The sequence below is a fragment of the Streptomyces sp. NPDC127117 genome, assembly GCF_042677325.1.
Classification (GTDB): Bacteria; Actinomycetota; Actinomycetes; order Streptomycetales; family Streptomycetaceae; genus Streptomyces.
In genome coordinates this window covers 24,878-79,737 of record NZ_JBHXTM010000040.1, presented here as the reverse complement: position 1 = coordinate 79,737, position 54,860 = coordinate 24,878, and the positions used below count along the sequence as shown (strand labels likewise).

Annotated in this window: 46 protein-coding genes and 1 tRNA gene; 23 read left to right on the top strand and 24 right to left on the bottom strand. The window is 71.8% G+C overall.

Translation table 11 applies throughout. The annotated features are described in order from the left end of the window. Window positions 1-57: 57 nt before the first annotated feature. The 3 genes from mctP to ACFVH0_RS29170 all read right to left on the bottom strand — a co-directional run bounded on the left by mctP (window position 58) and on the right by ACFVH0_RS29170 (window position 2,933). Window positions 58-1,692: a monocarboxylate uptake permease MctP gene (gene mctP / locus ACFVH0_RS29180; protein ID WP_385824972.1), complete on the bottom strand. Its 1,635-nt coding sequence runs from the start codon at window positions 1,690-1,692 to the stop codon at window positions 58-60. After that, a complete protein-coding gene (locus ACFVH0_RS29175; RefSeq protein ID WP_317866638.1) occupies window positions 1,689-1,943 on the bottom strand; it encodes a DUF3311 domain-containing protein in 255 nt (84 codons plus the stop codon). Before ACFVH0_RS29175 ends, mctP begins: the two co-directional genes overlap by 4 nt. A 225-nt stretch (window positions 1,944-2,168) precedes the next feature. After that, the gene (locus tag ACFVH0_RS29170) at window positions 2,169-2,933 is read right to left on the bottom strand and encodes a GntR family transcriptional regulator (RefSeq protein WP_351078635.1); all 765 of its coding nucleotides are present in this window, start codon (window positions 2,931-2,933) and stop codon (window positions 2,169-2,171) included. A gap of 279 nt (window positions 2,934-3,212) precedes the next feature. Between ACFVH0_RS29170 and ACFVH0_RS29165 the strand changes: the two genes are divergently transcribed. Continuing rightward, entirely contained in the window at window positions 3,213-4,496 is a 1,284-nt protein-coding gene (locus tag ACFVH0_RS29165; protein ID WP_266688721.1) for an extracellular solute-binding protein, read from the top strand. Window positions 4,497-4,566: 70 nt separating this feature from the next. Here ACFVH0_RS29165 and ACFVH0_RS29160 read toward each other — a convergent pair whose 3' ends face one another. Beyond that, the gene (locus ACFVH0_RS29160) at window positions 4,567-5,841 is read right to left on the bottom strand and encodes an exo-beta-N-acetylmuramidase NamZ domain-containing protein (RefSeq protein WP_385824969.1); all 1,275 of its coding nucleotides are present in this window, start codon (window positions 5,839-5,841) and stop codon (window positions 4,567-4,569) included. A gap of 277 nt (window positions 5,842-6,118) precedes the next feature. On the opposite strand from ACFVH0_RS29160, the gene ACFVH0_RS29155 reads away from it, so the two are divergent. From ACFVH0_RS29155 to ACFVH0_RS29145, 3 genes are read left to right on the top strand one after another with little or no spacing between them, the layout of a single operon-like run. Continuing rightward, a complete protein-coding gene (locus ACFVH0_RS29155) occupies window positions 6,119-6,883 on the top strand; it encodes an SDR family oxidoreductase (RefSeq protein WP_385824967.1) in 765 nt (254 codons plus the stop codon). Next, on the top strand, window positions 6,880-8,538 hold the full coding sequence (locus ACFVH0_RS29150) for an AMP-binding protein (protein ID WP_385824965.1): 1,659 nt from the start codon (window positions 6,880-6,882) through the stop codon (window positions 8,536-8,538). The genes ACFVH0_RS29155 and ACFVH0_RS29150 overlap by 4 nt, the downstream gene beginning before the upstream one ends. 29 nt (window positions 8,539-8,567) lie before the next feature. Next, window positions 8,568-9,161, top strand: coding sequence for a TetR/AcrR family transcriptional regulator (locus tag ACFVH0_RS29145; RefSeq protein WP_266916968.1), 594 nt, complete (start codon window positions 8,568-8,570; stop codon window positions 9,159-9,161). Between the two features lie 63 nt (window positions 9,162-9,224). On the opposite strand, the gene ACFVH0_RS29140 is transcribed toward ACFVH0_RS29145, so the two are convergent. After that, window positions 9,225-10,100 carry a LysR family transcriptional regulator gene (locus tag ACFVH0_RS29140; RefSeq protein WP_385824963.1) on the bottom strand — a complete coding sequence of 292 codons (876 nt, stop codon included), beginning with the start codon at window positions 10,098-10,100 and terminating at the stop codon, window positions 9,225-9,227. Between the two features lie 74 nt (window positions 10,101-10,174). Here ACFVH0_RS29140 and ACFVH0_RS29135 point away from each other — a divergent pair, with 74 nt between their 5' ends. Together ACFVH0_RS29135 and ACFVH0_RS29130 are read left to right on the top strand one after the other, a co-directional pair. Then, a complete protein-coding gene (locus ACFVH0_RS29135; RefSeq protein ID WP_385824961.1) occupies window positions 10,175-10,339 on the top strand; it encodes a hypothetical protein in 165 nt (54 codons plus the stop codon). A 60-nt stretch (window positions 10,340-10,399) separates the two neighbouring features. Further along, on the top strand, window positions 10,400-15,100 hold the full coding sequence (locus ACFVH0_RS29130) for a HEAT repeat domain-containing protein (RefSeq protein ID WP_385824959.1): 4,701 nt from the start codon (window positions 10,400-10,402) through the stop codon (window positions 15,098-15,100). On the opposite strand, the gene ACFVH0_RS29125 is transcribed toward ACFVH0_RS29130, so the two are convergent. Together ACFVH0_RS29125 and ACFVH0_RS29120 are read right to left on the bottom strand one after the other, a co-directional pair. Beyond that, window positions 15,084-16,298, bottom strand: coding sequence for an acyl-CoA dehydrogenase family protein (locus tag ACFVH0_RS29125; RefSeq protein WP_385824958.1), 1,215 nt, complete (start codon window positions 16,296-16,298; stop codon window positions 15,084-15,086). The two genes, ACFVH0_RS29130 and ACFVH0_RS29125, sit on opposite strands and share 17 nt — an antisense overlap. An 8-nt stretch (window positions 16,299-16,306) precedes the next feature. Further along, on the bottom strand, window positions 16,307-17,329 hold the full coding sequence (locus ACFVH0_RS29120) for a phosphotransferase family protein (RefSeq protein WP_385824956.1): 1,023 nt from the start codon (window positions 17,327-17,329) through the stop codon (window positions 16,307-16,309). A 153-nt stretch (window positions 17,330-17,482) separates the two neighbouring features. Here ACFVH0_RS29120 and ACFVH0_RS29115 point away from each other — a divergent pair, with 153 nt between their 5' ends. Then, the gene (locus ACFVH0_RS29115) at window positions 17,483-18,772 is read left to right on the top strand and encodes a glucarate dehydratase family protein (RefSeq protein ID WP_385824954.1); all 1,290 of its coding nucleotides are present in this window, start codon (window positions 17,483-17,485) and stop codon (window positions 18,770-18,772) included. A gap of 65 nt (window positions 18,773-18,837) precedes the next feature. Further along, window positions 18,838-19,794, top strand: coding sequence for an NADP-dependent oxidoreductase (locus ACFVH0_RS29110; protein WP_385824952.1), 957 nt, complete (start codon window positions 18,838-18,840; stop codon window positions 19,792-19,794). A gap of 20 nt (window positions 19,795-19,814) precedes the next feature. Here ACFVH0_RS29110 and ACFVH0_RS29105 read toward each other — a convergent pair whose 3' ends face one another. The 6 genes from ACFVH0_RS29105 to ACFVH0_RS29080 form a co-directional block, all read right to left on the bottom strand. Then, window positions 19,815-20,126 (bottom strand): DUF202 domain-containing protein, encoded by a 312-nt coding sequence (locus tag ACFVH0_RS29105; protein WP_385824950.1) that lies wholly within the window; start codon window positions 20,124-20,126, stop codon window positions 19,815-19,817. Further along, window positions 20,123-20,518 (bottom strand): YidH family protein, encoded by a 396-nt coding sequence (locus tag ACFVH0_RS29100; protein WP_093541392.1) that lies wholly within the window; start codon window positions 20,516-20,518, stop codon window positions 20,123-20,125. Before ACFVH0_RS29100 ends, ACFVH0_RS29105 begins: the two co-directional genes overlap by 4 nt. Window positions 20,519-20,561: 43 nt before the next feature. Beyond that, window positions 20,562-21,083, bottom strand: coding sequence for an NUDIX hydrolase (locus tag ACFVH0_RS29095; RefSeq protein ID WP_385824948.1), 522 nt, complete (start codon window positions 21,081-21,083; stop codon window positions 20,562-20,564). A gap of 35 nt (window positions 21,084-21,118) precedes the next feature. Beyond that, the gene (locus ACFVH0_RS29090) at window positions 21,119-21,892 is read right to left on the bottom strand and encodes a glucose 1-dehydrogenase (protein WP_266691775.1); all 774 of its coding nucleotides are present in this window, start codon (window positions 21,890-21,892) and stop codon (window positions 21,119-21,121) included. A 77-nt stretch (window positions 21,893-21,969) separates the two neighbouring features. Beyond that, window positions 21,970-22,599: a TetR/AcrR family transcriptional regulator gene (locus tag ACFVH0_RS29085; RefSeq protein WP_385824946.1), complete on the bottom strand. Its 630-nt coding sequence runs from the start codon at window positions 22,597-22,599 to the stop codon at window positions 21,970-21,972. 68 nt (window positions 22,600-22,667) lie between these two features. Further along, entirely contained in the window at window positions 22,668-23,561 is an 894-nt protein-coding gene (locus ACFVH0_RS29080) for a DMT family transporter (RefSeq protein WP_385824944.1), read from the bottom strand. Window positions 23,562-23,771: 210 nt separating this feature from the next. Between ACFVH0_RS29080 and ACFVH0_RS29075 the strand changes: the two genes are divergently transcribed. Continuing rightward, a complete protein-coding gene (locus ACFVH0_RS29075; protein ID WP_385824941.1) occupies window positions 23,772-25,427 on the top strand; it encodes an FAD-binding dehydrogenase in 1,656 nt (551 codons plus the stop codon). A gap of 19 nt (window positions 25,428-25,446) precedes the next feature. On the opposite strand, the gene ACFVH0_RS29070 is transcribed toward ACFVH0_RS29075, so the two are convergent. The 3 genes from ACFVH0_RS29070 to ACFVH0_RS29060 all read right to left on the bottom strand — a co-directional run bounded on the left by ACFVH0_RS29070 (window position 25,447) and on the right by ACFVH0_RS29060 (window position 28,246). Further along, window positions 25,447-25,896, bottom strand: a complete 450-nt coding sequence (locus ACFVH0_RS29070; protein ID WP_385824939.1) for an ASCH domain-containing protein — start codon at window positions 25,894-25,896, stop codon at window positions 25,447-25,449. 431 nt (window positions 25,897-26,327) lie between these two features. Next, window positions 26,328-27,725 (bottom strand): GntP family permease, encoded by a 1,398-nt coding sequence (locus ACFVH0_RS29065; RefSeq protein ID WP_385824937.1) that lies wholly within the window; start codon window positions 27,723-27,725, stop codon window positions 26,328-26,330. Window positions 27,726-27,736: 11 nt separating this feature from the next. Continuing rightward, window positions 27,737-28,246, bottom strand: a complete 510-nt coding sequence (locus ACFVH0_RS29060; RefSeq protein WP_385824935.1) for a gluconokinase — start codon at window positions 28,244-28,246, stop codon at window positions 27,737-27,739. 144 nt (window positions 28,247-28,390) lie between these two features. On the opposite strand from ACFVH0_RS29060, the gene ACFVH0_RS29055 reads away from it, so the two are divergent. Further along, window positions 28,391-29,092: a FadR/GntR family transcriptional regulator gene (locus ACFVH0_RS29055; RefSeq protein WP_124718669.1), complete on the top strand. Its 702-nt coding sequence runs from the start codon at window positions 28,391-28,393 to the stop codon at window positions 29,090-29,092. A 116-nt stretch (window positions 29,093-29,208) separates the two neighbouring features. On the opposite strand, the gene phsA is transcribed toward ACFVH0_RS29055, so the two are convergent. Further along, the gene (phsA, locus tag ACFVH0_RS29050) at window positions 29,209-31,113 is read right to left on the bottom strand and encodes an O-aminophenol oxidase PhsA (RefSeq protein ID WP_385824978.1); all 1,905 of its coding nucleotides are present in this window, start codon (window positions 31,111-31,113) and stop codon (window positions 29,209-29,211) included. 280 nt (window positions 31,114-31,393) lie between these two features. Here phsA and ACFVH0_RS29045 point away from each other — a divergent pair, with 280 nt between their 5' ends. Together ACFVH0_RS29045 and ACFVH0_RS29040 are read left to right on the top strand one after the other, a co-directional pair. Next, window positions 31,394-32,479, top strand: a complete 1,086-nt coding sequence (locus ACFVH0_RS29045; protein WP_385824933.1) for an S-(hydroxymethyl)mycothiol dehydrogenase — start codon at window positions 31,394-31,396, stop codon at window positions 32,477-32,479. After that, complete coding sequence (locus ACFVH0_RS29040; protein WP_385824931.1) at window positions 32,479-33,108, top strand: MBL fold metallo-hydrolase; 630 nt, start codon at window positions 32,479-32,481, stop codon at window positions 33,106-33,108. The genes ACFVH0_RS29045 and ACFVH0_RS29040 overlap by 1 nt, the downstream gene beginning before the upstream one ends. Window positions 33,109-33,121: 13 nt before the next feature. On the opposite strand, the gene ACFVH0_RS29035 is transcribed toward ACFVH0_RS29040, so the two are convergent. From ACFVH0_RS29035 to ACFVH0_RS29025, 3 genes are all read right to left on the bottom strand, one after another. Continuing rightward, window positions 33,122-34,057 (bottom strand): RluA family pseudouridine synthase, encoded by a 936-nt coding sequence (locus ACFVH0_RS29035; RefSeq protein WP_385824930.1) that lies wholly within the window; start codon window positions 34,055-34,057, stop codon window positions 33,122-33,124. A 139-nt stretch (window positions 34,058-34,196) separates the two neighbouring features. Next, window positions 34,197-37,040 (bottom strand): glycoside hydrolase family 2 TIM barrel-domain containing protein, encoded by a 2,844-nt coding sequence (locus tag ACFVH0_RS29030; protein ID WP_385824976.1) that lies wholly within the window; start codon window positions 37,038-37,040, stop codon window positions 34,197-34,199. A gap of 110 nt (window positions 37,041-37,150) precedes the next feature. Further along, window positions 37,151-37,235, bottom strand: a tRNA-Leu gene (locus ACFVH0_RS29025). A gap of 184 nt (window positions 37,236-37,419) precedes the next feature. On the opposite strand from ACFVH0_RS29025, the gene ACFVH0_RS29020 reads away from it, so the two are divergent. From ACFVH0_RS29020 to ACFVH0_RS29010, 3 genes are all read left to right on the top strand, one after another. Continuing rightward, entirely contained in the window at window positions 37,420-38,745 is a 1,326-nt protein-coding gene (locus tag ACFVH0_RS29020) for a M20/M25/M40 family metallo-hydrolase (protein WP_385824928.1), read from the top strand. 164 nt (window positions 38,746-38,909) lie between these two features. After that, entirely contained in the window at window positions 38,910-39,143 is a 234-nt protein-coding gene (chpH, locus tag ACFVH0_RS29015) for a chaplin ChpH (RefSeq protein ID WP_385824926.1), read from the top strand. A 138-nt stretch (window positions 39,144-39,281) separates the two neighbouring features. Then, window positions 39,282-40,004, top strand: a complete 723-nt coding sequence (locus ACFVH0_RS29010) for a chaplin (RefSeq protein ID WP_385824924.1) — start codon at window positions 39,282-39,284, stop codon at window positions 40,002-40,004. A gap of 66 nt (window positions 40,005-40,070) precedes the next feature. Here the strand turns inward: ACFVH0_RS29010 and ACFVH0_RS29005 are convergent, their stop codons facing one another. Continuing rightward, a complete protein-coding gene (locus tag ACFVH0_RS29005; protein WP_030918345.1) occupies window positions 40,071-40,259 on the bottom strand; it encodes a DUF5703 family protein in 189 nt (62 codons plus the stop codon). Between the two features lie 47 nt (window positions 40,260-40,306). Here ACFVH0_RS29005 and ACFVH0_RS29000 point away from each other — a divergent pair, with 47 nt between their 5' ends. Further along, entirely contained in the window at window positions 40,307-40,963 is a 657-nt protein-coding gene (locus tag ACFVH0_RS29000; RefSeq protein WP_385824922.1) for a hypothetical protein, read from the top strand. Window positions 40,964-41,026: 63 nt separating this feature from the next. Here the strand turns inward: ACFVH0_RS29000 and ACFVH0_RS28995 are convergent, their stop codons facing one another. Then, entirely contained in the window at window positions 41,027-43,471 is a 2,445-nt protein-coding gene (locus ACFVH0_RS28995; RefSeq protein ID WP_385824920.1) for an ATP-dependent RecD-like DNA helicase, read from the bottom strand. Next, a complete protein-coding gene (locus ACFVH0_RS28990; RefSeq protein WP_385824918.1) occupies window positions 43,468-44,451 on the bottom strand; it encodes an aldo/keto reductase in 984 nt (327 codons plus the stop codon). The genes ACFVH0_RS28995 and ACFVH0_RS28990 overlap by 4 nt, the downstream gene beginning before the upstream one ends. A gap of 140 nt (window positions 44,452-44,591) precedes the next feature. Between ACFVH0_RS28990 and ACFVH0_RS28985 the strand changes: the two genes are divergently transcribed. Beyond that, window positions 44,592-45,641 (top strand): LLM class F420-dependent oxidoreductase, encoded by a 1,050-nt coding sequence (locus tag ACFVH0_RS28985; protein WP_317867797.1) that lies wholly within the window; start codon window positions 44,592-44,594, stop codon window positions 45,639-45,641. A 406-nt stretch (window positions 45,642-46,047) separates the two neighbouring features. Continuing rightward, window positions 46,048-46,836 (top strand): ferritin-like domain-containing protein, encoded by a 789-nt coding sequence (locus ACFVH0_RS28980; protein WP_385824916.1) that lies wholly within the window; start codon window positions 46,048-46,050, stop codon window positions 46,834-46,836. A gap of 36 nt (window positions 46,837-46,872) precedes the next feature. On the opposite strand, the gene corA is transcribed toward ACFVH0_RS28980, so the two are convergent. Beyond that, window positions 46,873-47,868 (bottom strand): magnesium/cobalt transporter CorA, encoded by a 996-nt coding sequence (corA, locus tag ACFVH0_RS28975; RefSeq protein WP_385824914.1) that lies wholly within the window; start codon window positions 47,866-47,868, stop codon window positions 46,873-46,875. 59 nt (window positions 47,869-47,927) lie between these two features. Here corA and ACFVH0_RS28970 point away from each other — a divergent pair, with 59 nt between their 5' ends. From ACFVH0_RS28970 to ACFVH0_RS28950, 5 genes are all read left to right on the top strand, one after another. Beyond that, window positions 47,928-48,629, top strand: a complete 702-nt coding sequence (locus ACFVH0_RS28970; RefSeq protein WP_385824912.1) for a histidine phosphatase family protein — start codon at window positions 47,928-47,930, stop codon at window positions 48,627-48,629. Window positions 48,630-48,771: 142 nt separating this feature from the next. After that, complete coding sequence (locus ACFVH0_RS28965) at window positions 48,772-49,362, top strand: DUF3090 domain-containing protein (RefSeq protein WP_385824910.1); 591 nt, start codon at window positions 48,772-48,774, stop codon at window positions 49,360-49,362. Further along, window positions 49,326-50,189 carry an SCO1664 family protein gene (locus ACFVH0_RS28960; RefSeq protein ID WP_385824908.1) on the top strand — a complete coding sequence of 288 codons (864 nt, stop codon included), beginning with the start codon at window positions 49,326-49,328 and terminating at the stop codon, window positions 50,187-50,189. The genes ACFVH0_RS28965 and ACFVH0_RS28960 overlap by 37 nt, the downstream gene beginning before the upstream one ends. Before the next feature lie 154 nt (window positions 50,190-50,343). Then, window positions 50,344-51,573: a cysteine--1-D-myo-inosityl 2-amino-2-deoxy-alpha-D-glucopyranoside ligase gene (gene mshC, locus ACFVH0_RS28955; RefSeq protein ID WP_385824906.1), complete on the top strand. Its 1,230-nt coding sequence runs from the start codon at window positions 50,344-50,346 to the stop codon at window positions 51,571-51,573. Between the two features lie 148 nt (window positions 51,574-51,721). Next, a complete protein-coding gene (locus ACFVH0_RS28950; protein ID WP_385824904.1) occupies window positions 51,722-54,766 on the top strand; it encodes an NPCBM/NEW2 domain-containing protein in 3,045 nt (1,014 codons plus the stop codon). Window positions 54,767-54,860 lie beyond the last annotated feature (94 nt).

The window sequence follows — 54,860 nt, the reverse complement described above, 5'->3', positions numbered from 1 at the left end:
GCCGCGCCCCGTTGCAGGGGGCGCGGCGGGCCGTCGGAAGGCCGTGGGCGGCGGTCGTCAGTGGCCGCCCGGAGCCCCCGCGGTGGCCGGCGGGAGCTCGGTGGCGACACCCGGGTCGCCCGCGTCGGCGGTGTAGTCGGCCGGGGAGGTCTCGTCGATCCCGGCGGGTGCCTTCACGGCGTTCAGGACGAAGGTGAGCACCACCGTCACCACCACGTTCAGCACGAACGCGGTGAGGCCGATGTAGCCGATCTCGCCGATCCCCGGGATCTCCTTGGACGAGCCGCCGAAGTGCGCCTGGGTCGGGCTGGCGACCCCGTACGCGGCCACCGTCCCGTACACCATGCCGACCGCCCAGCCCGCGAGCAGCGCCCAGCGGTGGAACCAGCGGGTGAACAGGCCGCCGACCAGGGCCGGCATCGTCTGGAGGATCCAGATGCCGCCGAGCAGCTGGAAGTTGATCGCGACCGTCTTGTCCATGGTGAGGACGAAGGCCAGCGCGCCGACCTTGACCAGCAGCGAGACCAGCTTGGAGACCTTGGTCTCCTGCTCCGGGGTCGCGTCCGGCCTCAGGAAGTCCTTGTAGATGTTGCGGGTGAACAGGTTGGCCGCGGCGATCGACATGATCGCGGCGGGCACCAGCGCGCCGATGCCGATGGCGGCGAACGCGACGCCCGCGAACCAGTCCGGGAACATGTTCTCGAACAGCTGCGGGATGGCCAGCTGGCCGTTGTCCACCTTGATCCCGGCGGCGATGGCCATGAAGCCGAGCAGCGCCAGCAGGCCCAGCATCAGCGAGTACAGCGGCAGGATCGTGGTGTTGCGCCGGATCACGTTGCGGCTGCGGCTGGAGAGCGTCGCCGTGATCGAGTGCGGATACATGAACAGCGCCAGCGCCGAGCCCAACGCCAGGGTGGCGTAACCCCATTGCCCGGCCTCGCCCGGCGCGAGCGCGCCGCGTGGCTGCCCGGTCTTCGGGTTGGTCTGCGAGAACGCCTCGCCCGCCTTGGCGAAGATGTCGTCGAAGCCGCCGAGCTTGATCGGGATGTAGATGATCGCCACCGCGATGACCAGGTAGATCAGCCCGTCCTTGACGAACGCGATCAGCGCGGGCGCGCGCAGCCCGGACGAGTAGGTGTACGCGGCGAGTACCGCGAACGCGATCAGCAGCGGCAGGTCCTTGATGAACCAGTGGGTGTTCTCGCCGCCGCCGACGCCCATCACGTCCAGCACCGCCTGGATGCCGACCAGCTGGAGCGCGATGTACGGCATCGTGGCGAGGATGCCGGTGACCGCGACCGCCAGCGAGAGGCTCTTCGAGCCGAACCGCCCGCGGACGAAGTCCGAGGTGGTGACATAGCCGTGCTTGTGCGAGACCGACCACAGCCGCGGCAGGAAGGTGAAGATCAGCGGATACACGAGGATCGTGTACGGCACGGCGAAGAAGCCCGCCGCGCCCGCCGCGTAGATCGCCGCGGGAACGGCGACGAAGGTGTACGCGGTGTACAGGTCGCCGCCGAGCAGGAACCAGGTGACCCAGGTGCCGAAGGACCGTCCGCCCAGGCCCCATTCGTCGAGGCTGGCCTCGTTCTCGGCCCTGCGCCAGCGCGCGGCCAGGAAGCCCATGACCGTGACGGCCACGAAGAAGAAGATGAAGACGCCGAGCGCGACGCCGTTCACACCGTCCTTCATGCCGACGCACCCCCCTTGCGGGCGCGCTGGTCACGCTGCCACAGCTTGTACGCGATCATCGTGAGCGCGGTGGAGATCAGCACCCAGAGCATCTGGTACCAGTAGAAGAACGGAATGCCGATGAAGGTGGGGTCCACCTTCGCGTACGAACTCACCCAGAGCATCGCCACGAACGGCGCTACGAGGCAGAGCGCGATGACCACCCGCACCGGTGTGACGGTCGGTGGTTTTCCTTCTGTGTCTGCTGGCATGCGGCGACTCCGTCCCCTCGCTGATCACCTTGTGATGCGCAGGAAATCTAGGGGAGGCTTCCGGTCACCGTCACCCCCCGTCCGCATTGCGGTCCGGCAACGGTCGTTCGATCGGGTACCCGTGCTCGAAATCCGGCCAGACGTACGGTGGTTGGTCCGCACCAGGGTGTGTGAAAGGCCCCCGTGGAGTGACGCGTTCCACGGGGGCCGATCGGTGGTGCGGACTCAGTCCGTGGGCCGCTTCAGGCGCGCCACGAACTTGTACCGGTCGCCTCGGTAGACCGAGCGCACCCACTCCACCGGTTCGCCCTGTCCGTCGAGCGAGTGCCGGGAGAGCATCAGCATCGGCAGACCCACGTCCGTACCGAGCAGCCCGGCCTCGCGCGGGGTGGCCAGCGAGGTCTCGATGGTCTCCTCGGCCTCGGCCAGCCGCACGTCGTACACCTCCGCCAGTGCGGTGTAGAGAGAGGTGTACTTCACCAGTGAACGGCGCAGCGCCGGAAAGCGTTTGGCCGAAAGGTGGGTGGTCTCGATCGCCATCGGCTCGCCGCTGGCGAGCCGCAGCCGCTCGATCCGCAGCACCCGGCCGCCCGCGGTGATGTCGAGCAGCCCCGCGAGGGTGTCGTCGGCCGTCACATAGCCGATGTCCAGCAGCTGGGATGTCGGCTCAAGTCCCTGGGCGCGCATGTCCTCGGTGTACGAGGTCAGTTGCAGGGCCTGCGAGACCTTCGGCTTGGCCACGAAGGTGCCCTTGCCCTGGATGCGCTCCAGCCGGCCCTCGACGACCAGTTCCTGGAGCGCCTGGCGCACGGTGGTGCGCGAGGTGTCGAACTCGGCGGCCAGGGTCCGCTCCGGCGGCACGGGGGTGCCCGGCGGCATGGTGTCCGTCATGTCGAGCAGATGTCGCTTCAGCCGGTAGTACTTCGGGACGCGCGCCGTCCGCGTGGCCGCGCCCGTCTCGTTCTCCGTACTGCCCCCGTCGGCACCCATGGTCCGCCTTCCCGACGCTTGCGTTGCTGCCGTCACCGGCTCCTCCGTCTGTCGCGGCTCACATGGTGGCACGGTCCGGTCACGGCTGGTCGCCCTCCCTTAGGTGTCGGTCCTATAACGGACGCGAGTGCACTTCTTATACACCCTTGACACCCCTAAAGGTCTAGGCCAAGCTCCCCGTACTGGTCTAAACCATTAAAGACCAGGTCCAGCCCCAGCAGTACTCGTCGAATGTCTTCGCGGTGGGCGGGGTTGCAGTATCCCTGAGGAGGGTTTGGCGTGAAGCGCAAGCTCATCGCGGCGATCGGCGTCGCGGGCATGATGATCGGCCTCGCGGCGTGTGGGTCCGACGACGGCGGCGACAGTGGCAAGAAGGCCGGTCCGGACGCGTACAAGGGCCAGACCCTGACGGTGTGGACGATGTCCGGCTCGAACCCGGACGGGTGGACCAAGAAGGTCACCGAGGAGTTCGAGAAGAAGACCAAGGCCAAGCTGAAGATCGAGGTCCAGGACTGGAACGGCATCCAGCAGAAGGTCACCACCGCCCTCTCCGAGTCCAACCCGCCGGACGTCCTGGAGATCGGCAACACCCAGACCCCGGCGTACGCCAAGACCGGCGGTCTCGCCGAGCTCGGTGACCTGAAGAAGGAGATCGGCTCCGCCTGGGCCGACGGCGTCAACCAGCCCTCCATCTTCGACGGCAAGCAGTACGCCCTGCCGTGGTACGTGGGCAACCGCGTCGTCATGTACAACAAGAAGGTCTTCAAGGACGCCGGTATCACCGAGACGCCGAAGACCCGCGCCGACCTCTTCAAGGCGTTCGAGGCCATCGAGAAGAAGGGCGACGCCGAGCCGATCTACCTGCCCGGCCAGAACTGGTACTTCTTCGACGGCCTGCTCGTCGGCAAGGACGTCTCGCCGGTCAAGAAGGAAGGCGACAAGTACGTCTCCAACCTGGCCGACCCGAAGGTCGCCGAGGCCATGGACGTCTACAAGCAGTACCAGGCCTTCTCCAAGGCCCCCAAGGACAAGGACGAGGCCACCCCGCAGCAGGCCGAGGTCTTCGCCAAGGGCAAGACCGGCGCCATCATCGCCATGGGCTACGAGGCCGGCACCGCCATCAAGGCCAACCCGAAGCTCAAGGACGACATCGGCTTCTTCACCATCCCCGGTGAGACGGCCGACAAGCCCGAGGGCGTCTTCCTCGGCGGTTCCAACCTCGCCGTGGCCGCGGGCAGCAAGAACCAGGACCTGGCCAAGGAGTTCCTGAAGATCGCGCTCTCCGAGCAGAACGACGGCGAGCTCATCAAGGAGGCCGGCTGGTCTCCCAAGAACGACGCCATGCAGAAGTACACCGTCGGCCAGCCCGCCGCCGAGGCCGCCGGTCCGGCCGCCGCCAAGTCCGGTGGCACCACGCCGCTGATCCCGGAGTGGGCGCCGGTCGAGAACCCCCCGAACCCGATCAAGACCTACATGACGCTGGTCCTGCAGGGTAAGTCGCCCGCCGACGCCGCCAAGCAGGTCGAGGGCGAGCTCAACAAGCGCCTCAGCCAGCAGCAGTAGTGCAGTAGCGCGTCCCGCGCCGGGGGGGGGGGGGCGGGCCCCCCCCCGGCGGCCCCCGCCCGGCCCCGCCTCACCGGTACTGGAGGTACCGCTTGCGCACCGCCCGGAACGCGGCGAGATCCCGCGCCCAGGCGCCGACGACCTCATCCGTGTCCGCGCCCGCGTCGATCATCGTGCGGACCCGGGTGTTGCCGGTGAGCTTGTCGATCCAGTTGTCCGCGCGCCACTCGAACCCGCTCCAGGTCCGCTTCGCCGTCACCAGCAGCGCGATCCCGGTGCGTACCGGATCGAAGACCTCGCGGTCGAGGACGTGCACCTGCACCCCGCCGACCGTCCTGCCCTGGAACTTGGAGAACGTCGGCGCGAAGTACGCCTCGCGGAACGCAACCCCGGGCAGGCCGAGCGCGTTCGCGGCCGCCGCCCAGCGGTGGTCGATGCCCTCGGCGCCGAGCAGTTCGAACGGCCGGGTGGTGCCGCGCCCCTCGGAGAGGTTGGTGCCCTCGAACAGGCAGGTCCCCGAGTAGACCAGCGCCGTGTCGGGCGTCGGCATGTTGGGGCTCGGTGGCACCCACGGCAGCCCGGTCGTGTCGAAGAAGTCCGAGCGCTTCCAGCCGGACATCTTCACGATGCGCAGGTCCACCGGCCGCTCGGCCAGGAACCGGGCGTTGAAGAGCAGGGCCAGCTCGGTGACGGTCATGCCGTGCGCCTGCGCGATCTCCCGGCGGCCCACGAAGGTGCCGAACGCCGGATCGAGCACCGGACCGAGCGCCGCCCGCCCGGTCACCGGGTTCGGCCGGTCCAGGACGACGAACCGCTTCCCCGCGAGAGCGGCCGCCTCCATGCAGTCGTACAGCGTCCAGATGTACGTGTAGAAGCGGGCGCCGGCGTCCTGGATGTCGAAGACGACCGTGTCCACGCCGGACGCGGTGAAGACATCGGCGAGCGGCTGCCCGCTCTTCAAGTACGTGTCGTAGACCGGGAGTCCGGTCGCCGGGTCGTCGTACCGTCCCTCCGAACCGCCCGCCTGCGCGGTGCCGCGGAAGCCGTGCTCGGGCCCGAAGACGGCGATCAGGTCAACCCGCTCGTCCGGGTGCATCACGTCGACGATGTGGCGGACGTCGGAGGTGATCCCGGTCGGGTTGGTGACGACGCCGACCTTCTCGCCCTTCAGCAGTGCGTAGCCGTCCGCCGCCAGCCGGTCGAAGCCGGTACGGACCCGCCGGTTCCCGTTGCCCCGGGCGGGCGCGGCGGGCGCGGCGGTCGCGGGGCCGGCCCCGGCGGCCGTCGCCGCGAGGGCCCCCGCCGCACCGCCGGCGGCCAGCAAACCACGTCTGGACAGGCTCATCGGGCTACCTCCATGATCGCGACGTCTGTCATGGTCACGCACGCTAGCGCGCGTTCAGGCCATACGGAACGCGCCGGACGGCACGGTTGTGACGGGAGCGGCGCCCGAGGGCGGTGGGAGTGGCCGCCCGAGCGCGAAGACGGTGGCTGTCCGGGCGCGAAGGGAGTGGTCCTCCGGGCGCGAAGGCAGCGGCTGCCCGAGTGACGTCCGCCTCTTCCTCTCGGCCATACCGACTGGTTAGTCTGCCAGTGCAGTCGGCTGAGAGAGGCGGTCCCCGATGAGTGCGGTGCAGGGTGCGGGCGTGGTGGTCACAGGGGCTGGAGGCGGCATCGGAGCCGCCCTGGCCCGCAGGTTCGCCGCGGGGGGCGCACGGGTCGTGGTCAACGACCTCGACGAGGCGAGGATCAAGCCGCTGGCCGAGGAGATCGGTGGGATCGCCGTCGCCGGAGACGCCTCGCGGATCGTGGACGCCGCCAGGGACGCGCTCGACGGCACCGTCGACATCTACTGCGCCAACGCCGGTCTCGCCTCGCCCGGCGACGTCTTCGCGGACGAGGAGGTCTGGGCCGCCGCCTGGGACGTCAATGTGATGGCCCATGTCCGTGCCGCCAGGGCACTGCTGCCCGACTGGCTGGAGCGCGGCGGCGGCCGGTTCGTCTCGACCGCGTCCGCCGCCGGACTGCTGACGATGATCGGCGCGGCCCCGTACAGCGTCACCAAGCACGGTGTCGTCGCCTTCGCCGAATGGCTCTCGCTCACCTACCGCCACCGCGGTATCAAGGTCCACGCGATCTGCCCGCAGGGTGTGCGTACGGACATGCTCACCGCCGCCGGATCGGCCGGGGAGCTGGTCCTCGCCCCCAGCGCCATCGAGCCCGGGGCGGTCGCCGACGCGCTCTTCGACGCCATGGCCGAGGACCGCTTCCTCGTCCTGCCGCACCCCGAGGTCGCCGGGTACTACCGGGCCCGCGGCAAGGACACCGACCAGTGGCTCGGCAGCATGAACCACCTTCAGCAGAAGTGGGAGGAGACCGGCGCATGACCGAGTCCATCTACGCGGCCAAGCCCTGGACCGCCCTGCTCAGCGAGGCCCAGCGGGCCCCCGTCCACCCTGCCGCGAGCCTCGTCCACGCCTTCCGGGACTCCACTGCCCGCAGCCCCGAGCACCCCGCGCTCGCCTACTTCGACGGACGCCTGAGCTACCGCGAGACCGACGCTCTCTCCGACTCGGTGGCCGGCCATCTCGCCGCCGAGGGGCTGGAGCGCGGCGACCGGGTCGCGATCATGCTGCAGAACACCCCGCAGTTCGTGATCGCGCTGCTCGGCGCCTGGAAGGCCGGCGCCACGGTCGTCCCGCTCAACCCGATGTACAAGTCCGGCGAGGTCGGACACGTACTCAAGGACGCCGAGGTCACCGCGCTGATCTGCGCGGACCGGGCCTGGGAGGCGTATCTGCGGGACACCGCGGCCGGCGCCCCGACGGTACGGACCGTCCTCACCACCAGCGAGCTGGACCTCCAGACGCAGAACGACGCACGCGTGCTCGGCTTCGAGCGGCTGCCCGTGCCCGGGGACGCGGAGGACCTGGTCGCCGTCGCCCGCCGGGGCATCAGGGCCCCCGAGGGGCGCGAACCCGCCGCCGGCGACGTGGCGTTGATCAGCTACACCTCCGGGACCAGCGGCACCCCCAAGGGTGCCATGAACTCCCACGCCAACATCATGGTCAACGCCGAGCGCCAGCGGGCCGGGCACCCCGTCGCCGAGGGGTCCTCCTACTTCGCGCTCGCCCCGCTCTTCCACATCACCGGCATGGTGTGCCAGCTGACCGCCTGTCTCACCAACGCGGGCACCCTGGTCCTTGCCCACCGCTTCCACCCGGGCGTCGTCCTCGAAGCCTTCGCCGAGCACCGCCCCGCCTACACCGTGGGCCCGTCCACCGCCTTCATGGCGCTCGCCGCCCACCCGGACGTCACCCCCGAGCACTTCGCCTCCTTCCGGGTGATCTCCTCGGGCGGGGCGCCGCTGCCGCCCGCACTGGTGGAGAAGTTCCGGGCGGGCTTCGGCCCGTACCTCCACAACGGTTACGGCCTCACCGAGTGCACCGCCCCCTGCGCCTCCGTGCCGCCGGAGCGCGAGGCCCCCGTCGACCCGGTCTCCGGGACGCTGTCGGTCGGTGTCCCCGGCCCCGACACGGTGGTCCGGATCCTCGACGAGAACGGCGCGGAGGTGCCCTTCGGCGAGCAGGGCGAGATCGCGGTGCGCGGACCGCAGGTCGTCTCCGGCTACTGGCGGCAGCCCGGGGCCACCGCCGACGCCTTCCCGGACGGCGAGCTGCGCACCGGCGACATCGGCTTCATGGACAGCGCGGGGTGGCTCTACGTCGTCGACCGCAAGAAGGACATGATCAACGCCTCCGGCTTCAAGGTCTGGCCGCGCGAGGTGGAGGACGTCCTCTACACCCATCCGGCGGTCCGGGAGGCGGCCGTCGTGGGCGTACCCGACACCTACCGGGGCGAGACCGTCCGCGCCTACGTCAGCCTGCGGCCCGGCGCCTGTGCCGCCCCCGAGGAGCTGAGCGCCTACTGCGAGGAACGGCTCGCCGCGTACAAGTACCCGCGTGAGGTCGAGATCCTGACCGAACTCCCGAAGACGGCGAGTGGGAAGATCCTCAGGCGGGAACTGCGTTCCCCTCGATGACCGAATCACGCGGAAGGAAGGTGGCGGCAATGGCCAAGGCGACGGACGGGGACACGGCTCCCGTCCCTCAGCGGCTGCTGGCCGCCGCCACCCGGCTCTTCGCCGAGCAGGGCTACGACCGCACCTCGGTCCAGGAGATCGTCGAGGCGTCGGGCGTCACCAAGGGGGCGCTCTACCACTACTTCGGCTCCAAGGAGGATCTCCTCCAGGAGGTCTACGCCCGGGTGCTCCGCCTCCAGCAGGAACGCCTGGACGCCTTCGCCGACGCCGACGCCCCCGTGGAGCAGCGGCTGCGCGACGCCGCGGCGGACGTGGTCGTCACCACCATCGAGAACCTCGACGACGCCTCGATCTTCTTCCGGTCCATGCACCACCTGAGCCCGGAGAAGAACAAGCAGGTCCGGGTGGAGCGGCGCCGCTACCACGAGCGCTTCCGGGCCCTGGTGGAGGAGGGACAGCGCAGCGGAGTGTTCTCCACGGCCACCCCGGCCGACCTGATCGTCGACTACCACTTCGGTTCGGTCCACCACCTGTCCACCTGGTACCGGCCCGACGGCCCGCTCAGCCAGCAGGAGGTCGCCGACCACCTGGCCGACCTGCTGCTGCGCGCGCTGCGCCCCTGATCCCGGTCCCGGGCTGCGGTCCCGGCTCCCGGTCCAGGGCGCCGCCGCCGTCCGTCGGCGCTGTCAGGCACCGCCCGTCAGCCGCCCCAGGAGTGCCTCCGCCGCCGGGTTGCGGGGCCGGGGCGCACGCCCGGCCAGCACCACGGTCCGTCCGGGCTCCGGCTGGCGGATGCTGACGCACGGCAGCCCCGCCTCCTCGCCGATCCGCCGGGGCACGATCGCCACGCCGATGCCGGCCCGTACGAGATCGACGAGCAGCCGGATCTGGGTGACGTCGCAGGTGATCCGGCGCTCCAGCCCGCAGTGCGCGGCCAGCCTCCGCACCGCGGTCTCCAGACCGGTGCCCGCCCGGAAGTCCACGAACGGCTCGTCACCGAGGTCCTTGATCAGGGTGCGCCCGGCGGTCGCCAGCCGATGGCCGGGCGCGGTGATCAGCACCAGGTCCTCGTGCCAGGTCGAGAACCCGGCGATCCCGTCGGGGAGTTCGGCGGCGTCCGGCGCGAGATAGGCGAGATCCAGCTCACCGGCCCGCAGCCCCGCGACCAGTTCCGGCGTCGTCGCCTCGCGCAGCGAGATCTGCACCCCGGGCCACAGCCGGTGGTACGCGGCCAGCTCGGCCGCCAGATCCACGCAGGTCAGGGTCTGGATGGTGCCGACCCTGACCCGGCCGGTCACCAGCCCCGCCACGGCCGCCACCGCCTCCCGCGCCGCCTCGGTCCCGGCGAGCACCGACCGGGCGGCCGGCAGCAGCGCCCGGCCGGCCTCGGTGAGGATCACCCGCCTGCCGGTGCGGTCGAACAGCTCGGTCCCCAGCTCCCGTTCGAGATTGCGCACCGAGGTGCTCAGCGCGGACTGCACGATCAGCTCCGCACGGGCGGCGGCGGTGAAACCGCCGTGGGTGACGACCGCCATGAAGTGGCGGAGTTGGCGTAGCTCCATCCATCCACGTTATCGATGGCAGCCAGCTGATCCATCTGTTGGACCGATCACGGGTGCGGGCCGAAGCTGGAGGTATGACTTACATCCAGCCGTCCGCGCATGTCCCCGCACTCTGGACCGCGGCGTACGGACCGCACCACGCGCGGGCCGTACGGCTCGCCGCCCGGTGCCTGCTGCGGCTGAGGGCCTTCGTCCGCGATCTGGCGCTGGCGGACCACGTGGGTTCCGGCGGCTACTGAGAGCGAGGCCGGGGCCAAATGCGTTGGTGGGGCCGGAGCGGGCCCGGTTAGCATCCGACGATGCAGACACCGGCCGACGAACGGTTCCCCGACGCCGAGGGCCGGCCCGCTGCCGCCCGCCCGGACGGACTCCCGGACGCGCGGGACTGCCCGCCGGAGGAACTGGGACGGCTGATCCGGCACGAGGATCCCGCGCGGTGTCATCGGGGGCTGATTCTGCTCATGGAGCACCTCACCGACGGCCGCCCGTCCGAGGACGCGGAGCGGGCCGAACTCGCCGCGCTGCTGCCCCGGTCACTGACGGGGCGGCCGGAGGCGGACCTTCTGCTGGCCCGGCTCCACGAACGGCTCGGCCGCCACCTCGGCGACCGGCCCCGCCCGGCGTGGCGCACGGCGGAGCAGGAGCTGCCGGTACAGGTACGGATCGCGTGGCTGCGCGCGGATCTGCTCCACGACCCCGCGGTGCTCCGCGACGAGGCCCGGGGCGAGCTCCTGTACCAGGCCGTGCGGGAGACGAGCATCGCCGGTACGCACCGGCCGGCGCGGCTCGTGGACGAGCTGGCGGGCAGCGGCGACCCGGTGCTCATGGCCGAGGCGGTACGGCTGGCCCGGGAGGGGCTGCACGCCGGACTGCTCGCCCCGGCACTGGTCCGGGAGGATCTGATCGGCCTGCTGGCCGCCGAAAGTGCCCCGGTCGTCGCCGACGCGCTGGCCGAACTGGCGAAACCCTGGGCGGCGACGGACCCGCTGCCGTACGGGCTCCTCGCCCCGTTCCTCGCCACCCGGCCGGAGCGGGACGGGCCGGAGAAGTCGGCGGGCGACGCGGTGCGGGTCCGGCCCGCCGTGGCCGAAGCCGCCCTCGCGGCCGCCGCGCGCCACGGCCACCCGAGCCTGCTGCGCCGGGCCGTCGACGACCCCGGCCTCCCGCCCGGCCTTCGCCGCCGCGCGATGGAACTGCTCGGCGATCTCGCGGACCGCGACGACATCGGCGAGCTGCTGGCCACCGCCGCGTGCGATCCCCTGCTGTTCGGCGCAGCGGCCGTCAGCTGCCTGCGAGGACTGCACCGGCGCGGGTACTTCCCCGACGGGCCACACGTCCCCGCCGTCGTCGGCCTGGCCCTGGCCGATCACTCGATACCGCCCCGCGACGTGGCGACGGTCCTCTTCACCGCCCGGAAGGAGACGCTCCGGGTACTGGCCGACGCCCCGGCCGACGACCCGGACTGGCCACGACGGCTCGCCCTGCTGGTCGCCCTGGCCGCGCAGGGGGCCGGTGATCTCCCGATCGGGGACGCGATCACGGACGTCCTGCCCGCCGCCCCCGCACCCGGGCCGTTCCTCCACGCGATCCGCGAACTGCGCCACCAGGACGCCGAAGAGGCCGTGATCGCCCTGCTGCCCACCGCCCCGGCCGAGGCCCTGGACACGCTGGAGGCGATCGGCGGGGACCGGACCGTACGGGCCCTGCGCGAAGGGCTTGGCGTCACCACGGGCGGGACGGCGCCCCAGCTGCGCGCCGTACGGAACCGCGCCCTCGAACTGCTCTGGCTGCTGAACCGCGACCCGGAGCTCCACCGCGAACTGCTCGCCCGGCTCGACCCCGTCGACCTGCCGCCACGCATCGCGGCCGGTCTCGGCGGCCCGGACGAGCGCGAACTAGCGCTGCTCGGCTCCCACCTGGACCCGGACCGGCCGGTGGCGGCGCTGTGCCGGCTGGCGGCCCACGGCACCGCGGACACCCTCCCGGTCATCGCCGACCTGCTGTTGCGCATCGTGGCCGAGCAGGCCGCGTCGGGGGAGCCGGGCGCGGCGGGCCGGACGGGGGAGTACGGACAGCCGGCCGGTGAGCCGGTGGTGCCGCAGGAGGTCCTGGACGCGGTGAGCGCCCTGGGCCGCAGACTCCACGAGCGGGGCGCGATCCGGCCGGTCTGTCTGCTCGGCGCCGAGGACGCGCGGGACGCGGGGAACGCACTCCTGGCGACCATGGCACTGGATCTGCTGGACCGGCCCGGACTCTCCGACGGCGAGCGGGCGGTCCTGCTCGAACTGCTGCTCCGGGCCCCCTGGACGGGCACCCGTGCCCGGGTGCACCGGCTGCTGCGCCACCGCGACCGGCACGTACGCAAGCACGTCATCGCCCTGCTCGCCCGCGACGCCGGCGGCGAGGACGCCCAGGCCCTGTCCGCGACGCTGATCGCGCTGACCACCGCGCAGGACATCCAGACCGTCCGGCAGGCGCTGCTCGCCCTGGGCCACGCCCGCGCCCACTGGGCGAGCGCCGCGATCTCCGCCTGCCTCGGCCACCCGAACATGAACATCCGGAAGACCGCGGCCGACGCACTGGTCCGCGCGGGCACCCCGGCGGCGCTCCCGCAGCTCCTCCTTCAGCTCGGGCAGCACCGCAACCCCGGTCTGCGCGCCGGGCTCGTCGCCGCCCTGCGCGCCGTCCTCGGTGACGCCTGCGCGGCCACCCTCGTCGCCGCCGCCGAGCACAGCCGGGACGGCGCCACCCGCGAACTGCTGCTGGAGGGCCTGGACGGGATCCTCGCCGCACGCTCCGTCCTCGCACTGGACGACCAGGCGTCACCGGTGGCGGCCACCCTGCTCGCCCTGGTGGCGTCCGGCCGGGTCGCGCTGGCCTCCGGCACCGTCCGCGAGCTGGCGGCCCCCATGGCCGGGCACGGGATCACCGCGACGGCCACCGGGCTGCCGTCACCGGTGACCGTCGAGGCGGACCGTGACATCAGGTCGCTGGTGACCGGAGGCTGGGACGCCGGGATCGCGCTGCGCGTCGTCGAGCGGGACGAGCCGCTCCGTCCCGGACCGGCGGAGCAGCTGCGGGCGATGCTGGCCGACTGGCTCCGGCTCGCCGCCTCCCGGCCGGGGCCCAGCGGTGGAACAGCGCGGAACAAGGTGGTGCGGTTCGCGCTGCGGATCTGCGCCGAGCCCCGCGACGACGCGGAACTCACGGCCTTCGCCCGGTCCGCCCCCCTCCTGCTGGACGCGCTCGCCGACGCCCGGGACGAGTACCGGCACGACCTGATCGCCGTACTCGAAGCGGTCGCGCCGCGAATGACGGCCACCGGAGGACCGGCCGCCGTCGCCGCCGTACGGGCACTGCGCCCCGCACCCTCGACGCCCGGCCGGTCCACGCTGACACTGCTGCGCCGCCTGGGCGCGGTCCCGGTCCGCGCCGACCTCGAACGGGCCCTCGCGGACGCCTGGCTCGGCGCCGACCCCCGGCAGGCCGAAACCGCCGTGCTGCGCGAGGCATTCGCCGTACCGGAGAGGGCCGCCGCCGTGCCGCTGCCCGCCGGGGCCGGGGCTTGGCGGGCAGCGCTCAAGGACGCGGTTCGCACCCCGGGCACGCTGGCGGAGTTCCGCCGCCGCGACGACGGGACGGTGTCCTCCCGGGACCGGCTGGACGCGCTGATCGAGGCCCATCGCGGCGCCGGACCCGGGGTCCGGCCCGCGCTGATCGACTGGATGACGCTGCTCCAGCCCATCGACGCACCACCCTGGACCATCACCGAGACCGCCCACGCACCGGCCCCGCCACCGCGGCACGTACGCGTCGACGACCTCGACCAGCCCCGTTCGGCCGCTCTGCGGGAGCGGCTGCTGGCCATGCTGGGATCGGCCGCCGCGGACCGCAGGGAGACCGCCGCCCGGGCACTGGCGCGCTGGCCCGAACCCGAGGCCCGGCTGCCCGTGCTCCGCGCCCACCTGCGCGGCCGGGTCGGCCTGCCCGCCGGCGGCGACCTGGCCCTCGCGCTGGGCCGGATCGACGAGGCGGAGCTGCGGGGCGACGGCATCCTGCGCGACCGGGTGGCGCTGATGGCCGCCGGGCTCGGCCCGTGGGAACTGGAACGGCTGGTCCCGCTGCTGCTGGAGTGGTGGGAACACGCTCCGCCCGCCGTGGCCCGGACCATCGGCGACGCGCTGAGCGCCTGCCCCGCCGACACGCTGGCCGGTGCCCTGGCCGACCGCCTGGACGCCGGGGCCTGGGGGTTCCTGGATCTGCTCGTCGGCCGCCCGCTGCTGCGCACCCCCGCGCTCACCCGGACCTGCCGACGCCTGCGCGGCGAAGGGCGCGACGATCTCGCGGACCGGCTCCTGCTCGTCGAGGGCCCGCTGCGCGGGCCGGACGCGGGGCGCGAGGACGCGGCGGCCCTGGCCGCGCTCCGTGACCGGGACGCGGCGGTGCCCGCCACGAGCGGACGGCGCCCCACCCGGCAGGAGTTGCTGGACCTGGCCGGAGGCGGCACACCGGAGCAGATCTGCCGGGCGCTCACGGAACTGGCCGGGACACACACCGGTCCGGAGCCGGACCGGGACGATCAACTCATCTGCCTGCTGGGCGAGTTGCTCACCCACCCCCGGTCCAAGGTCCGGCTGCGCGCCCACCGGACCTCACGGACGATGCTCGACCGGCACACCCATCTGCGCCACACCGAGCTCCTGCTCGACGACCCCGGGCCGGACGTGGTGCGGATGGCGATCCGTACGCTCTGCCGGGCCCGCTGGGAGCCCGCGCTTCCCGCCGTGACGGGACTGCTCGGGCACCCCCATCCCGTGGTGCGCGGGACGGCGGCCGAAGCGCTCGTCGAGCTGGGCGGGGCGGCGGTCCCCGCCCTCCGCAGGGCCGCCGCCCACGCCCGGCCCGACAGGCGCTCCCGCTACACGGACGTACTGGACCGGATCAGGTCCGGTGAGAACCAGAGCCCGCCCACGCGGTCCGGCCCTACACGTACCGCTTGATCTCCCGCCGGGCCAGCGACCGCTGGTGCACCTCGTCCGGGCCGTCCGCCAGCCGCAACGTCCGTGCCGCCGCCCACAGTTCGGCCAGCGGGAAGTCCTGGCCGACGCCGCCCGCGCCGTGCAGCTGCACCGCCCGGTCGAGGATGTCGACCACCGCGCGCGGGGTGGCGATCTTGATGGCCTGGATCTCCGTGTGCGCGCCCCGGTTGCCCACCGTGTCCATCAGCCACGCCGTCTTCAGCACCAGCAGCCGCAGCTGCTCCACCGTGACCCGGGCGTCCGCGATCCAGTTCTGCACGACGCCCTGCTGGGCGAGCGGCTTGCCGAAGGCCGTACGGGACACCGCCCGCCTGCACATCAGCTCGATGGCCCGCTCGGCCATGCCGATCAGCCGCATGCAGTGGTGGATCCGGCCCGGCCCGAGCCGTGCCTGGGCGATGGCGAAGCCGCCGCCCTCCTCGCCGATCAGATTCGCGGCCGGCACCCGCACATCGGTGAACACGACCTCCGCGTGACCGCCGTGGTAGTGGTCCTCGTACCCGTACACCTGCATGGCGCGGCGCACTTCGAGGCCGGGGGTGTCGCGCGGGACCAGGATCATCGACTGCTGGCGGCGGATGTCCGAGCCGTCGGGGTCGGTCTTGCCCATCACGATGAAGATCTCGCAGTCCGGGTTCATCGCCCCGGAGATGTACCACTTGCGGCCGTTGATGACGTAGTCACCGCCGTCCCGCGCGATCCGGGTCTCGATGTTCGTCGCGTCCGACGAGGCGACCTCGGGCTCCGTCATCGCGAACGCCGAGCGGATCTCACCGGCGAGCAGCGGCTCCAGCCACCGCTTCTTCTGCTCGTCCGTGGCGAACTGGAAGAGCACCTCCATGTTCCCGGTGTCCGGCGCCGCGCAGTTCAGCGCGGTGGGTGCCAACTGCGGGGAACGGCCGGTGATCTCGGCGAGCGGCGCGTACTGGAGGTTGGTCAGCCCGGCCCCGTACTCCGCGTCCGGCAGGAAGAGGTTCCACAGCCCCTGCTCGCGCGCCTCGGCCTTCAGGTCCTCGACGATCTGCGGGGTGTCCCACGGGGAGGCCAGCAGCGCGCGCTGCTCGTCCGCGATCTTCTCGGCCGGGTAGACGTACTCGTCCATGAAGGCGAGCAGCCTGCCGCGCAGCTCTTCGGTGCGGGCGTCGAATGCGAAGTCCATGGGGGTGATCAGCCTTCCTGGAGGGTGGTGAGGCCGTGCTCGATGAAGACGGGTACGAGATCGCCGATGCGGTCGAAGCCGGCGCCGACGGTCCGGCCCAGGGTGTAGCGGTAGTGGATGCCCTCCAGGATCACGGCGAGCTTGAACCAGGCGAACGCCGTGTACCAGGAGATGTCGCAGGTGTCCCGGCCGGAGCGGGCGGCATAGCGCTCGATCAGTTCGGCGGGGGAGGGGTGGCCCGCCGCGCCGCTGGTGGTGGAGACCGGCGAATCGGCCAGGCCGAGGTCGGAGCTGTACATCACCAGCAGGCCGAGGTCGGTCAGCGGGTCGCCGAGCGTCGACATCTCCCAGTCGAGTACGGCGTTGATCCGGTCGTCGGCTCCGATCAGGACGTTGTCCAGCCGGTAGTCGCCGTGCACGATGGCGGGCGCCGGCGAGACGGGCAGCTCGCGCCCGAGCGCGGCGTGCAGCTCGTCGATGCCGGGCAGCTCGCGGCCCCGCGAGGCGTCCAGCTGCTTGCCCCAGCGGCGCAGCTGCCGGTCGAGGAAGCCCTCGGGCCGCCCGAAGTCCCCGAGCCCTACGGATCCGGGTTCCACCGAGTGCAGTGCGACGAGGGTGTCGACGAGCCCGAGGACCGCCTCCCGGGTGCGCTCGGCGCCCAGCGGGGCGAGCTGCTCGGCGGTGCGGTACGGGGTGCCCTCGACGTACTCCATGACGTAGAAGGGCGCCCCGATCACCGAGTCGTCCTCGCAGAGCAGCAGCGGTTCGGGTACCGGAACGGCCGTCGGGTGCAGGGCGCTGATCACCCGGTGCTCGCGCTTCATGTCGTGCGCGGTGGCCAGCACATGGCCCAGCGGTGGCCTGCGGACGACCCAGCGGCCGGTGCCGTCCGTCACGATGTACGTCAGGTTCGACCGGCCGCCCTCGATGACCCGGGCTTCGAGCGGTCCGCTCACCAGGCCCGGCCGCTCGCGGTCGAGATGCCCGCGCAGCCGGTCGAGGTCGAGACCTGGCGGGTGGACTGAGCTCATCGTGCGCACCTCCGGGGGTGAAAGACGGTCGGAGACCATCATGCCGACCAGTCGGTATGTCGTCCAGAGGGCGCCCGGAATCCAGAGGCCGGACTCGGTTCCGACTTGGCCCGGAGTCTGGTGCTCGGTCGTATCTATGAATAAGGTTCACGTATGAATACAGAGCTGCTGATCGACGAAGTCCGGCTGACCCCGATCCTGATAGCCGACCCGCCGCTGCTCAACACCCAGGGCGTCCACCAGCCCTACACCCCGCGGCTCATCGTCGAGGTCATCACCCGCGGCGGAGTCACCGGCATCGGCGAGACGTACGGGGACGGCAAGTACCTCGAACTCGCCCGGCCGCTCGCCGCCGCCCTCGCCGGACGCCCGGTCAGCGATCTGAACGGCCTGTTCGCCCTGGCCGACGAGGTGTGCGGTGATTCACGCGCCGCCGACGACCGGGTCGACGCGGGCGGACTGCGCGGCGTCCAGACCGCCGACAAGCTCCGGCTCTCCGTCGTCTCCGGCTTCGAGGTCGCCTGCCTGGACGCACTGGGCAAGTCCCTCGGCCTCCCCGTGCACGCCCTGCTCGGCGGGAAGGTCCGCGACAGCGTCGAGTACAGCGCCTATCTCTTCTACCGCTGGGCCGCCCACCCCGACGGCGGCGAACGGGACGACTGGGGCGCCGCCCTCGACCCGGCAGGCGTCGTCGCCCAGGCCCGGCGCTTCGCCCGCGAGTACGGTTTCTCCTCCTTCAAGCTCAAGGGCGGGGTCTTCGAACCCGACCGGGAGATCGCCGCGATCCGGGCCCTGGCCGAGGAATTCCCCGGACAGCCGCTGCGCCTCGACCCCAACGGCGCCTGGTCCGTGGAGACTTCGCTGTACGTCGCCGAGCAGCTGAAGGACGTACTCGAATACCTGGAGGACCCGGCGAGCGGCACGGAGCCGATGGCCTCGGTCGCCGCCGGCACCGACGTACCGCTGGCCACCAACATGTGCGTGACCACCCTCGCCGAGGTGCCGGAGGCCTTCGCCCGGGGCGCCGTGCAGGTGGTCCTCTCCGACCACCACTACTGGGGCGGGCTGCACCGCACCCGTGAACTGGCCGGGATCTGCCGCACCTTCGGCGTCGGGCTCTCCATGCACTCCAACACCCACCTCGGCATCAGCCTCGCCGCGATGACCCATGTCGCGGCCACCGTGCCCAACCTGGACTACGCCTGCGACAGCCACTACCCGTGGCAGACCGAGGACGTCATCACCGACCGCCACGTCTTCGAGGACGGCCGGCTCACCGTGTCCGACGCGCCCGGCCTCGGCGTCGAACTCGACCGCGAACGACTGGCCGCACTCCACCGGCGCTGGCTCGACGACGACGGCACGATGCGCGAGCGCGACGACGCGGCCGCCATGCGCAAGGCCGAGCCGGAGTGGCGGACACCGGCGATCCCGCGCTGGTGACGGCCCCGCCGCCCGGGCGGCGGGCCTGAGTTGCGGGTACCCGGACCTGCACCGATGGTCGGGGCATGAAGGCGATCAGCTACAGCGCGTACGGCGGGGCCGACGTCCTGGAGTACGGCGAGCGGCCCGACCCCAGGGTCGGCCCGGACGCCGTCCTGGTGAAGGTGCGGGCCGCGGCCGTCAACCCGGTCGACTGGAAGGCACGCGAGGGCTACCTCGACGCCGCCCTGGAGGCCGTGTTCCCGGTGATCCCCGGCTGGGACGTGTCCGGCGTCGTCGTGCAGCCCGGGACGGCCGTCGACGAGTTCTCGGTCGGCGACGAGGTCATCGGCTATGTGCGGGAGGACTTCCTCAGCCGCGGCACCTTCGCCGAGTACGTCGCCGCCCCCGTGCGCACCCTGGCCCGCAAGCCGCTCGGCCTCAGCTTCGAGGAGGCGGCCGGACTGCCGCTGGCCGGCCTCACCGCCTACCAGGTCCTGCACCGCACCCTGCGGATCCGGGAGGGCGAGACGGTTCTCGTCCACGCGGCGGCCGGCGGGGTGGGCTCCCTCGCGGTCCAGCTCGCCCGGCACGCGGGCGCCCGTGTCATCGGCACCGCGAGCGAGCGCAACCACGAGTACGTCCGGCAGCTCGGCGGCGAACCGGTGGCCTACGGGGACGGCCTCGCCGACCGGCTTCGGGCCCTGGCCCCGGACGGCGTCGACGCCGCGTTCGACACCGTCGGCGGGGAGGCGCTCCGGGTCTCCGCCGAGGTGCTGAGGCCCGGGGGCCGCCTGGCCTCCATCGCGGACGGCGAGGTCCTCGCGTACGGCGGCCACTACGCCTACGTACGACCGGACGCGAAGGACCTCACCCATCTGGCCGAACTGGCCGAACAGGGCATCGTCTCGGTCCATGTGGAGCGGGTCTTCCCGCTGGAGCGGGCGGCGGACGCCTACCGGCTCAACGAGCAGGGGCGCACCCGCGGAAAGATCGTCGTCACCGTGGACTGGGAGGTCCCCGACCTCGGCCCGGACGCCTGACGGCCCTTGCCCGGAGCGGGTCAGAACAGCATGGCCGCGGCGAACACCGCGAGCGCGATCGTGCACGCCGCCGCCGTCAGCGCGCCGCGTGCCGACAGCGGGCGCGGCCGCGCGGTCCCCATCCCGAGCACCCGCAGATGCGCCACCCGCAGAAAGCCCAGCCAGGCCAGCGCGCTCAGCGACACCGCCACGATCGCGGCCGGGTCCGCCCCGCCGTGCAGCGCCTGCTTGACCGCCAGCAGCGCGACCACCGTGCACGAGAGCGTCGTACGCCGCCAGGCCAGCCGGGTCCGCTCGGGCTGCAGCCCGGGGTCGCGCCCCGGCGTGGTCACCGGCCCTCCCAGCCGAAGAGGACCACCACCACCATCGCCACGGCGACGACCCCGACGGCCAGTCCGAGCAGCGTCGGGAACCGCGAGACCGGCAGGTCCTCGCCGCGCCGCATCGCCCGCTCGCACCGCACCCAGTGATTGACCGCCCGCAGCGCGCACAGCACCCCGGCCGCCAGCAGCGCGAGCGCCAGACCGGCACGGATGCCCCATGCCAGCTCCGGCAGGAACTGGTCGACCGCGAACCCGCCGCCGATCAGGGCCAGAGCCGTCCGGATCCAGGCGAGGAAGGTGCGCTCGTTGGCGAGCGAGAACCGGTAGTCGGGGGTGTCGCCCTCATCGCGGATGCGCTGCGGCGCGAACCACAGCCGCAGGCTCTGTACGAACTCGTTCACGCGTGAACCTTATCTGCCGCTTTGCGGATGCCGTGCGCCGTGCTCAGGAGGACGTTCCGCCCGCCCGGAAGGCGCGCAGCCGGTGGTACGCCTCCAGACCGTCCGGCACCCAGTCCCAGTCGCCGATCCGCCGAGCCAGCTCGTCATCGGTGAGGAAGGTGTGCCAGGCGACCTCCTCCACCTGCGGGTTCACCGGCAGCTCGCACCGTACCCGGTAGACGTACGACCACCAGGAGTGCTCGGCGGTCTCGTACAGGAACTTGAAGAGCGGTTCGGGCCGGGGGAGCCCGGACACCCCCAGCTCCTCCTCGGCCTCCCGCAGCGCCGCCTCGTCGTACGACTCACCGGCGCCGACCACCCCGCCGACGAACATGTCGTAGTGCGACGGGAAGACCAGCTTGCCCGGGGTCCGGCGGTGGACGAAGAGCCGGCCCTCCGCGTCCCGGACCTCGATGAAGGCACAGCGATGGCGAAGGCCCCGCGCGGTCGCCTCACCGCGCGGGGCCTGCCCCACGACCACGTCGTTCTCGTCGACGATGTCCAGGATCTCGTCAGCAGGAGTCATGCTCCTCATCCAACATCAGGCCATCGCGGGATTGGCTACTGGCCCATGACGTACTTGACGGTCGGGCCCGTGGTCCAGCCGCCGTCCACGGCCAGCTCGGCACCGGTGATGTAGGAGGCGGCGTCCGAGAGCAGGAAGGCGACCGCCTCCGCGATCTCCGGGGCCTCGCCGACCCGGCCCATCGGAGTGTTCGGGTAGTTGCCCTCGCCCTGCTGGATACCGACGGACGCGGTCATCGGCGTGTAGACCATGCCGGGGTGCACGGAGTTCACCCGGATCCTCGCCGTGCCCAGCTCCACCGCGCCGACCTTCGTCAGGCCGCGCACGCCCCACTTCGAGGCGCCGTAGCTGGAGGTCAGGGCGAGGCCCATCAGACCGGCGGCCGAGGAGATGTTGACGATCGAACCGCCGCCGTTCTCCTTCATCACCGGGATCACGGTCTTCATGCCTATGAAGACGGCCGTCAGGTTGATGTCGATGACCTTGCGGAAGTGCTCGACGGACTCGGTCTCCAGCGGCATACCGGTCGACACCCCGGCGTTGTTGACCAGGCCGTCGATCCGTCCGAACTCGGCGACGGCGAACTCCGCGACGCGCTGCCAGTCCTCCTCGGAGGTCACGTCGTGGTGCACGAAGCGGGCCTTCGCGCCCAGCTCCGCGGCGGTGGCGGCGCCCTCCTCGTCGAGCACATCGGTGATCACCACATTGGCCCCGCCCGCCACCGCGAGGCGGGCGGCCTCGGCACCCAGGCCCCGGGCGCCGCCGGTGATGATGACGGTCTTGTCGCTGAGCTTGCTCTTGTCGGTCATGTCGCTTCCTTCATGTGGTGCAGGTGGCATGTGGTGCCGGTGATGAGTGGTGCGGGTGGTGCGGGTGGTGCGGGTGGTCAGGCGCGGTCCGGCACGGGGGCGTGCAGGAACGCGTTGGTGGTCTCGACGAGATCGGCGAGGAAGAGCTCGTCGCCGGTCAGCGGTTCGATGCCGTCGAGACGCTGGTGGGCACGGTCGGCCATGGCCGCGCCGATCAGGGTGAGCGCCAGATCCAGGCGCTCAAGACGGACGGGACCGGGCAGCTCGCCCAGGCGGTCCCCGATGCGGCCGATCAGCCGCCCGTAGTTGGTGCCGTCCAGGGCGGGGTGCAGCCGCCCGGTCCGCAGCCCGGTCTCATGGGTGAGCTGGGCCGAGATCCGCAGACAGCGGCGGCCCCGGTCGTCGGCGAGCAGGCTCGCCTCGGCCGTCATCAGCGCGGTGAGCAGCTCCCGTACGCCGCAGTCCTCGTCCAGTGCGGCGAGCAGGGGCGTCAGCACCTGTTCGGTACGGGCCAGGCGGCCGGCCATCACCGCGTCGAGCAGTCCGGCCCGGGAGCCGAAGTGGTACTGGACCGCGGAAGGATTGCTCTGCCCGGCCAGCCGGACGATGTCCCGCAGCTGGGCGCCGTCGGTGCCCTGCGCCGCGAAGACCTCCTCGGCCGCGCGGATCAGCTTCTCCCTGGTCTCCTGTCCGGAGGTTCGCGCCATGCCAGCATTCTAATGCTGGCCATTATTAAAAACCAGCGCGGACGCCTCCGGCGGCCGGGCGGGCCCGCTCAGTTCGGCTGGAGGCTCTTCTCGCGGCGCCCGCCCACCGGCCCCTCCGGCATCGCCGGATGCAGCCCGATCAGCACGATCCCGACGACGATCGCCGCCAGACCCGCCGCCTGCCAGGCCAGCGCGCCGGTGTCGGTGCGCAGCTGGTCGCCGAGAAAACCGACCCCGCAGGCGATCCCGGCGAGCGGCTGGGCAGCCGTCAGCGGCGGCAGCGAGACCCGGAGCGGGCCCGTCTCGAAGGCGCTCTGCACCAGCAGCAGCCCGGTCACCCCCAGCACCAGCACCGCGTACGGCTGCCACGCCGTCACCAGCGCCGCCCACCCCTCGTCGGACAGCCGCTGGCCGCTGACCCGGGTGAGCGCGTCCTGGAGTCCGTACAGCAGCCCTGCCGCCACCGCGAGCAGCGCGGGGGCGGCCGCCGAGTCGGAGCGCTTGGCGACGGCGGTGAGCAGCAGTGCGGCGCCCACGACCACGCCGATCACCAGCCAGTGCCGCAGTGCGCTGGTCACCGCCTCGCCGCCCTGTGGCTGGCCCGCCAGCAGAAAGGTGGCGACCCCGCCGGCCAGCAGCCAGAGGCCGGCCCAGCCCTGATGGCCGAGCCGCTGACCGGTGCGGTGGCGTGACAGGGCCATCGCGAAGAGCAGATTGGTCGCGAGGAGGGGTTCGACGACGGACACCTCGCCCTTGCCCAGGGCCAGGGCGCCCAGCACCATGCCGCAGACCATCAGCCCGATCCCGGCCAGCCAGCTCGGCACCCGCATCAGGTCGAGCAGCAGCCGGGGCGAGAGGTAGTCGCTCCGCGGGGCGTGCGAGGCGGCGGCCTGCTGGAGGACGAATCCGAATCCCAGGCAGCAGGCGGCACTCACGGCGAGCACGACGACCAGCACCGACACGCTTTTACCTCAAGTCAGGCCTGAATTGGGTGATTTGTATCGACGATAGCGCCTGTGCCCCGGGGGTGCGGCCGGAGTGCCGCCGACCGGGCGGTTGACGCCGCAGCGGCCGGTGCCGAAGATCTGACGCACGAGTAACTTCCGGCGCCGGGGACGGTGCCGGAGCCCGACCGTGGCCGTGACCGGATCGCCCCGACAAGGATGGAACCCATGGCGTACGACGCTGATGTGATCGTGATCGGGGCAGGGCTCGCCGGCCTGGTGGCCACCGCCGAGCTGGTCGACGCGGGCCGCTCGGTGATCCTGCTCGACCAGGAGCCCGAGCAGTCGATCGGCGGCCAGGCCCACTGGTCCTTCGGCGGCCTCTTCCTCGTCGACTCGCCCGAGCAGCGCCGGATGCGGGTCAAGGACAGCCATGAGCTGGCCCTCCAGGACTGGCTCGGCACGGCGGGCTTCGACCGCGAGGAGGACCACTGGCCGCGGAAGTGGGCCGAGGCGTACGTCGACTTCGCGGCCGGTGAGAAGCGCTCCTGGCTGCACGCCCGGGGACTGCGGATCTTCCCCGTCGTCGGCTGGGCCGAGCGCGGCGGCTACGACGCGAACGGCCACGGCAACTCCGTACCCCGCTTCCACATCACCTGGGGCACCGGCCCCGGCGTCGTCGCCCCCTTCGAGCGCCGGGTCCGCGAGGGCGTCGCCAAGAGCCTCGTACGGTTCCGGTTCCGTCACCGGGTCACCGGCCTCGGCCGCACCGCGGGCGCCGTCGACACCGTGACCGGCGAGGTGCTGGAGCCGAGCGCGGCGGCCCGGGGCACCGCGAGCACCCGGGTGGCGACCGGCACGTTCGAGCTGCGGGCCCAGGCGGTGATCGTCACCTCCGGCGGCATCGGCGGCAACCACGACCTCGTACGCAAGCAGTGGCCCGCCCGGCTGGGCACCCCGCCCGCCAAGATGCTCTCCGGCGTCCCCGCCCATGTCGACGGGCTCATGCTCGGCATCGCCGAGGAGGCCGGCGCCCACCACATCAACCGCGACCGGATGTGGCACTACACCGAGGGCATCGAGAACTGGAACCCGATCTGGGCCAAGCACGGCATCCGGATCCTGCCCGGACCGTCCTCGCTCTGGCTGGACGCCACCGGCAAGCGCCTCCCGGTCCCGCTCTTCCCGGGCTTCGACACCCTGGGCACCCTCGAACACATCATGAGGTCCGGCCACGACCACACCTGGTTCGTCCTCGACCAGAAGATCATCGGCAAGGAGTTCGCGCTCTCCGGCTCCGAGCAGAACCCGGATCTCACCGGAAAGTCGATCCGCGACGTCATAGGCCGGGCCCGTGCCGACGTACCGGCCCCGGTGAAGGCGTTCATGGACAACGGAGCGGACTTCGTCGTCGAGAAGGACCTCGCCGCGCTCGTCCGCGGCATGAACGCCCTCACCGAGAAGCCGCTGATCGACGAGGCCGAACTGCGCCGCGAGATCACCGCCCGCGACCGCGAGATCGCCAATCCCTTCACCAAGGACCTCCAGATCACCGCGATCCGGGGGGCCCGCGCCTATCTCGGCGACAAGCTGATCCGCACGGCGGCGCCGCACCGCATCCTCGACCCCAAGGCCGGCCCGCTGATCGCCGTACGGCTGAACATCCTGACCCGCAAGTCGCTCGGCGGCCTGGAGACGGACCTGTCCTCCCGGGTGCTCACCGAGGACGGCACCCCGCTGGAGGGCGTGTACGCGGCGGGGGAGGCGGCCGGCTTCGGCGGCGGCGGGGTGCACGGCTACCGGTCGCTGGAAGGCACCTTCCTCGGCGGCTGCATCTTCTCCGGCCGCGCGGCCGGGCGGGCGGCGGCGAAGGCGGTCGGCTAGAGCCCGCCGGCCGGGGGCTCTAGCGCTCCTCCGCCCCCACGACGGGGTCCAGCAGCTCGACGACCCGGAACCGCTCGGCTACCACCATGGTGTCGTCGTCGACGGTGAATTCCGGGTCGCCGAGCGCATCCCGCATCTCCTCGCCGTGCCAGAACTTCTCGTGCCCCGCACGCCACTGGGCGACCGAGGTGTCGCCCTCGCCCTCGTCGATCGCGTGCTGGAGGTCGACATCGCCCAGACGCAGCACCCGTACCTCCGTCACCTCCAGCACCGCGATCTCCCGGCCGTCGGAGTCGATCAGCGCGGAGCGCTCGCCCACCGGCGGCAGCTCCTCCTTCTCCGCCTCGTACTCCGCGAGCAGCCCGGTCGTCGACACCTTCGTACCGGCGAGCACCGCCCCCACCAGCTGATCGCGCAGCGGTCCGGGGAAGGCGAGCAGGAAGGGCTTGAGAGGTTCACGGTTCGACATGGCGCCAAGTCTGACATGTCCCCCGGGGCGCGGTGCCGGGGCGAGCGCCGGACAGGAGCGGTCAACTCGGTGCCGGACGGGCGAAGTTGGGAACGAGCGGGTGCGGCGGGCCCGGCCCCGGCCCCCGGTGACCGGCGGCCGCAGCCTGTCGAACGGCCGGACGACGCCTCCGCCGTCCGGCCGTCTCCTGCGCTTCACCCGGGTGGAGCGCCGGGTGCACCGGACCACGGCGACGCCGATGCCGGCGCACCGGCGCGGCCATCGTCCACGACCGGCCGGCGCTCGCGACCGGCATCGTGCCGGCCGGACACATGGCAATGGCGCTCGCCGGCCCGGAGGCACGCCGTGGCATGCGCACCGGGTCGGTCGAGCGCCATCGGGCACGGTCACAGCGTTCGCTGTGGGGGGAGGACCGTGCGGGCAGCCGCGCGCTAGACGACCAGCGACAGCAGCAGGATGAAGGCCAGCGAGACCACGGAGATGATGGTCTCCATCACCGACCAGGTCTTCACCGTCTGGCCGACGTTCATGCCGAAGTATTCCTTCACCAGCCAGAATCCGGCGTCATTGACATGGCTGAAGAAGAGCGAGCCCGCGCCGACGGCGAGGACCAGCAGAGCGGCATGGGACGTCGACATGTCGGCGGCCAGCGGGGCGACCAGACCGGCCGCCGAGATGGTGGCCACGGTCGCCGAACCGGTCGCCAGCCGGATCGCGACGGCGATCAGCCAGCCCAGCAGCAGCGCGGGGATCGACCAGTCCTTGGAGAAGTCCAGGATCATCTGGCCCACACCGGCGTCGATCAGGGTCTGCTTGAAACCGCCGCCCGCGCCCACGATCAGCAGCACACCGGCGATCGGGGCCAGGGACTTCTCGACCGTGGTGGAGAGCCGGCCCTTGGAGAACCCGGCCGCCCGGCCCAGTGTGAACATCCCGACTATGACGGCCGCGAGCAGCGCGATCAGCGGCGAGCCGATCACATCGGTGACCTTCTGCAGGCTCTGCTCCGGGTCGTCCACCACGATGTCGACGAGGGCCTTGATCAGCATCAGCACGACCGGCAGCAGGATCGTCGCCAGGGTGGCGCCGAAGCTGGGACGACGGTCCAGGTCCTCCGAGGGACGCTGCGGAATCATCTTCTCCGGCGCCTTGATGTCCACCCAGCGCGCCGCGTAGCGGGAGAAGACCGGCCCGGCGATGATCACGGTCGGGATCGCGACCAGCACACCCAGCGCCAGCGTGACCCCGAGGTTGGCGCCGAGGGCGTCGATCGCCACCAGCGGTCCGGGGTGCGGCGGGATCAGACCGTGCATCACGGAGAGACCGGCCAGCGCCGGGATACCGATCCGCATCAGGGAGAAGTTGCCGCGCTTGGCGACGAGCAGCACCACCGGGATCAGCAGCACGATGCCGACCTCGAAGAAGAGCGGCAGCCCGATGATCGAGGCGATCAGCACCATCGCCCACGGCATGGAGCGCCGGCTCGCCTTCGCGAGGATGGTGTCGACGATCTGGTCCGCGCCACCGGAGTCGGCCAGCAGCTTGCCCAGGATCGCACCGAGCGCGATCAGTACCCCGACACCCGCGACGGTCGAGCCGAGGCCGGCGGTGAAGCTGGCGATCGTCTTGGCCGGAGCGGCACCGGCGAACGAGCCGAGCGCCAGCGAGCCGATGGTCAGCGCGAGGAACGCGTGCATCTTGAACTTGGTGATGAGCAGAACGATGACGGCGATGCCCGCCAGAACTGCGATGCCCAACTGCGCGTTGCCTGCCGAAGTGATCGGTTCGACGGCGTCCGCTGCCAACATCTCGACGCTGAGACTGGTCACGGTGGTGATCCTTAGTTTTCGAGCCGGCGCAACGCGGCGACGGCTCGCTCGGTGATTTCTTCGGGGGTGCCGGACACGTCGACCGAGACACCGGCCTCGTCCTCCTGCAACGGCTGCAGGGTGGCGAACTGTGAGTCGAGCAGCGCGGTGGGCATGAAGTGCCCCTTGCGCTGCGCCATGCGCTGCTCGATCAGAGCCCGGTCGCCGGTCAGGTGGAGGAAGACCGCGCCGGGTGCCTCGGCACGCAGCCGGTCCCGGTAGACCCGCTTGAGCGCCGAGCTGCTCACCACTCCGCCGAGCCCGGCCCGGCCGTGCGCCCACTGGCCGATCGCGTCGAGCCAGGGCCACCGGTCGGAGTCGTCCAGCGGGACGCCGGCCGACATCTTGGCGATGTTCGCCGCGGGATGGAAATCGTCGCCCTCTGCGTACGGAACGCCGAGTCCGGCGGCGAGCAGGGGGCCGATCGTGGTCTTGCCGGTCCCTGCTACGCCCATCACCACGACGACGTGGGGGGTGCTCATTGGTGGTGCCTCGCAGTCTTCTTCGACGTCTTCCTCGACATCGGTCCGTCGCGCTACTGAAACCTATACGTACGACTTATTCAAGATGCTGTGACGTAAACGTCGTACTTTTTCTTCCCGAAGGGTGCCCCGTAGGCTGTGCTCATGACCACACAGGGCCCTGGGCTGCATACACATGTGCTGGACACCCTGGGTCTGGAGATCGCCGCCGGGGCGCACCCGCCGGGACAGGTGCTGCGCACCGATGAACTGGCCCAGCGCTTCGACGTCTCGCGCACCGTGGTCCGCGAGGTGATCCGCGTCCTGGAGTCCATGCACCTGGTCGAGTCCCGGCGCCGGGTCGGCGTGACGGTGCGGCCGACCGAGGCGTGGAACGTCTACGACCCGCAGGTCATCCGGTGGCGGCTGGCCGGCGCCGACCGCCCGCGCCAGCTGCGCTCCCTGACCGTGCTGCGGTCGGCCATCGAACCGGTCGCGGCCGGCCTCGCCGCCCGCAACGCCACCCCCGAGCAGTGCGCGGCCCTCACCGAATGCGCGCTCGGCATGGTCGCCACCTCGCGCGGCCAGCAGCTGGAGGGCTATCTGGAGCACGACATCGCGTTCCACCGGATCGTGCTCAACGCGTCCGGCAACGAGATGTTCGCGCGGCTCGGCGACGTCGTCGCCGAGGTCCTGGCGGGCCGCACCCACCACCAGGTGATGTTCGAGGACCCCGACCCGGCCGCGGTCACCCTCCACGTCCGGCTCGCCGAAGCGGTGCGCGAGGGCGACGCGGTGGCGGCGGAGCGGCTGACGAAGGAAATCGCGGTCGGCGCCCTGCACGAGCTGGACGTGCTCGCCCCCTAGGGTCTTTCGTTCGGATCGGCCCGGCCCGGCCCGATCCGACAGGAGGCCCCGGGGAGCCCCGGACGGCCGACGGCCCCCGCGGAGTGATTCCGCGGGGGCCGCCCCGGTCCGTACGGTCAGCCGCCGTGGCCGTGGTGGCCGCCGTGTCCGGCTCCGTGGTCGAACTTCATCGCCTCGGGCGGCATCACGACGAACGGCCGCATCATGCCCATGTCCTCGTGCTCCAGCAGATGACAGTGGTACATGAACCGCCCGTACGCCCCGTCGAACTTCCCGAGCACCTTCACCAACTGCCCGGCAGGCACCCGGAAGACGTCCTTCCAACCCTGCTCGTTCGGTGCCGTCGCGATCGTGGTGCCATGGTCGAACGCCACCGGGGAGCGGGTTCCGCCGACCGCCGGGTCGAAGCCGTCGAGCTTGTACGCCTCCCGGCCCATCACCTGGAAGTCCGTCAGATGGATGTGCATCGGATGCGTCGGACCGCCCAGGTTGAGGAACGACCACTGCTCGTAGCTGCTCTCGCCCACCGTGAAGCCGAGACCGTCGTTGAAGGTCCGCGAGATCCTGCGGTACGTACGCACCGTGCCGTCCTCGCCCTGCACCTGGATCACCCCGTCCGAGGGCACCCGTACACCGGCGCCGTCCTCGACCTCGGCCATCTCCCAGATCTCCGGGTGACCACCGCCGCCGACCGTGCCGGGCACCGTCAGCACCACGAGCCGGTGCCCGTGCTCCACCTCGCCGTGCTCGTACCGCCGGAAGGAACCCGACAGCACCTCGGGCAGCTCGAAGCCGTCCCGCTGCCCCGTCTCCCGCACCCGGAACTCCATCACCTGCGGGAACGGCACGTTCGCGGCCGGGTCCGGCACCCCCGGCGCGAGCCTGCCCCGGTTGACCAGCCGGACCCGGCGGCCGGCCAGCGCCGAGAAGTCGATCAGCAGGTCCATCCGCTCGGCCGGAGCGATCGTCAGCTGCGGCAGCACCTCGTCGAAGTCGACCGGCACCGGGCGCGGCAACAGCCCGCCGTCACTGCCGATCTGCCGGATCACGCCCGGCACCGGGTTGTTCTCGTCGTCGACCAGCACCAGGTCGTAGATCCGCGCGTTGGACGCGTTGACCAGCCGGAAGCGGTACCACGCGTCGTCCACGTCCAGATGGGGCCAGATACGGCCGTTGACCGTCGTGTACGGGCCGAGGAACGGCAGCGACACCGGCTTCCCGGTCTCCGGGTCGGCCTCGGAGATCACCGTGGTCTTGTGCAGCAGCCGCCCGTTGAGCCGGCCGTCCTCGTCGGTGTCCAGATTGCGGTCGGTGAGGATCAGCGGCAACTCCCGGACGCCGGACGGCAGACCGAGCGCGTCCTCCTCGTCGTCCCTGACCAGATAGGTGCCGACGAGCCCGGCGTACACGTTCCACCGGGTGATGTTCATGGCGTGGTCGTGGTACCACCACTGCGTGGCCTGGTGGTCGTTCGGGTACTCCGACAGCTGCGCGTCGCCGAAGCCGACCGCGTTGTCCGCCCAGCCGTCGTTGCCGCCGCCGGTCTGCGCGCCGTGCAGATGCGTCACCGTCCAGGCGGGCAGTGCGGCGACGTCCTCGTTCGGCTTCACGCCGTCGCGTCCGGGACGGTTGTGCGGTGCCGGCTCGCCCTGCTTGACCGGGCCGACCTCCACCGCCGTGACCGGGTACTCGCTCCCCCTGGGGATGCGGTTGGTCCAGGCGATCCTGATCCGCTCCCCGCGCCGCACCTCGATGGTCGGTCCCGGCACCGTGCCGTTGTACCCCCACATCAGGGTCGGCGGCAGCTGCGCGTGCAGCCGCACCCAGGTGGGTGTCAGGGCGATCTCGGTCTCGCGCAGCACCTCACCGGTCTGCGGGCGGAGCACCGGCGGGACGGGCAACGCGTCGGTGTACGGGACGAGTCCGCCGACCGGCGCCCCGATCCCGGCCGCCCCGGCACCCGGCCCCCGTTCGTCGCTCCGCCGTCCGGTCTGCTCGGTCTTCTCCATGAACTCGGCGATCTCGGTCAAGGTACTTCCCCCATGATCCGCAATTCCACTGCTGGTGGACCACGCGACCCCTGCCCCCGCAGGTACCGATTCGGTGGCCCCTGTGTATCGAAGGACCGCCTGGAAACCGCCGGAGTTCAGCGATGGGGGCAATCTGACCGAAACCGGTACGTCCCACCGGGCGGACGGCAGTCGTTTCCCGCCAACGCGGCGCGCCGCCGTGACACCCTCACTGGGCGTACGGTTGTTCGCGATCGATCTTCGCAAAAAGACGGAAACAGGAGACCACGGTATGTCGCAGCAGGTGCAAGGGGTCATCGCACCGGGGAAGAACGAGCCGGTACGGATCGAGACGATCGTGATCCCGGACCCGGGCCCCGGCGAGGCCGTGGTGAAGATCCAGGCGTGCGGCGTCTGCCACACCGATCTGCACTACAAGCAGGGCGGGATCAACGACGACTTCCCCTTCCTGCTCGGCCATGAGGCCGCGGGCGTGGTGGAGTCCGTCGGCGAGGGCGTCACGGACGTCGCCCCCGGCGACTTCGTCGTCCTCAACTGGCGTGCCGTGTGCGGCCAGTGCCGCGCGTGTCTGCGCGGCCGCCCCTGGTACTGCTTCAACACCCACAACGCCAAGCAGAAGATGACCCTGCTCGACGGCACGGAACTGTCGCCGGCCCTCGGCATCGGCGCCTTCGCCGAGAAGACCCTGGTCGCCGCCGGCCAGTGCACCAAGGTCGACCCGGAGGTCTCCCCGGCCGTCGCCGGGCTGCTCGGCTGCGGCGTGATGGCGGGCATCGGCGCCGCCATCAACACCGGGCAGGTCGGCCGCGGCGACTCGGTCGCCGTCATCGGCTGCGGCGGCGTCGGTGACGCGGCGATCGCCGGCGCCCGGCTGGCCGGCGCGGCGAAGATCATCGCCGTGGACATCGACGACCGCAAGCTGGAGACGGCGAAGACGATGGGCGCCACGCACACCGTCAATTCCCGCTCCACCGACCCGGTCGAGGCGATCCGCGCGCTGACCGACGGCAATGGCGCGGACGTCGTCATCGAGGCGGTCGGCCGCCCGGAGACGTACAAGCAGGCCTTCTACGCCCGCGACCTCGCCGGCACCGTTGTCCTGGTCGGCGTCCCCACCCCCGAGATGCAGCTGGAGCTGCCGCTGATCGACGTCTTCGGGCGCGGCGGCTCGCTCAAGTCCTCCTGGTACGGCGACTGCCTGCCCTCGCGCGACTTCCCGATGCTGATCGACCTGCACCAGCAGGGCCGGATCGACCTCGGCGCGTTCGTCACCGAGACCATCGGACTCGGCGACGTCGAGCAGGCCTTCGCCCGGATGCACGACGGCGACGTGCTGCGCTCGGTGGTGGTCTTCTGATGGCCGCCCGCATCGACCACCTGGTCACCTCCGGGACCTTCGCCCTCGACGGCGGGGAGTGGGACGTCGACAACAACGTCTGGATCGTCGGCGACGACACCGAGGCGATCGTCATCGACGCCGCCCATGACGCCGCCGCCATCGAGGCCGCGCTGAACGGCCGTACGCTGCGCGCCATCGTCTGCACACACGCGCACAACGACCACATCGACGCCGCCCCGGCCCTCGCCGGGGCGACCGGCGCACCGATCCTGCTGCACCCCGACGACCTGCCGCTGTGGAAGCAGACCCACCCGGACCGTCTCCCGGACGGCGAACTGGCCGACGGCCAGGAGCTGGAGATCGCCGGAACGACCCTCCAGGTCCTGCACACCCCCGGCCACGCCCCGGGCGCCGTCTGCCTGTACGCACCCGGGCTGGGCACCGTCTTCACCGGGGACACGCTCTTCCAGGGCGGACCCGGCGCCACCGGACGGTCCTTCTCCCACTTCCCGACCATCGTCGAGTCGATCCGGGACCGGCTGCTCACCCTCCCGCCGGAGACCACCGTCCGTACCGGACACGGCGATGCCACCACCATCGGCGCGGAGGCGCCGCAGCTGGACGAGTGGATCGCCCGCGGTCACTGAGAACCGCGGACCATCACCGGTCCGGCCACGCGGAGAGCCGCAGCCCGCTCTCGAAGCGGCGCGGCTCGCCCGTGACCGGATCGGTGAACTCCAGCACCCGGGCCAGGAGCTGGAGCGGACGCGAGAAGTCGTCCGGTGCCCCTTCCGCCTCGACCACCGGATAGACCGGGTCATGGACGATCGGCAGCCCCAGGCCGTTCATGTGGACCCGCAGCTGATGGGTCCGCCCGGTGGCGGGCAGCAGCCGGTAGCGGCCGAGCCCCTCCCGGTGCTCCAGCAGCTCGATCCGGCTCTCGCTGTTCGGCTCGCCCGGCTCCTCGCGCGCGGCGATGACCCCGCGCTCCTTCACGATCCGGCTGCGTACGGTCCGCGGGAGGACCAGTGCGCAATCGTAGGGCGCCACCGCCTCGTACTCCTTGCGTACCAGACGGTCCCGGAACATCGTCTGGTACGCGCCCCGCTCCCCGGGCCGTACGACGAACAGCACGAGGCCCGCGGTCAGCCGGTCCAGCCGATGGGCCGGCTGGAGCGCGGGCAGGTCCAGCTCACGGCGCAGCCGGGCCACCGCGGTCTCGGTGATGTGCCGGCCGCGCGGCGTCGTCGCCAGGAAGTGCGGTTTGTCGGCGATGACGAGGTGCTCGTCGCGGTGGACGACCCCGACCGGGAACGGCACCGGCTCCTCCGGCGCGAAGTCCCGGTGGAACCAGATGAACCGGCCCGCCGCGTACGGCTCCCCGGCGGAGACCGGGCCCCGCACCGAGACGAACCGGCCCTCGGCGAGCATCGCGTCCACCCGCCGCGCCCCGATCGCGTCCGCGAACCGCGCCAGCAGATGATCACGCACCGTCGGCCACGCCCCGTCCGGGTCCTCCGGGAGCCGCAGCCGGACCGGGTCGATCCCGTCCCGCTGCGGCAGCGGCGCCGCCGGGGGCTTCGCGCGCCCCCTCATCGGGGAACGCCGACCGCTGCGGCGGTGCTCATGGTGCCGGCTCCTCGCTCCGTCGCCCGGGGTGTCCGCACATTATCGCCGGTCACCGGGCCGGAGCCGCCACGCCCCCGGAGCACGGGCCGGGCCCCGGCCCCGCCGCTCAGCCCAACGGCGAGAACACGAAGGAGAACTCCGCGGGCCGCGCGTCGAGCCGGTACTCGGGCAGTACCCCCGGCCCGCACGAGTGCGAACCGATCCCCTGCACCGCGTGATCCAGGTTGACCCAGACGCTCCCGCCGGCCCGCAACTCCGGTGCGTGCCCGGCCGCATCGAGCTGCTCGCTCGTCCACCGCCGCGCGGTGAACCAGAACGGCGCACCTCCCTCGATCCGTACGCCCGCCCCGCCGCCGTCCGTCAGCTCCGCCCACCGGACATCGGCCCGCGCGCCGTTCTCCTGGGGCCGCACGTACGGCGTCTGCATCTCGTCCACGGACATCCCCCATTGGCCGAGCACCGAGGCGGCCCGGGTATCCGGGTACGCCTCACCGGGCCCGCCGCCGAACCAGCGCGCCGCGCCGTACGGGGCGGGCAGCCCGAACCGGACGCCCAGCCGGGGCAACGGCACCCGCCACTCGCCCTCCGGTATCACGGACACCGTCAGCCCCAGCCGCTCCCCGTCGGCCGTCCACCGGTACGCGGTACGCAGCCCCAGCCCGCCCCCGGCCGGCGCCACCCTGGTCCGTACGACCAAGGCGTCCTCGCCGGCCTCGACCGCGTCGACCCGGTGCCGCATCCGGTGCAGCCCCGACTCCCGCCACCGCAGCCCGTACTGCTCGTCCGGCTGCCACGCCGCCCCGTTGTCGTTGTCGGTGGGCGCCCGCCAGACATCCAGCCGGAGCCCCTCCAGCGGCACCGCCCCCAGCCGCACCGGAGCCCCGGTCACCGCGTCGAAGACCCCGGGCCCCAGGGTGATCAGCCCCTCGCCCCGCTCCGGCCGCGCACCCACCGCGGCGGCGGGAGGGACGGCCGCGCCCGCCTCGGCCTGCCCCCACGCCACCACATGCCCGCACTCGCCCCAGGAGGTGTCCCGGGCCAGCACCGCCCGTACGGTCCACACCCCGGCACCGTCCATCGGCAGCCGCACCTCGGCGGATGCGCCGGGCGCGAGCTCCGGCACCGCCAGCGTGCCCGATCCGACGGGCACCCCGTCCACCTCGTGCGACCACTCGAAGTCCAGGTGCGCCGACCCCGCGAAGTCGTACCCGTTGGTGATCCGGACCGAGCCCGGCCCCGTCAGGGGCTCGATCCGCACCGGTTCGACGACCTTCTTGTACTCGATCAGCCCGGGGGAGGGGGTGCGGTCGGGGAAGAGCAGCCCGTCACAGACGAAGTTCCCGTCGTGCAGCTCCTCGCCGAAGTCCCCGCCGTAGGCGAAGCCGTGCTCGGGGTGGGCGATGCCGTGATCGATCCACTCCCAGACGAACCCGCCCTGGCAGCGCGCGTACCGCTCGAACAGCCGCTGGTACTCGCCGAGTCCGCCCGGACCGTTCCCCATCGCATGTGCGTACTCGCACATCAGGAACGGCATCGCACGCCGTCGCGCGTCCGCCTCCGGATCGGCCAGCGGCTCCTCCGCCCGGCGGCCGATCAGCTCGACCTCGGCGTGCGTCGGGTACATCCGCGAGTACAGGTCGACGTCCCGGCAGGAGAGATCGCCCTCGTAGTGCACCAGCCGCTCCGGATCCCGCCCCCGGATCCACTCGGCCATCGCGCTCAGCCCGCGTCCCGTCCCGCACTCGTTGCCGAGCGACCAGATGATCACCGAGGCGTGGTTCTTGTCGCGCTCCACCATCCGCGCCGCCCGGTCGAGCAGCGCCGGGGTCCACCGCTCGTCGTCCACCGGGTTGCCGCGCCACTCCAGGCCGCCGAAGCCGTGCGTCTCCAGATCGCATTCGTCGATCACCCACAGCCCCAGCTCGTCACAGAGATCGAGGAAGGCGGGATGCGGTGGATAGTGGCTGGTCCGTACGGCGTTGATGTTGTGCTGCTTCATCAGCACCAGGTCACGCCGCATGGTCGCGGTGTCCACGGTCCGCCCGGTCTCCGGATGGAACTCGTGCCGGTTCACCCCGCGGAAGAGCACCCGCCGCCCGTTGACCCGGACGAGCCCGTCCTCGACCACGACGCTGCGGAACCCCACTCGCAGCCCGATCCGTTCGCCGGAGGTCACCAGCTCCCCGTCGTACAGCCGGGGCGTCTCGGCCGTCCACGGCTCGACGGCGACGGTCACCGTCTCACCCGCCGCGACATCGATCCCCAGCTCGGGCACCAGGACCCGGCCCTCGGCTCCCTCGCACTCCACCCGCAAGGTCCCGGACCCGTCGCGGTGGTCGTACCCGGCGTGCACGAAGAAGTCCCGGGGCGCGCCCGGCGGCCGCTCCAGCAGGGTCACGTCCCGGAAGATCCCGGGCAGCCACCACTGGTCCTGGTCCTCCAGATAGCTGCCCGACGACCACTGGTGCACCCGCACCGCCAGCACATTGCCCTCCGGCCGCAGCAGCCCGCCGACGGCGAACTCGTGCGGCAGCCGTGACCCCTTGAAGTCGCCCAGCTCCTGACCGTTGAGCCAGACACGGGCGCAGGACTCCACCCCGTCGAAACGGAGCAGCACCTCCCCGTCCCCCGACCACCCGGCGGGCAGGTCGAAGCTCCGCAGATGGTCGCCGGTCGGGTTCTCGGCCGGCACCCTCGGCGGATCCACGGGGAAGGGGTACACCACGTTCGTGTAGGCGGGCGCCCCACCGGTCCCCTGGAGCACCCAGTGCCCGGGAACCGCGACCGTCGCCCACCCCGAGGCGTCGAACCCCGGGCGCGCGAACGACTCGTCCCGGGTGGCGGCACCCGGCGAGAGCCGGAACCGCCACCGACCGTTCAGCGAAAGCCGTCCGGCGTCCGAGTCCGGGTACCAGGCGCGTGGCGCCGTCCCGCCGGAACCGGGGTTCATGTCCTCGTACCAGGGAAGGGCGGGCGCGTGTGTGCGGATCACAGGGACTCCTCGCTCGGGGCGCAACGCAAAGTGCCGATCAGGATATTTCCTGATCGGCACTTGCTCTGTGTCCGAGGGGGGACTTGAACCCCCACGCCCGATAAAGGGCACTAGCACCTCAAGCTAGCGCGTCTGCCATTCCGCCACCCGGACAAGGTGTCTGTCTCGCGGGCCCTGGCCCGTTCCGACGTGGAAAACAATAGCAAACATTCGGGGGTGCTCGATCACGCCCCGGACGGTGTGAAGGGTGCATGACGGGGGGTGGGTGCCCTTGGGTGTGCGGGCCAGGCGCGGGAGGATGAGGGGGAGCACCACAGCGACAGTGGAAGGAAGCAGCGTGAGCGAGACCAACACGGCCCGGACCGTCTCCGGCGAGGACGAGGTCGTGGACCTCTGTCGTGAGCTGATCCGGATCGACACCAGCAACTACGGGGACCATTCGGGACCGGGGGAGCGGGGCGCGGCCGAGTACGTCGCGGAGAAGCTCGCCGAGGTCGGACTGGAGCCGCAGATCTTCGAGTCCCACAAGGGCCGCGCCTCGACCGTGGCGCGGATCGAGGGCGAGGACCCGTCCAGGCCCGCCCTGCTCATCCACGGCCACACCGACGTGGTTCCGGCCAATGCGCACGACTGGACGCACCACCCGTTCTCGGGCGAGGTCGCGGACGGCTGCGTGTGGGGCCGCGGCGCGGTCGACATGAAGGACATGGACGCGATGACCCTCGCGGTCGTCCGCGACCGGATGCGCAGCGGCCGCAAGCCCCCGCGCGACATCGTGCTGGCCTTCCTCGCGGACGAGGAGGCGGGCGGTACGTACGGCGCGCGGTACCTCGTGGACAAGCACCCCGGCCTCTTCGAGGGGGTCACCGAGGCGATCGGCGAGGTCGGCGGCTTCTCCTTCACGGTGAACGAGAAGCTGCGGCTCTACCTCGTCGAGACGGCCGAGAAGGGCATGCACTGGATGCGGCTCACCGTGGACGGCACCGCCGGCCACGGCTCGATGACCAATGACGACAACGCGATCACCGAGCTCTGCGAGGCGGTCGGACGGCTCGGGCGGCACAAGTGGCCGGTCCGGGTGACCAAGACCGTACGGTCCTTCCTGGACGAGCTGTCCGACGCGCTCGGCACCCCGCTCGACCCGGAGGACATGGAGGCCACGCTCGCCAAGCTGGGCGGCATCGCCAAGATGATCGGCGCCACGCTCCGCAACTCGGCCGCCCCCACCATGCTGGGCGCCGGGTACAAGGTGAACGTCATCCCCGGCCAGGCCATCGCCCATGTCGACGGCCGGTTCCTGCCCGGCTTCGAGGACGAGTTCCTGGCCGACCTGGACCGGATCCTCGGCCCGCGCGTGAAGCGCGAGGACGTGCACGGCGACAAGGCGCTGGAGACCAGCTTCGACGGCTCGCTCGTCGACGCGATGCAGGTCGCCCTGAAGGCGGAGGACCCGATCGCCCGTGCGGTGCCATACATGCTCTCCGGTGGTACCGACGCCAAGTCCTTCGACGACCTGGGCATCCGCTGCTTCGGATTCGCCCCGCTGAAGCTGCCGCCGGAGCTCGACTTCGCGGGCATGTTCCACGGTGTGGACGAGCGTGTTCCGGTGGACGGTCTGAAGTTCGGCGCGCGGGTGCTCGACCGTTTCATCGACAACTGCTGACGCCTTGCCGGATTTCCGCCGACTTTCCGCACCAACAATCGCCAGCGTGTGCGTATTTGACCGGAACGAGTGAAAGGGGCAATACGCTCGTAGCCCGATTACCTCTTCCTCGTTACAAGTGATGCGGTCCGCGGCTGGGACCGCATTGCCAACTAGGAGGAATAATGATCAAGAAGGTCGTCGCTGCTGCGGCTGTCACCGGTGGTCTGGTGCTCGCGGGTGCGGGCATGGCCGTCGCGGACTCCGGTGCCCAGGGTGCCGCTGTCGGCAGCCCCGGTGTGATCTCGGGCAACAACATCCAGGTGCCCATCCACGTGCCGGTGAACCTGTGCGGCAACACGATCTCCGTGATCGGGCTGCTGAACCCCGCCTTCGGCAACACCTGCATCAACGCCTGACGTTGTGCGTCAACCCGTAAGGGTTTGAATCCGGTCGGCCCCGGAGTGCACGCCATGCACTCCGGGGCTGCTGGGTACTCCGCCCCCGCACGGTCAAGTCCGGGGGTTTTCCGGAAGGCAGAAGGCAGGAATCAACCTATGCGACAGGTCACGCGTAAAGGCCTGATCACCATGGCGGCCGCGGGCGGGGCGCTCGCGCTCAGCGGCGGTTACGCGCACGCGGACGCGGGAGCGTCCGGCGAGGCGGTGAATTCCCCGGGGGTGCTGTCAGGGAATTCGGTACAGATCCCGGTCCATGTACCGGTCAACGTGTGCGGCAATTCCGTGGACGTCGTGGCACTGCTCAACCCGGCGTTCGGGAACACCTGCGGAAACGGTTCCCAGGATGACTCCCCGGGCAAGCACGTCTCCGGCAGTCACGTCTCCGGCGACCTCACCCAGGCGAGCCGGCCCGGCAAGGGCAAGCACCGGGCCCCCATCGGCGGCGGGACGACGGCCCAGGGCGTCGCGACGGGCTCGCCGGGGGTGTTGTCCGGCAACAACATCCAGGTGCCCATCGACATCCCCGTGAACGTCTGTGGGAACAGCATCACCATCGGCGGTCTGCTCAACCCCACCTTCGGCAACGACTGCGAGAACGGCCCGGACGTCGTCACGCCGCCGCCGGTCACCCCGGTCACCGAGCACAAGCCCCCGGCGCCGGAGAAGCCGGCCGTGCCGAACGTGCCCGAGCCCCAGAACGTCCCGCAGCTCGCACACACCGGAGCGGGCGGGCTCGACCTGCTGATCCCGGCGAGCGCGGGTCTGCTGCTGGCGGGTGCGGGCACGGTGCTCTACCGCCGCGCCCGGATGTCCGCGTAGCGGACCGGGACGGCGACACCAGCACCACGAAGGGAGCGGGCCCGCGCATGCCGGGCCCGCTCCGACTCACCAGGTGGCCCGGAGCTGGCGGATGATCCGCCGCCGCAGGCGCACCCTTCGACTGCCGTCGCGACGCAGCGTCAGCCGGTCCAACTCCCAGTGACCGTACTCGGCGTGGTCGGTCAGCAGGCGGGCCGTTTCCTTCCGGGACACCCCGCGCGGCACGTACACATCGACAAATTCGTATTCCGGCATCGCATCTATTGTGCGGGCAGAGCCCGTGTACGGATAGCGTCTGCACTATGTCTGATGCTGCGCAGCCCACCGCTGCCGAGGTACGCGCCGCCGCCGAGGCGGTCAAAACCGCGCTCGACCACCACCTCGCGGCCGTCGAACGCCGGACCGGGGACGACGACGCGGCCGTCTATGACGCGTTCAACGCACTGGCCGCTGCCGCCGAGTTCTACGACGAGTTGCTCTACGACCGATACGACGAAGTCACCCCTTTCGAGATCCCGGGTGCGGAGGATGCGCTGCCGCCGTACACCGGCCCCGAGGAGCCGAACGCACTCAGTGTGCTGATCCGGCGCGACTACGCGGTGGTGGAGCCGCCGAGGCTGCTCGCACAGGCCCAGCGGATCGCCGACCTCGACCAGGACGAACGCGGCGGCAGCGCCGCGGTCGTCGGCTCCAGCGTCCACGCGGCGCTCGGGGTGCTCTTCGGGGAGTACGAACCCGACGAGATCGCTTCCCGGCACACGGAGTTCGGCCTGGAGGAGGGGGACTCCACGCTCTGGGTCACGGCCGCCGAGGAACTTCCCGAGGCGGGGGAGTGGCTCGGCGCACCCTTCGACGACGCGGATCCGCAACTGGTGGTGTGCCGCTTCGACGTCAGCGCCGTCTTCGACGAGGACGAACCGGACGAGGAACCGGCCCGCCTGGCGGCGGACAGCTCCTGATCCACCGGCCGGACGGGCTCGGCGTCGAGCCCGTCCGGTGCCGGCGTCACCGCCGGGGCCCGGTCAGTCGGCCGGGGTCTCCAGCAGGGTGCGCAGCCGCGTCGTGCGGTCCTGGGCCGGGGGCTGGGCGACCGCGCGCGGCAGCGCCTGATCCACCCCGTGCACCACGGACAGATGCCGCTCGCCGCGGCTGAAAGCGGTGTACACCCAGGAACGGCTCAGCCCCTGTGCCGCGTCGCCCGGCAGCACGACGACCACCGCGGGCCACCGCATCCCGGCCGCCTGATGGGCGCTGAGGGCCCAGCCATGGCGTACGGAGGACTCCACCCGGTCCTGGGGCACGACGACCTCCGTGCCCGCGCAGTCCAGATGCAGGCCCTCGGCGTCCGCCGAGACGACCACGGCGGGTTCGGCCCTGCCGGGCGCCGGGACATGGACGACGCGGTCGCCCGGGTCGAAGCCGCCGAACCGGCCGGGGCCGGGATTGAGCCGCTGTTTCAAAGCCGCGTTCAGCGCCCGGGTGCCCGCCGAGCCGCCGTGGCCGACGGTGATCACCTGAGTGTCCGACGACGGTACGCCGATGGCGCGCGGCACCGAGTCGGCCACCAGTTGCACGGTGCGGTGCACCGCTTCGCCCGCATCGCGCACGGGGACGATCACCACCTCCTTGCCGGGCGCCTCGACCTGGTTGAGCTCGCCGATGCCGATGCCGGAGACCAGCTCGCCGATCGGCCCCGCATCCGGGGTGCGGGAGACGATCTGCGGGCACGCGCGCGCCGCCAGCACATCCGCGAACACCCGCCCCGCACCGGCCGATCCCAGCACGCCCGGATCACCGCTGAGCACCAGTCGGGTGCCGTCGGCCAGGGACTCGACCAGGATGGCGGCGGTCTCCACGTCCAGCTGCGGGGCGTCCAGCACGACGAGCAGGTCGACGGCGATCGCCCCTTCCTCGTCGCGTCCCGGCCCCTGCTCGCCCGAGAGCAGACCGGCGAGGGTGACGGCCGTCTCCGGGTCGCCGGTCGCCCCGGCCAGCCGGCGCCTGCCGTCGGCGCTGTGCGTGGCACCCAGGGCGCGCAGTCCGAGGGCGCGGGCCGCGGTGATCAGGGCGGCGGGCTCGGCCCTGGCGGCCTCGCCCCCCGTGTGTGCCACGAGACCGTGGGCCGCGACCGCGCGGATCAGCTCGGCTGCGGAGGGAGAGCTCGCGGCCGAGGCAGCCTGCGTCCAGTCGGCGTCCTTCTCGCAGGCGTTGACCAGCCGGGCCAGCCCGTCGGCGAGGCTCTCCTCGGCGAGTGCGTAGCGGTCGAGGCCGAGCAGCACCTGCACCGGCTCCTGCCCGGCCCGCTCGGTGTCCGAGCCCTCGTCACCGCCCCCGTCGGATTCCGCGGGCGCCTCTGCCCCCTGGCCGTCGTGGTCCTGCTCGTCCTCCTGGCCGTCCTGGAAGACCAGGACGACTCCCTCGGCGACGGCGTGCTGCACGGCCGCCTCGGGATCGCTCACCGAACGTCCGGCCAGCGCGGCCCGTACCTCCGACGCGTCCAGCGCCGTGTGGCCCCGGAGCGCGGCCCGCTCCAGCAGCCAGCCGACCAGTGCGGCGGTCCGCCGCTCGTCGTCCGGACCGCACTCGGCACCGAGCAGGGCCCGCGCGAATCCGTCGGCCTGCTCGGGCGTGACTCCCGGCACGCCCAGCAGCCGCCAGGGGTCGGCGCGCAGGGCGTCGGCCGCCTGTGCCCCCAGGGCCTCGGCCGCCGGCCCCGCCAGCGCCGCCGGAGCCCCGCCCTCGGCCAGCACGGCGGCGGTCGCGGCGACGGCCTCCGGCGGGGCGCTCCGCGGTGCCCGTGCCGGTTCGGGGACGCGGGGGCGGGCCGGGGCGGGCCCGGGCGCGGTCCGGCGGGGGGCGGCGGGTGCGGGGGAGTCGAAGAACGAGGTGGCGGGCTGCTCGCCGCTCTCCACCGCGCGCACGGCCGCCAGCAGGTCGGCCGCCTTGCCGCTCAGCTTCCCCCCGGCGGCGATGGGGCCCTCCTTCTCGGCCTTGCGCTTCTCGATCCGCTCCCGCAGCTCACGCTGTGCGGCGAGCTCGGCCGCCGCCTCGGAGAGCGGCGCGACAGCGGGCTCGGCGCCCGCCTCCGCCCCGGCCCCGGAGCCCGCCCCGGCCCCGGCGCCGGAGTCCCCGGCCGCTTCGGCAGCGTCGTCCGCGGCTCTGCCCGATTCGCCGTCCGTCGCCGCGTCGTCCGCGACCTCGGCCGGCTCATCATCCGTCGCATCGCCCGCATCGCCCGGCCCGGTTTCCGTCGCCGTGTCGTGCGTGGTTTCGCCCGTTTCCCCGGCCGTCGTGTCGTCGGCCGTGTCGTGCGTCGCTTCAGCCCGTTCGCCGGTCCCGGGGGCGCCGTCGTCCGTCTCCGCCCCGTCCCCGGTGGACGGGGCGGGTACGGCGGCGGAGGGGGGCGCGACGACGTCGTCGTCGGCGGCCGGGGAGCCGGGGGTTTCCCCCCGGGGAAGCGCAGTCACAGCGTGCTCCAGTCCTGGTCGGGATAGCGGTGCACGGGCGCCGACACGTCGTCGAGCGCCTGGCAGATCTCGTCAGGAAGACTAAGCGCCTCCACTGACAATGCCTCCGTGAGCTGCTGCGCGTTGCGCGCGCCGACGATCGGGGCCACCACCCCGGGCCGGTCCCGGACCCAGGCGAGAGCCACCTGGAGCGGCGTCGTGGCCAGCCCGTCCGCCGCCGTCGCGACCGCGTCCACCACGCGGCTCGCGGCCTCGTCGAGATACGGCTCGACGAACGGAGCGAGCAGCTCCGAGGCGCCGCGCGAGTCCGCCGGAGTGCCCGACCGGTACTTCCCCGTGAGGACGCCGCGGCCCAGTGGGGAGGAGGGCAGCAGCCCGACGCCGAGATCGAGGGCGGCGGGCAGTACCTCGCGCTCCACTCCCCGCTGCAACAGGGAGTACTCCATCTGGGTGCTCGCCAGCCGGGTGCGCCCCCCGGGCGCGGCGAGCTGCCAGGTCGCCGCCTTGGCCAGCTGCCAGCCGCAGAAGTTCGACACCCCCGCGTACCGGGCGCGTCCGCTGGACACCGCCAGATCCAGTGCCTGGAGGGTCTCCTCCAGCGGGGTCACCGGGTCGAAGGCATGGATCTGCCACAGATCCACATGGTCCGTGCCGAGCCGTTCCAGGGAGTCGTCCAGCGCCGCCAGCAGATGCCCGCGCGATCCGTCGAACCGGCGGTACGGATCGGCCACGCTGCCGGCTTTCGTCGCGATGACCAGATCGCGCCGTGGCACCAGGCCGTCGAGGAGCTGGCCGAGAAGATATTCGGCCTCCCCACCGCCGTACACATCGGCCGTGTCGACCAGCGTGCCGCCCGCCTCCCAGAAGGCTTTCAGCTGTTCGGCAGCGTCGTGCTCATCGGTGTCCCGGCCCCAGGTGAGGGTGCCGAGCCCGATCCGGGACACTCGAAGGCCGGTGCGGCCGAGATGCCTCTGCTCCATGGGCGCTGAGATTACTGGCCAGAACCCCACTCGGCGGAAGCCTGTGGACAACCCGGCGTCAAGTCGCCCCTGCCGGATCACGCCGCCGCGCGCTAGAGTCCGGAGCTCAGGGACGTTACTGATCAGTAAGGGGAGCGGCTATGCGGCTCGGCATCAATCTCGGTTACTGGGGTGCGGGAATGGACGGCGACAATCTCGCCGTCGCCCAGGAGGCCGACCGGCTCGGATACGACGTCTGCTGGGCGGCCGAGGCGTACGGCTCCGACGCACCGACCGTGCTCTCCTGGGTCGCCGCCCGGACCGAGTCCATCGACGTCGGCTCCGCGATCATGCAGATCCCGGCCCGCCAGCCGGCCATGACGGCGATGACCGCCGCCACCCTCGACTCGCTCTCCGGCGGCCGGTTCAGGCTCGGCCTCGGCGTGTCGGGGCCGCAGGTCTCCGAGGGCTGGTACGGAGTCAAATTCGACAAGCCGCTGGCCCGCACCCGGGAGTACGTCGAGATCGTCCGCCGGGCCATGTCCCGCGAACGGCTCTCGTACGAGGGCGAGCACTGGACGCTGCCGCTGCCGGACGGTCCGGGCAAGCCCATCAAGCTGACCGTCCACCCGCAGCGCGAGCACATCCCGCTCTACATCGCCGCGATCGGCCCGAAGAACCTGGAGCAGACCGGCGAGATCGCCGACGGCGCGCTGCTGATCTTCCCCTCCGCCGAGCACCTTGAGGACACCGCGGTGAAGTACCTGCGGGCGGGCCGGGAGAAGGCGGGCCTCACCATGGAGGGCTTCGACGTCTGCCCGACCCTGCCGCTCGCCGTCGGCGACGACGTCAACGGCCTCGCGGACATGTTCCGTCCGTACACCGCCCTGTACGTGGGCGGCATGGGCAGCCGGAAGCAGAACTTCTACAATCAGCTCGCGCAGCGCATGGGCTACGAGAAGGAAGCCGCCGAGATCCAGGACAAGTACCTGTCCGGCGACAAGAGCGGCGCCGCCGCCGCCGTACCGCACCAGCTGATCGACCAGACCACGCTGCTCGGCCCGGTCGAGCGGATCGCCGAGCGGATGCAGGCCTACGCCGCGGCGGGTGTCACGACACTGACCCTCGCCCCGGCCGGGTTCACGCTCGACGAGCGGCTCACGGCCCTGCGCGCCGGTACGGACGCGCTGGAGCGCTCCGGGCTCGCCTAGGGCCTCTCGTTCGGATCACGCCGGGCTCGCGTGCCCCGGTGCCGCACCTCGCCGCGTCGTCGTCGGTCGCCGACGCTCTTTCCCCGAGCTCCCGGCTCCGCTCGGCCGGGGGAGATCCCATCCGGCTCCCTCCTGCGCCTTGCGATGCACGACACCGGACCCCGCTCCCTGATCCGGCCCGATCCGAACGAAAGACCCTGGACCCTGTCGGAGCAGGGCAGCACTACGGCCGTGGTGGGGGCTCGGGGCCTCCCCGCCACGGCCGTTATGCATATCAACGCGCGCACGGTCGGGCGGTTACGCCTGCCCGCGCCCCATCCGGCGTAGCCGGGGCTCGTTCCTGTTGCCCGTCCGGGTGTGCCGCACTTGACTGTCGCTCGGTGGACGCGGCACGGAGGTGGCAGTCATGCTCTCGGCAAGGAACCTGTTCCAGGAGATTCTCGACGACGACGAGTCGTTCCGGCTGTTCTGTTCCATCGCGGCCGGCGGCGAGTCCCAGGGCGGCTGGGAGAACGGCCGGATCGCGGCCCTGGTGCCCGAGAGCCAGCGCGCCCTGGCGCCCAAGATCGCCCGGCACGGTGCCGACGAGGACAAGCACGGCCGGATCTTCAACGCGCTGCTGAAGAAGCGCGGGCTCCAGCCGGCGGAGGTCCCGCACGAGACCGACTACACGATGCTGCTGGAGAAGCACGGCATCGGCCTCGCCCATGAACAACTGCGGGGCGAGGAACGGCTCTCCGAGCGCGACATCATCACCTACCTCGCCCACAGCCGGGTCACCGAGCAGCGCGCCTCGGAGCAGATGGCCCTGCTCCGCAAATACTTCGCCGACCACCCCGACCTCGGCCGCGCCGTGAAGATGATCTCCAACGACGAGGACAACCACCTGGCGTACTGCCACGAGGAACTGCTCCGCCTGGCCCGGGCCGGACACGGCCGCACCATCCAGCGCACCCTGCGCGAGTGCGCGCTCGCCGAGATCCGGGTGTACCGCGACGTCAGCCTCGCCGTGATGGACCACATGGGCCGCATCCTGGGCTGGCCCCGGGTCAGGGCGGCGGTGCTGGCCGCCGGGATCCACGCCGTCTACGCCTACGAACGGCTCGTGGGCTGGCGGCGGATGGTGAGCCTGGAACAGCCCGAGCGGCGCGACGCGCTGGGCGGGCCGGCGGCGCCGGAGCCCGGTTTCGCCTGAGCCGGGTACGGACCGGGCGCGGTGACCGCCCGTCCGTCAGAGCCAGCCGCGTCGCTTGAACTGCCGGTACAGGGCGAAGACCGCGGCGCCCATCAGCATGATCAGCACCGGATAGGCCCACAGCCAGTGGAGCTCCGGCATGTGCTCGAAGTTCATGCCGTAGATGCCCGCCACCATGGTCGGCACGGCGGCCATCGCCGCCCAGGCCGAGATCTTGCGCATGTCGTCGTTCTGCCGCACGCCCACCTGGGCCAGATGGGCCGAGAGGATGTCGGAGAGCAGCCGGTCCAGCCCCTCCACGTACTCGTTGGCGCGCGTCAGGTGGTCACTGACGTCGCGGAAGAACGGCTGCGAGTGTTCGTGGACGAACGGCACGTCCGCGCCCGCCAGCCGGGCCATGGGGGCGCTCAGCGGCCCGGTGGCCCGGCGGAACTCCAGGATCTGCCGCTTGAAGGTGTAGATGCGGGCCGCGGTGCTCCTGGTGTCGGCGCCGCCGACCGGCGCGAACACCTCGGTCTCCAACTCCTCCAGGTCGACCTGGAGCTCGCCCGCGACCTCTATGTAGTGGTCGACGACGGCGTCGCTGATCGCGTACAGCACCGCGGTCGGCCCGTGCTTGAGCACCTCCGGCTCGGCCTCCAGCCGGCGGCGTACCGCGGCGAGCGGCGCGCCCTCCCCGTGCCGGACCGTCACGACGAACGAATCGCCGATGAAAGCCATGAGTTCGTCGGTGGTGACCGTGTCGCTGCTCTGCTCGTACACCACCGGCTTGATGACCGCGAAGAGCGAGTCGTCGTACACCTCCAGCTTGGGCCGCTGGTGGGCGCTCAGGGCGTCCTCCACGGCCAGCGGATGCAGCCCGAACTCGCTGCTGACGAGGTCGAACTCCTTCTTTGTCGGCTCGTGCAGCCCGATCCAGAGAAACGCGTCCCCGGTGGCCCGTGCCTCGTCGAGGGCATCGGAGAAGTCGGCGGGGCCGTCGGTGCGACGCCCGTCGCGGTAGATGGCACAGTCCACGATCACGGCGCGCATTCTTCCCTGCCGCGCTCCTTGGCGCACCCCATCCGTGTCGGCGGCCTACGCTGGCCCGTATGCCCACCCTGATCCTCGTACGCCACGGACGCTCCACCGCCAACACCGCCGGGGTGCTGGCGGGCCGCACCCCCGGGGTCGCGCTCGACGAGCGCGGCGCCGAGCAGGCCGCCGCCCTGCCCGGACGGCTCGCCGGGCTGCCGCTGGCCGCCGCCGTCAGCAGCCCGCTCCAGCGCTGCCGGGAGACCCTGCGGCCGCTGCTCGCCGCCCGGCCGGAGCTGGAACTGCACACCGAGGACCGGATCAGCGAGTGCGACTACGGCGACTGGTCGGGGCGCAAGCTCGCGGAACTCGCCGATGAACCGCTGATGGGTGTCGTGCAGCAGCATCCTTCGGCCGCGGCGTTCCCCGGCGGCGAGTCGATGCGCGGCATGCAGGCGCGCGCGGTCGACGCGGTACGGGACTGGAACGCCCGCGTCGAGGCCGCGCACGGCGACGACGCCGTCTACGTGATGTGCTCCCACGGCGACATCATCAAGGCCCTGGTCGCCGACGCGCTCGGCATGCATCTCGACCTCTTCCAGCGGATCCACGCCGACCCGTGTTCGGTCACCGCGATCCGCTACACCAGGCTGCGGCCCTTCCTGCTGCGCCTCGGCGACACCGGGGACCTGGCCTCGCTGGCGCCGGGCGAGCACCCGCGCCCGGCGGCGGACTCGGACTCGGACGCGGCGGTCGGGGGCGGCGCTGGGGCGCCGTGATCGCTTCGCGCAGTAGGGTGGACGCTCCGTAGGCCCCGGGGCCCGTCCGGCGGATCAGAGGTCGGACAGGCCCCGGCCCCGGGGAACGCGTCCCGGGCCCCGGCCGCCCCTCATCCACCGTCGAATTCAAGGGAGACAGGACGTGTCCCGTCAGGTGTTCCTCTACGACCCCCCGGACCGTTTCGTGGCCGGTACGGTCGGGTTGCCTGGACGCCGTACGTTCTTCCTGCAGGCATCCTCAGGCGGACGTGTCACCAGTGTGGCCCTGGAGAAGACCCAGGTCGCCGCGCTCGCCGAGCGGATCGACGAGCTGCTCGACGAGGTGGTGCGGCGGACCGGCGGGAACTCCCCGGTGCCCGCCGTGGCACCGATGGACGTCACCGACACCGCGCCCCTGGACGCCCCCGTCGAGGAGGAGTTCCGGGTCGGCACGATGGCGCTCGCCTGGGACGGCGAGGAACAGCGCATGATCGTCGAGGCGCAGGCGCTCGTCGAGCTGGACGTGGAATCCGACGAGGATCTCGCCGAGGCCGAGGAACGGCTGCTCCAGGACGAGGAGAACGGCCCGCCGATGCTCCGGGTCCGCCTCAGCGGCGCGCAGGCCAGGGCCTTCGCCAAGCGCGCCCTGGACGTGGTGAACGCCGGCCGTCCGCCGTGCCCGCTGTGCAGCCTGCCGCTCGACCCGGAAGGACACGTATGCCCGCGCCAGAACGGATACCGTCGCGGAGCCTGACCGGCGCCGAGCTGGTCGATCTGCTCACCGAGGGCGAGCTCACCGTCCTCGGTCAGATCCGTGGCGCGTCCAACGCGGTGCTCTACTGCACCGTCGCGCGCGACGGCGAGGAGGCGGCCTGCGTCTACAAGCCGGTGGCCGGCGAACAGCCGCTGTGGGACTTCCCGGACGGCACGCTCGCCGGGCGCGAGGTGGCCGCGTACGAGATATCCGAGGTGACCGGCTGGGGCCTGGTGCCGCCCACCGTGCTGCGGGACGGCCCGTACGGCGAGGGCATGTGCCAGCTGTGGATCGACGCGGTCCCCCATGACGACGCGGACGGCGAGGACGACGAGGCGGGGGAGCCGCCGCTGCTCGCGCTCGTCGAGGACGAGGAACCCGGCGAGGGCTGGAAGGCCGTCGCCCACGCCGAGGTCGGCGGGGGCAGGACGGCCCTGCTGGTCCACGCGGACGACGCCCGCCTGCGGCGGCTGGCCGTCCTCGACGCCGTGATCAACAACGGCGACCGCAAGGGCGGCCATCTGCTGCCCGCCCCCGGCGGGCGGCTCTACGGCATCGACCACGGTGTGACATTCAACGCCGACGACAAGCTGCGCACGCTGCTCTGGGGCTGGGCGGGGGAGCCGCTGACGGCCGAGGCCGTCGAGGTCGTCGAACGGCTGGCGGCACAACTCGCGCCGGGCACCCCGCTCGTCACCCGGCTGGGTGAGCTGATCACCGAGGTCGAGATCGAGGCGTTGCGGGGCCGTGTGGCGGGGCTGAGGGCGACCGGCAGGCACCCGGAGCCGAGCGGTGAGTGGCCCTCGATCCCCTGGCCCCCGGTCTGAGCGGAGCAGGCGAGACACCGGTCCGCGGGGACGCGGACCGGGGTGGCGGGCCGCGTCCCGAAGCAGATGGAGCCGCCCGGCGCAAGAGCGCCTCTTCGGTCAAGATCCGGCATCCGGTTCGTATCCGGAACATGCATCCGGTTACGCTCGTGGCATGCATGCCTGGCCCGCTTCTGAGGTCCCCGCCCTGCCTGGCAAGGGCCGCGACCTTCGGATCCACGACACCGCGACCGGCGGACGGATCACCCTTGACCCCGGTCCCGTCGCCCGCATCTACGTCTGCGGCATCACGCCGTACGACGCGACCCACATGGGTCATGCGGCGACCTACAACGCGTTCGACCTCGTTCAGCGCGTGTGGCTCGACACCAAGCGGCAGGTTCACTATGTCCAGAACGTGACCGACGTGGACGACCCGCTCCTGGAGCGGGCCGTGCGCGACGGCCAGGACTGGACCGAGCTCGCCGAGCGCGAGACGGCCCTGTTCCGCGAGGACATGACTGCCCTGCGCATGCTTCCGCCGAAGCACTACATCGGTGCCGTGGAGGCGATACCCGGCATCGTCCCGCTGGTGGAACGGCTCCGCGACGCCGGCGCCGCCTACGAACTCGACGGCGACGTGTACTTCTCCGTCGAGACCGACCCGCACTTCGGCGAGGTCTCCAACCTCGACGCCGAGGCGATGCGGCTGCTCTCCGCCGAGCGCGGCGGCGACCCGGAGCGCCCCGGCAAGAAGAACCCGCTCGACCCGATGCTCTGGATGGCGGCCCGCGAGGGCGAGCCGAGCTGGGACGGTGCCTCGCTCGGCCCCGGCCGGCCCGGCTGGCACATCGAGTGCGTCGCCATCGCCCTCGACCACCTCGGCATGGGCTTCGACGTCCAGGGCGGCGGGTCCGACCTCGCCTTCCCGCACCACGAGATGGGCGCCTCGCACGCCCAGGTGCTGACCGGTGAACACCCCTTCGCCCAGGCCTATGTGCACGCCGGAATGGTCGGCCTGGACGGCGAGAAGATGTCCAAGTCCAGGGGCAACCTGGTCTTCGTCTCGCAGCTGCGCCGCGACGGCGTGGACCCGGCGGCGATCCGGCTGGCGCTGCTGTCGCACCACTACCGGTCCGACTGGGAGTGGACGGACCAGGTGCTCGCCGACGCGGTGGAGCGGCTCGCCCGGTGGCGGGCCGCGGTCTCCCGGCCCGACGGACTGCCCGCCGAGGCACTGGTCGAGGAGGTCCGCGAGGCCCTCGCCGACGACCTGGACGCGCCGGCCGCGCTGGCCGCCGTGGACCGCTGGGCCGAGCGGCAGAACGCCGAGGGCGGTACGGACGAGGGCGCGCCCGGCCTCGTGTCGCGCACCGTCGACGCACTGCTGGGCGTCGCCCTGTAGTACCGAACCGGTAGCACCGCACCGGACGACAACTCGCTGATCCGCACCGGACGTTACCGGTGAACCGGCCTTGGACTTCTCGACGAAGTTCAGGGCCGGTTCCGTTTTGTCCATGGTCAAGTGCTCGGTGTTGCGCTAAAAGCGCTCTATGCAATCATCAACGCGCATCAGAACGGCGGCAGTTGCAGCCTTGCTGGGGCTGCTCGCCGTCCTCTCGGGCCCCGGCGCGGCCCAGGCCGGCGCCGCCGAGCCGGACACCACGGTCGGCGACCTCACCGGATTCTCGGCCGACGGATCCGTCTACCACCTGAAGGCCGGCGCCGCCGAGGCCAGGGTCAGCTTCGTCTCCGACGAGACCTTCCGCATCGAACTCGCCCCGGACGGCACGTTCTCCGACCCGACGGGCGACGACATCGTGCTGCCGCAGGGCACCGCGCCGCACACCCGGTGGAAGGAGCGGGGCGACCGCTACGAACTCTCCACCTCCGACGTCACCCTGCGCGCCTACAAGTCGCCCCTGCGGTTCGCCCTGTACCGGGCGGACGGCAGCCAGGTCTGGTCCGAGGCCAAGGGGCTGAGCTGGAACGGCGAGAAGACCACCCAGACGCTGGCCCGCGGCGCGGACGAGCAGTTCTACGGCGCCGGCATGCAGAACGGCCGGGGCAACACCTCGCACCGCGACAAGACCGTCGAGGTCGGCGTCGACTACAACTGGGACGACGGCGGCCACCCCAACTCGGTGCCGTTCTACCTCTCCTCGGCCGGTTACGGCGTCTTCCGCAACACCTACGCGCCGAACACCTACGCCTTCACCGACCCGGTGACCACCAGCGCGAAGGAGCAGCGCTTCGACGCCTACTACTTCGCGGGCGACAGCGCCAAGGACGTCATCGGGCAGTACACGAAGCTCACCGGCAAGCCGTTCCTGCCGCCCGTGTACGGGATGGAGATCGGCGACGCCGACTGCTACCTCCACAACGCCAACCGGGGTGAGCGCCACACCCTGGACGCCCTGAAGGTCGCCGACGGCTACGTCGAGAACGACATGCCGAACGGCTGGATGCTCGTCAACGACGGCTACGGCTGTGGCCACGAGGACCTCGCCGAGACCGCCGAGGGCCTTCAGGACCGGGACATGCAGCTCGGCCTGTGGACCCAGGACGGCATCGACAAGATCGCCGAGCAGGTGAAGGCCGGCCAGCGGGTCGCCAAGCTGGACGTCGCCTGGATCGGCGCCGGTTACAAGTTCGCCCTGGACGGCTGCAAGGGTGCGTACCAGGGCATCGAGGACAACAGCGACGCCCGTGGCTTCACCTACGCCCCCGAGAGCTGGTCGGGTGCCCAGCGCTGCGGAGTGCAGTGGTCCGGCGACCAGTACGGCACCTGGGACTACATCCGCTGGCAGATCCCGACCTACGCGGGCGCCACGATGTCCGGACTCGCCTACACCACCGGCGACGTGGACGGCATCTTCGGCGGCAGCGCCAAGACCTACACCCGTGACCTCCAGTGGAAGATGTTCCTGGGGACCACGATGACGATGGACGGCTGGGCGGCGAGCGACAAGCAGCCCTTCCGGTACGGGGAGCCGTACACCACCATCAACCGCGAATACCTCAAGCTCAAGGAGTCGCTGCTGCCCTACCAGTACTCCTACGCGCACGAGGCGACGAAGACCGGCGTGGGCATGGTCCGCCCGCTCGTGCTCGAATACCCGGACGACCCGAAGGCCGCGACGGACGCGGCGAAGTACGAATTCATGTCCGGCGAGGACTTCCTCGTCGCTCCGGTCTACCAGGACAGCACCGAGCGGGACGGCATCTACCTGCCGAAGGGCACCTGGACCGACTACTGGAGCGGCCGCACCTACCAGGGGCCGGTCACCATCGACGACTACAGCGCCCCGCTCGACACCCTGCCGCTGTTCGTCAAGGGCGGTGCCAGTGTGCCGATGTGGCCGGGCATCCGCTCGTACAAGGACCGCACCGCCGGCGCCCCGCTCGCCTGGGACATCTACCCGCAGGGCAAGTCGTCCTTCACGCTGTACGAGGACGACGGCGTCACCCGGCAGCACCGCGACGGCAGGTACGCCACCCAGCGGGCCGACGTGGCCGCGCCGGTCCGGGGCGCGGGCGACGTGACCGTGCGGATCGGCGAGAGCAGGGGGAAGTTCACCGGCAAGCAGAGCAGCCGCCCGTACGAGTTCAGCGTGCACACCGGCTCCGCCCCGAGCGCGGTCGAGCTCGGCGGGAAGCTGCCCCGGCTGGGCTCCGCCGCCGCGTACCAGGCCGCGAAGCAGGGCTGGTGGTACGACCGGGACGACCGGGGCGGTGTCGTGAAGATCAAGACCGCGCCGCTCTCCACCGCCAAGGCGTTCTCCGTGAAGCTGAAGCACACCAGCGCGGTCGGCGGGCGGACCGCCGCGGCGAACGCCTTGCTCTCCGCGCCGGCCGGGCAGGAGGTCGGCGCCGGGGCCGAGGGCACCGTCACCGTCGACGTCACCGCGGGCCGGGCCGATGTGACGGACGCCGAGATCGGCCTGGACGTCCCCGAGGGCTGGCAGGTCGCACGGCCCGCGAAGGTGGACCGGATACCGGCGGGCGCCACCCGGCGGGTCGAGGTCTCCGTCACCCCCGCGAAGGACGCCACGGCGGGCGAGGCACGGATCACCGCGCTCGTCCGCTACCGGTCGGCCGGTGAATCCCGCACCGCCACCCAGCGGTTCGCCGCCGGAGTGATGCCGCCGCCGCCCTCCGGCGAGGCCTGGGCGAGCGATCTGGTGTGGCTGAAGTCCACCAACGGCTACGGACCGGCCGAACGCGACCGCAGCAACGGCGAGTCGGGCGCCGCCGACGGCAAGCCGCTGACCCTCGCCGGCAAGACGTACGAGAAGGGGATCGGCACCCACGCCGACTCCGACATCGAGGTCTACCTCGGCGGGCGCTGCACCGCGTTCACCGCTGACGCGGGCATCGACGACGAGATCAACGGCTACGGCGAAGTGGCCTTCTCCGTCGAGGCGGACGGCAAGGTGCTGTGGACCTCCCCGAAGGTGACCGGGGCCTCGGCGACCGTACCGGTCGATGTGAAGCTCGACGGTGCGCGCCATGTGCACCTGAAGGTCACGGACACCAACGGCTCCAAGACCGGTGACCACGGGGACTGGGCCGCGGCCCGGTTCACCTGTTCCTGAATGACCCGGACAGCACGGGAGCGGCGGGGGGGGACGTACCCCCCCCCCCCGCCCCCCCGGCCCGCCCCCCACCCGGGGGTGCACCCAACAAAAC

Bases quoted from the DNA above. Each gene is read 5' to 3' on its own strand.
- ACFVH0_RS29130 (WP_385824959.1), top strand. From the start codon at position 10,400: ATGCAGACACCGGCCGACGAACGGTTCCCCGACGCCGAGGGCCGGCCC.
- ACFVH0_RS29140 (WP_385824963.1), bottom strand. From the start codon at position 10,100: ATGGAGCTACGCCAACTCCGCCACTTCATGGCGGTCGTCACCCACGGC.
- ACFVH0_RS29060 (WP_385824935.1), bottom strand. From the start codon at position 28,246: ATGAGCACCCCCCACGTCGTCGTGGTGATGGGCGTAGCAGGGACCGGC.
- ACFVH0_RS29155 (WP_385824967.1), top strand. From the start codon at position 6,119: ATGAGTGCGGTGCAGGGTGCGGGCGTGGTGGTCACAGGGGCTGGAGGC.
- ACFVH0_RS29040 (WP_385824931.1), top strand. From the start codon at position 32,479: ATGGCCGCCCGCATCGACCACCTGGTCACCTCCGGGACCTTCGCCCTC.
- ACFVH0_RS29085 (WP_385824946.1), bottom strand. From the start codon at position 22,599: ATGGCGCGAACCTCCGGACAGGAGACCAGGGAGAAGCTGATCCGCGCG.
- mshC (WP_385824906.1), top strand. From the start codon at position 50,344: ATGCATGCCTGGCCCGCTTCTGAGGTCCCCGCCCTGCCTGGCAAGGGC.
- ACFVH0_RS29000 (WP_385824922.1), top strand. From the start codon at position 40,307: ATGTCTGATGCTGCGCAGCCCACCGCTGCCGAGGTACGCGCCGCCGCC.
- ACFVH0_RS29145 (WP_266916968.1), top strand. From the start codon at position 8,568: ATGGCCAAGGCGACGGACGGGGACACGGCTCCCGTCCCTCAGCGGCTG.
- ACFVH0_RS29090 (WP_266691775.1), bottom strand. From the start codon at position 21,892: ATGACCGACAAGAGCAAGCTCAGCGACAAGACCGTCATCATCACCGGC.
- ACFVH0_RS29035 (WP_385824930.1), bottom strand. From the start codon at position 34,057: ATGAGGGGGCGCGCGAAGCCCCCGGCGGCGCCGCTGCCGCAGCGGGAC.
- ACFVH0_RS29115 (WP_385824954.1), top strand. From the start codon at position 17,483: ATGAATACAGAGCTGCTGATCGACGAAGTCCGGCTGACCCCGATCCTG.
- chpH (WP_385824926.1), top strand. From the start codon at position 38,910: ATGATCAAGAAGGTCGTCGCTGCTGCGGCTGTCACCGGTGGTCTGGTG.
- ACFVH0_RS29125 (WP_385824958.1), bottom strand. From the start codon at position 16,298: ATGGACTTCGCATTCGACGCCCGCACCGAAGAGCTGCGCGGCAGGCTG.
- ACFVH0_RS29170 (WP_351078635.1), bottom strand. From the start codon at position 2,933: ATGGGTGCCGACGGGGGCAGTACGGAGAACGAGACGGGCGCGGCCACG.
- ACFVH0_RS29120 (WP_385824956.1), bottom strand. From the start codon at position 17,329: ATGAGCTCAGTCCACCCGCCAGGTCTCGACCTCGACCGGCTGCGCGGG.
- ACFVH0_RS29010 (WP_385824924.1), top strand. From the start codon at position 39,282: ATGCGACAGGTCACGCGTAAAGGCCTGATCACCATGGCGGCCGCGGGC.
- ACFVH0_RS29055 (WP_124718669.1), top strand. From the start codon at position 28,391: ATGACCACACAGGGCCCTGGGCTGCATACACATGTGCTGGACACCCTG.
- ACFVH0_RS29135 (WP_385824961.1), top strand. From the start codon at position 10,175: ATGACTTACATCCAGCCGTCCGCGCATGTCCCCGCACTCTGGACCGCG.
- ACFVH0_RS29095 (WP_385824948.1), bottom strand. From the start codon at position 21,083: ATGACTCCTGCTGACGAGATCCTGGACATCGTCGACGAGAACGACGTG.
- mctP (WP_385824972.1), bottom strand. From the start codon at position 1,692: ATGAAGGACGGTGTGAACGGCGTCGCGCTCGGCGTCTTCATCTTCTTC.
- ACFVH0_RS28960 (WP_385824908.1), top strand. From the start codon at position 49,326: ATGCCCGCGCCAGAACGGATACCGTCGCGGAGCCTGACCGGCGCCGAG.
- ACFVH0_RS29175 (WP_317866638.1), bottom strand. From the start codon at position 1,943: ATGCCAGCAGACACAGAAGGAAAACCACCGACCGTCACACCGGTGCGG.
- ACFVH0_RS28980 (WP_385824916.1), top strand. From the start codon at position 46,048: ATGCTCTCGGCAAGGAACCTGTTCCAGGAGATTCTCGACGACGACGAG.
- ACFVH0_RS29160 (WP_385824969.1), bottom strand. From the start codon at position 5,841: ATGAGCCTGTCCAGACGTGGTTTGCTGGCCGCCGGCGGTGCGGCGGGG.
- ACFVH0_RS28985 (WP_317867797.1), top strand. From the start codon at position 44,592: ATGCGGCTCGGCATCAATCTCGGTTACTGGGGTGCGGGAATGGACGGC.
- ACFVH0_RS29110 (WP_385824952.1), top strand. From the start codon at position 18,838: ATGAAGGCGATCAGCTACAGCGCGTACGGCGGGGCCGACGTCCTGGAG.
- ACFVH0_RS29150 (WP_385824965.1), top strand. From the start codon at position 6,880: ATGACCGAGTCCATCTACGCGGCCAAGCCCTGGACCGCCCTGCTCAGC.
- corA (WP_385824914.1), bottom strand. From the start codon at position 47,868: ATGCGCGCCGTGATCGTGGACTGTGCCATCTACCGCGACGGGCGTCGC.
- ACFVH0_RS29005 (WP_030918345.1), bottom strand. From the start codon at position 40,259: ATGCCGGAATACGAATTTGTCGATGTGTACGTGCCGCGCGGGGTGTCC.
- ACFVH0_RS29045 (WP_385824933.1), top strand. From the start codon at position 31,394: ATGTCGCAGCAGGTGCAAGGGGTCATCGCACCGGGGAAGAACGAGCCG.
- ACFVH0_RS28990 (WP_385824918.1), bottom strand. From the start codon at position 44,451: ATGGAGCAGAGGCATCTCGGCCGCACCGGCCTTCGAGTGTCCCGGATC.
- ACFVH0_RS28950 (WP_385824904.1), top strand. From the start codon at position 51,722: ATGCAATCATCAACGCGCATCAGAACGGCGGCAGTTGCAGCCTTGCTG.
- ACFVH0_RS29070 (WP_385824939.1), bottom strand. From the start codon at position 25,896: ATGTCGAACCGTGAACCTCTCAAGCCCTTCCTGCTCGCCTTCCCCGGA.
- ACFVH0_RS29030 (WP_385824976.1), bottom strand. From the start codon at position 37,040: ATGAACCCCGGTTCCGGCGGGACGGCGCCACGCGCCTGGTACCCGGAC.
- ACFVH0_RS28970 (WP_385824912.1), top strand. From the start codon at position 47,928: ATGCCCACCCTGATCCTCGTACGCCACGGACGCTCCACCGCCAACACC.
- ACFVH0_RS29075 (WP_385824941.1), top strand. From the start codon at position 23,772: ATGGCGTACGACGCTGATGTGATCGTGATCGGGGCAGGGCTCGCCGGC.